This window comes from Embleya sp. NPDC050493, from assembly GCF_044458105.1.
Classification (GTDB): Bacteria; Actinomycetota; Actinomycetes; order Streptomycetales; family Streptomycetaceae; genus Embleya.
On record NZ_JBITHP010000010.1, the window covers coordinates 126337 to 182384 of the forward strand.

Genomic DNA, 56048 nt, shown 5'->3' on the forward strand with positions numbered 1-56048 from the left:
AGCACTGGTGGAGATCCGAACCCGGAGGCAGAGGATCCTCACCGAGACTTCGCCGGTGGAGTACACGGCGCTCTTGGGAGAAGCCCTGCTCCACGCTCAGATCGGTAGCCTGGACGTGCATCGCGAGCAGCTTGCCCACTTGCTCCGCGTGGGCGACCTCGCCAATGTGGAAGTACTGATTGCACCGTTCACCGCCCCGTTCCTGATTGGCGGTGAGTGCTCAATACTGGAGTTCGCAGCCCCGGACGATCCGAGCGTCGTCTACGTCGAGTATCAGGACGGGGCCGAGTTCAGGGAGACGCCGAGGGATGTGGCGCGTTTCGGACGCAAGTTGGCGCACGCCAGGGAAGCGTGTACGACCGCCGAAGCAAGCCGCGCCCTCATTCAAGCGAGATTGGACGCACTGACGTGACCGAGATCGACTCCGCACTTTGGCGGACGGCGAGCTACAGCATCGACAACAACGGGTGTGTCGAGGCCGCGCCTTTGGCGACCAAGACCGGGGTCCGCGACACCAAGAACCGAAGCCACGGCCACCTTGAAATCACCCCCGCCGCCTGGACCGAGCTCGTGCGTGCGCTCAAGGGCTGACCGGCGAACATCGGCCCGCTACAGCGGCAGCGGCGAACGCGCCCAGGACGCAAGCCTGTTCGTCCCGATCGGCGCCCGACCGTCGCGTCTTCCGGCGGCCCTTCGGGATGTGTCTGCGGCGTCGACGGATCCCGGGTCCGCGCCGGGCGGCTGCTATCGTCCGCGACTGGTTCACTCCCGCGGCACGGGCCGAGGGCCGGTGCAGTCAGATTGGTAGCTCCTTCGTGGATAGCGACGTCAACCGCCTTGCAGGCGGTCCCGGTTCGACCCTGCGGCTCATCGTCACGGGAGGCGGGACCGGAGGCCACACCTACCCGGCGCTCACCACCGTACGTGCGCTTCAGGCCAGGCTCGCGGCCACCGGCGGGACGCTCGATGTCCTGTGGGTCGGGACGGCCGACAGCCTCGAAGCCCGGGTCGCCGCCGGTGCCGGGATCCGGTTCGCCTCCGTCGCGACCGGCAAGATCCGGCGCTCCGCCAATCCCCTGAAGATGATCTCCCCGGCCAACATCAAGGACATGATCCGCGTACCGCTCGGCATCGCCCAGGCGCGCCGGATCGTCGCCGGATTCCGTCCCGACGTCGTACTCGCCACGGGCGGCTACGTCGCCGTCCCGGTCGGCCTGGCCGCCCGGTTGACCCGTCGTCCCCTGGTGGTCCACGAGCAGACGGTGCGATTGGGCCTGGCCAACCGCTCCCTCGCCCGCCGGGCGACCCGCGTGGCGGTGTCCTCCGAATCGACTCTGCCGCTCCTCCCCGAGCCGGCCCGTGCGAGTGCCGTGGTCACCGGCAACCCGGTTCGGCCCGAAGTCCTGTCCGGGCAGGCGGACCGGGCGATCCAAGTCCTGGGCCTGGACGGCTTCGACCGGCGCCGTCCCACCGTCTATGTCACCGGCGGAGCGCAGGGATCGCAGCAGATCAACACTCTGGTGCGGGACATCCTGCCGTGGCTGCTGTCCCACGCCAACGTGATCCACCAGTGCGGCCCGTCCAACCTGGCCGACCTTCGGCAGCACACCGCGACACTCCCCGCCGACGTCGCCCCCCGCTACCTGCTGACCGACTACGTGGGCCCCGAACTGCCCGACGTACTCGCCCTGGCCGACGTGGTGATCTCCCGAAGCGGCGCCGGCACGCTCGCCGAACTCACCGCGCTGGGCAAGGCCGCCGTCTTCGTCCCGCTGGCCACCTCCGCAGGCAACGAACAGGCCCACAACGCCCGCCACCTGCACGATGCCGGCGCCGCCGCGGCCCTGCTCGGCGAGGCCACCCCGCAAGCCCTTCGCGACGCCGTGGAACCCCTGCTCACCGATCCCGACCGGCGCACCGAAATGGCCAGGCAGGCCCGGAAACACGGCCGTCCCGACGCCGCCGAGCAGTTGGCCGACGTCGTACTGTCCGTCGCCGGCGGCCGGTAGGGCCCCAGGGCCTGCCTTCAATCCCGCGCCGAGCTCCGCGACGCGGGATTGAGGACCGGGTCCGACCGGCAGTGGCGTGCACCCCGGAGTCGATGACGGTCACCCGGGGCTGCCGGCCGTGCCGTCGGCCCTTCGGCGGTGGAAGGTGCGGCGGTAGGCGTCCGGGGGTACGCCGACGGTGCGGTTGAAGTGGCGGCGGAGGGTGGCGCCGGTGCCCATGCCGGTGGCCCCCGCGATGGCGTCCACGCTGTCGTCCGTGGTCTCCAACAGTTCCTGGGCCCGGTGGATCCGTTGCGTCAGCAACCACTGCAACGGGGTGGTGCCCGTCATCGACCGGAAGTGGCGGCCGAGGTGGCGCGAACTCATGTTCGCCCGGCGGGCCAGGTCCTCCACCGTCAGCGGCTGATCCAGTCGTCGGGTCGCCCACGCGAGCAGTTCGCCGAGCGGGTGGTCGGGCTGTTCGGGCATCGGGGTGGCGACGAACTGGGCCTGGCCTCCCGGCCGGTGCGGCTGGACGACCAGCCTGCGGGCGAGCGCGTTGGCGATCACCGAGCCGTGGTCGCGCCGGACCAGGTGCAGGCACAGGTCCATCGCGGCGGCCTTGCCCGCCGAGGTGAGCACGCTGCCGTTGTCGACGTAGAGCACGTCCGGGTCGACCTCGACGCCGGGAAAGCGCGCGGCCAACACCTCGGTGTGCGCCCAGTGCGTGGTGGCCCGCCGCCCCTCCAGCAGGCCGGCGGCGGCCAGTACGAAGGCGCCCGTGCACAGCGAGGCCACCCGCGCGCCGGCCTCGTGAGCCGCGCGTACGGCGTCGACGAGGTCCGCCGGCGGGTCCGTGTCGACGTCGGCCCACCCGGGGACGATCACGGTGTCGGCCAGGACGAGCCGGTCGAGGCCGCAGTCCGGTTCGAGCAGGAAGCGGCCGTCGGCCCGCACGGTGCCCGCCCCGCAGATGGCGAGCTCGTACCAGTCCTCGACCGGGACCGGCGGGGCCGTGCCGAACAGCTCATGGGCCAAAGCCAGTTCGAAGTGCAGGATCCCGTCGGCGACGGCTATCGCAACTGTGCTCACGTCCGGAATTGTACGCATCGTTTCGTTCCGGACGCCCGCGCCGATCCCCGAGCGGTCGTCACGATGTCGGAGTCGGGCGCCCCCGTCCGTGTGACGTGCCGGTCGGACTCGGTCGCTCGGTGCCGGTCCGGCGGCGTCGTCACACGGATGGCTGTCGGCGGGCGCGGTGGTGGGATGTCTCGGAAAGACTGGGTCGGACAGACACGCGCACACGGATCCAGTTCACCGGGAGAGCAGATCATGCGGACGAACATGTTGCTCCGCGGCGTCGGCATCGTGGTGGGCCTGGTCCTGATCGCCGGTGCGTTCGTGCTCGCGTTCGTCATCACGCCGAACTATCTGGTCCGACTGCCTGACGACACCGACGCCAAGCGCTCCTACACCGGCAGCTTCAGGACCCTGCTCGACGCCCAGGAGGTGGCGAAGGGCAACCTTGTGACGGCCGTGAAGCGGGACGTCCCCCTGGCCGTCGAACGGACCGTGAAGGTCGAGAAGACGTCGGGCGACACCGCCCTGGTCAGCGACAGTCGGACAACGACCGCCGCAGGCAACCCGGTCGAGAGGACCGACTGGAAGTACGCCGTCGACCGCAAGACGCTCCAGCCGGCCGGCCATCCGGCGAACTGGACGGTGGTCGACGCCAAAGGTCTGACGGTGAGTTGGCCGTTCGGCGCGAAGAAGAAGACGTACACCGGCTGGCGGCCGGAGACCGGGACCACGACGCCGTTGACGTACGTGCGTACGGAGAGCAAGTCGGGCGTCGACACATACGTGTACGAGGCGCACCTGCCGGCCACCCGGATCACCGACTCGCAGGTGCTCGCCGGTCTGCCGCCGGCAGTCCCGCAGGCGACCCTGGCGTCGGCCGCCCGACTCGGCCCCCTCCCGCCTGCGACCAAGCAGCAGCTGGCGGCGCTGCTGCCCACGTTGGGCAATCCCGTGCCGCTCTCCTACACGCTGGAGAGCGCCGACACGTTCTGGATCGAACCGGAGACCGGCATTGTGATCGACACGAAGCGGTCCCAGCAACGCGTGGCCGGGGTCGTCGCCCCGGGCAACGGCGCCTTCCTCCCGCTGCTGCCGGTCTCCGACGTCGTCTACCAGCAGACCCCCGGGTCCGTGAAGGCCGCCGCGGACGACGCCGAGGACGGCCACGACGCCATCATGCTCGTCGGTACCATCCTGCCCATCGTGGCCGGCGTGGTCGGGGCTCTACTGGTTGCCGCGGCCCTGCTCATCCGACGTCGTCGCCCGCGCGGCACCCCCACACCCGCCGCAGACGCCTGACACGTCGCCCGGACACCGTGGGTGCATCGCCGGTCACCGCCCGGTGTGGCGGGTGGTGGGCCGGACCCGGCCCACCACCGCGACCGCTACCACCGCCGGTGCGACACATCCCGGTGTGAGCAAGGGACGCGCAGTCGTCCGACGACGACGCCGCGGCGACCTCGGCACACCGAGGCCGCCGGTCTCCGCTCCGGTGTCGCCAACGCCGGATCCTGTCGCAGGATCGCGGCCTGGAGTTCGCGCAGTCCTGGCCCGGGGTCCAAGCCCAACTCCTCCGCACACAAACGCCGGCCGGCCTCCAACACCGCCAACGCCTCCGCCTGCCGCCCCGATCGGTAGAGCGCCAGCGCGAGTTGCGCCCGGGGCCGCTCCCGCAGCGGATGCTCCCGGACCAGCGCCATCAGATCCCCGATCACCGACGCGTGCGCGCCGAGCGCGAGTCGGCACTCGGCGGCCTCCTCCAACAGCCCGGTGTGCTCCTCGGCCAACCGGGCCCGCTCGGCCTGCGCCACATCGTGATCGGCCAACTCCGCGAACGCGTCGCCCACCCACAACGCCAATGCGGCCCGGAGCAGTTCGTCGGCCCGATCGAGCGCACCGGCGGCCACCGCGGCCCGGCCCGCCTCGGCCAACGCATGCCATCGCGCGGTGTCCAGTTGCCCGGCCGGCACCTCCAGGGCGTACGAGTCATCGCGCGTAGTCAATACCCGATAGGGCGCCCGCCGTCCCGGCTCCAACACCCGTCGCAGGCCGGAGAGATAGGCATGCAGCGTGGATCGCGCGCCGGGCGGCGGGCGTCCGTTCCACAGTTCCTCGGCCAGCCGGTCCACCGGCACCGCGACCCCGGGGCGCAACAGCAGCAGCGTCAACAACTCGCGCTGCCGCCTCGGGCCGATGTTCAGTTCGCTTCCGTCGGGACCCGAAACCCGGGTAGGTCCCAACACTTGGAAGGACAAGCCCCCCGACTCATCGCTGCGCGGTGGCTCCCCAACCTGCCCGCGCGACGGAATCCCCCTCGTCATATGGGAAGTGACGAGACAACCCGGGATGGGGTTCCGCTTTCGTACCGAGTCGAGGGTCCCTCAGGCTGCTCCGCACCGTCTCCGCTCGCGAACAGGCCGCGCCGTCGAAGCCGGATTCGGTGCCGGTGCCGGTGCCGATCCCGCCGTCGCCGGCGCTGTCGGACTCGCCCCGTACGCTCGCTGGTTCGGTCGCGCCCCCGCCCCTGCCGCCGCGCGACCCGGGCCGGGCCCGTCGGGGTCCGTCATCGAAGAGCAACGGAGCCGCATGATCAAGGACATCGTCATCACCGGCGCGCGCGAGAACAACCTCAAGGACGTGTCGCTGCGCATCCCGAAGGACCGGATCGTCGTGTTCACCGGTCCGTCCGGGTCCGGCAAGTCGTCGATCGTCTTCGACACCGTCGCGGTCGAATCGAAGCGGCAGCTCAACGAGACCTTCTCGGCATTCGAACGCAAGTTCCTGCCGCGCTACGAGCGCCCGCACGCCGACGCGATCGAGAACGTGTCGCCCGCCATCGTGGTGGACCAGAAGCCGATCGGGTCCAACTCCCGTTCGACGGTCGGCACGATGACCGACATCAATCCGCTCCTGCGCGTGCTGTTCTCCCGCATCGCCGAACCCTCGGCCGGCACCCCCGCGGTGTACGGGTTCAACGACCCCGGCGGCATGTGCACCACGTGCGACGGCATCGGTCGCACGGTACGGGCCGACTACGCCCGCCTGCTAGATCGGTCCAGGTCGCTCAACGACGGCGCGTTCCGGCTCGCCCTGCTCGGGGTCGGGATCTACCAGGCGTCCGGGCTGTTCGACAACGACAAGCCGATCGCCGACTACACCGACGCCGAGTTCGCGCTGCTCACCCGAGGCGATCCGGACCGGGTGATCAAGTTCAAGCTGGTCACCCCGGACGGCACCGTCAACGTGACCTTCGAGGGCCTGTACAGCCGCTTCGACCGGCTCTACCTCAACCGTGACGTGTCCGCGCTCGGCGCCAGGACCAGGGAGACGGTCGAGGCCTACCTGACCGAGGGCCCGTGCCCGGACTGCGCCGGCGCCCGACTCAACCCGGCCGTACTCGCCGCGCGGATCGACGGACGCAACATCGCGGACTACTGCGCGCTCGAAGTCGGCGACCTGATCGAGGTATTGGCCGCGATCGACGACCCGATCGGCCGGCCGGTGGCCGAGGCCGCCTCGGCCGCCCTGCGCCGCATCGTGGACATCGGTCTGTCCTACCTCAGCCTGGACCGGGAGACCTCCACGCTCTCCGGCGGCGAGGGGCAGCGGCTCAAGATGGTCCGCCACCTCGGCTCCAGCCTCACCGGCATGACCTACATCTTCGACGAGCCCAGCGTCGGCCTGCACCCGCGCGACGTGCACCGGTTGAACGAACTCCTGGTCGCACTGCGGGACAAGGGCAACAGCGTGCTCGTGGTCGAGCACGATCCGGACGTGATCGCGGTCGCCGACCACGTGATCGACATGGGTCCGCACGCCGGCTCGCACGGCGGTGAACTCGTCTTCGCGGGCACGGTGAAGGAGTTGATCGAGTCGGACACGCTCACCGGCCGCTTCCTGAACCGGGGCACGGTGGTCAAGACCGACTACCGCACACCCACCGGGCACATCCCGATCCGCGGCGCGAGCCTGCACAACCTCAGGCACGTCGACGTGGACATCCCGACCGGGGTGCTGACCGTGTTCACCGGCGTCGCCGGTTCCGGCAAGAGCACGCTGGTATCCGAGGTGTTCACCGCCGCGCATCCCGACACGATCGTCATCGACCAGGCCGCCATCGCGGCCAACTCGCGCTCCACACCCGCGAGTCACATCGGGATCATGGACCCGATCCGCGCCCTGTTCGCCAAGGCGAGCGGCGAGAAGCCGGGCCTGTTCAGCTTCAACTCGGCCGGCGCCTGTTCGGCCTGCCAGGGGCGCGGCTCGGTCACCGTGGAGATGGCCTTCATGGACCCGGTGACCACGATCTGCGAGCGCTGCGAGGGACGGCGCTTCGACGACAAGGTGCTGGAGCACCCGCTGCGTGGCAAGTCGATCATCGACGTGCTGGCGCTCACCGTCGAGGACGCGCACGAGTTCTTCACCGAGAAGCGCATCCGGCCGCACCTGGCCGCGCTCGCCGAGGTCGGGCTGGGATACGTCACGCTGGGCCAGCCGCTCGGCACGCTCTCCGGCGGCGAGCGGCAACGGCTCAAGCTGGCGGGCGAGTTGCACAAGACCGGCAGCGTGTACGTGCTCGACGAGCCGACCACTGGGCTGCACATGTCCGACGTGGACACTGTGATCGCGCTGATGGACCGGCTCGTGGACGGCGGAAACACGCTCCTGGTGATCGAGCACAACCTGGACGTGGTCGGCCGGGCCGACTGGGTGATCGACCTGGGTCCGGACGGCGGCAAGCACGGCGGCACGGTGGTCTTCGAGGGCACGCCCCGGCAACTCCTGGCCGCCGAACACTCGTTGACCGGCGAATACCTCAACCGCAACCTCGACCGGGACGCGAACCGGCCGTAGCCGAAAGCGCGGAACCGTAGCCGAACGGAAGCCGCGACCGAGCGGGAGCCGCGGCAGCGGGAGCCGCGGCCGTACCGGAGCCGCGGCCGAGAGCGGCGCCCGGTCCCGACTCGATGCGGGAGCGGCGGCCGGGCCCGTCTCGGTACAGGCCCGGCCGCCGAGATCTCAGCGCCGGTCGCTGAAGCGGATGTCCAGGCTGCGCAGATAGGTCTGCAGACCCGCGTCCTGAATCGGGATCAGGTGCGCGGGACTGCCGGACTCGTTGTGGTGGGCGTGCCACTTCCCGGGAGGCGTCACGAACGCGCCGCCGGGCTGCCAATCCACCCGCTGCGGGTCGACGATCTCGCCGTGCTCGTCGAGCCGATCGCCCAGCAGGGTGAAGCAGCCCGGTTCGCAGTCCAGGATCAGGTCCAGGGCGACCGACTGGTGCCGGTGCGGCCGCTGGATCTGGTCCACCGGGAGCAGGCCGAACATCGCCCACAGGGTGTGCGTGACGGTCAGTGTCTGGTCCTGGTCGATCGTGTTCAGCAACACGCTGACCCGGTTCTTGGCGTTGGCGCCGGGCGCCTCGGCGATCCGGGTGAGCTCCTCCACCGCACGATGCCGGGAGAACTTGGTCGGCCGGAACCGGGCCCGGTTCGGGGTGACCCCGAGGTAGCGCAGCAGCGGCTCGTCGTGCACCCAGTAGAACAGCGAGTCCTGCGCGGCGTGGTGGGTGATCTCGCCCAGGTCCGGCAGGACCAGGAAGTCGCCCTTCTCCCACTCCACCGCCTGGCCGCCGACCAACGACATGCCCCGGCCGTACATCACGTAGTAGAGCTGTGAGGTCGCGTTCGGCCGCACCGCGAGCCGGTCGCCCGCGTTGATCCGGACGAAGTTGGCCAGCAGCGCCGGACTGGTCGCCGGGCCGCCCGCGATCCGCATCGGCCCGGCGAGGTCGAGCGGAATCACCCGGGTGGCTCCACCGGCGTGCAGTTCGGCCGGGAAACGCTCCACCGGCACGGGCGTCGTGTAGCCGGCGCCGATCGGGTTGGCCGCCTTCGTGTACTCCCAGTAGACCGCGTCCTCACTCCACGCGGCGGCGGTCGCGGCAAGCGGTCCCTCGAAGCCGAATCGGGCCACGTCGACCAGCGGCGGCGCCGCCACGGTGGGGTCGAAGAGGACGGACTCCCGCTCTCCGGACCGGTGCTGATCGGCCGTCACCTCGGGCTGCGCGGTCATCCGAAATCCCTTCGCAAGCGACTCCCCCGGTCCTGCCCATGGTGCCATCGGCCCGGTCGCCGTGGAGAGCGGCAAGTCTCACACTCGCCGCGCGGTACGCCTCACGCTCGCGACGCCGTACGCCGCGCCCACCGCGCGGACACGCGCGCCTGACGCCCGCCGTGCCGGTACGCCTCACGCCCGCCCCGGACAAAAGCCCGCCCGCGCCGGCCGAGGCCGACCATACCCACTCGCCCACGACTCGCCTGTCCCCCGATCGACGGACAGGCGACGTCCGTCGTTCGTACGTCCCGGCGCCCGGCCCGCACCCGCCATCGTCGAGGCATGACACCGCAGCGAACGCACTCGGCCCGCACCCGCGTCGAATCGGCGATCGCGGTGCGCGGGCTGCGCCGGAGCTACCGAGGACGTCCGGCGGTGGACGGGCTCGACCTGGACGTGTACCGAGGCGAGATCTTCGCGCTGCTCGGCCCGAACGGGGCGGGCAAGACCACCACGACCGAGATCCTGGAGGGCCACCGCCCGCGGGACGCGGGCGAGGTGGCCGTACTCGGCCGGGATCCGGCGGGCGCCGGACCGGCCTGGCGGGCCCGGATCGGCATCGTGCTCCAGGAGTCGGCGGACGTGGCGGGGCTGACCGTGCGCGAGAGTGTGCGGCACTTCGCGCACTACTACCCGAAGCCGCGTGATCCGGACGAGGTGATCGAGGCGGTCGGGCTGACCGATCGGCGGAACACCCGCGCCGGTGCCCTCTCCGGTGGCGAACGACGCCGGCTGGACGTCGCGCTGGGCATCCTCGGCCGGCCCGAGCTGCTCTTCCTGGACGAGCCGACCACCGGGTTCGATCCGAAGGCGCGTCGCCGGTTCTGGTCGCTGATCGCGGGCCTGCGGGAGGCCGGGACCACGATCCTGCTGACCACGCACTACCTGGACGAGGCGGAGCGCCTCGCGGATCGGGTCGGGGTGATCCGATCCGGCCGGGTCGTGGACGTGGACACGCCCGAGCGGCTCGGCGGCCGGCACCTGGCCAGGGCGGTACTGCGCTGGCGCGACGCCGAGGGCGCCCACGAGTTGGCGAGCGCCGAACCGACCGCCGACGTGGCGCGGTTGGCCGCGCGCTTCGGCGGCGAGATACCGCATCTGACCGTCACCCGGCCGTCCCTGGAAGACGTCTACCTCGACCTGATCGGAGCCGACTGATGTCCCTGCTCGCCATCGCGGCGGAGCGCTCCCGCCTGGAGCTCAAGCTGTTCGCCCGACAACGCGAGCAGATGGCGGTGACCTTCGGCATGCCGGTGTTGCTGCTGGTCCTGCTGGGCCTCATCGGCGGTGGCACGGCGGACGGTACGAACGTACCGGAGAGCAGACTGCACGCGGCCGGGATGATCGCGGTCGGCATCGTCGCCGCCGGCTTCCAGGGCCTGGCCCTCTCGGTCGCCGCCGAACGGCAGAACGGCACCCTCAAGCGGCTGCGCGGGACACCGATGCCGCCGGCCGCCTATCTGCTCGGGAAGATCGTCCAGGTGTTCCTGGTCAGCCTGGCCCAGGTCGCGGTACTGCTGGCGGTCGGCGTGTCGTGGCTGGACCTGGCCCTGCCGCACGACCCGTTTCACTGGCTGACCTTCGGCTGGGTGTTCCTGCTGGGGGTGGCCGTGGCCACCCCGCTGGGGCTCGCGGCCGGCGCGCTGATGAAGAAGGGCGCCAACGGCGCGCTGATCATCCTGCCCTTCACCGCGCTCCAGTTCGTCTCCGGAGTCTTCGTCGGCTTCAACGAACTACCCGATGGTGTGCAGCGGTTCGCGGCGCTGTTCCCGCTCAAGTGGCTGACCCAGGGAATGCGCTCGGTCTTTCTGCCGGACACGTTCCAGGCGGTCGAGCCGGCGGGCACCTGGGAGTTGGGCCGGGTGGCCTTGGTGCTCGCCGGGTGGGGTGTGCTCGGCTTGGTCGTGTGGATCAGGACCTTCGACTGGGGTGGGAACGAGCGGTGAGCACGACGAAGACGCCAAATGCGGTGAATCGGGCGGATGCCGCCGGTGTGCCGATCACGCCCCGATCCACCCTGGTCGACGACGAGGAGGCGAACCTCTTCGGCAGCAAACTGCTCGGCGCGTACCGTTATGCCTACCTCGTCCTCGCCGCGGCCACCGCCGCCGAGTTCGGCGCCGACCAACCGCCGTGGTGCCCGGTGGTGCTCGTACTGCTGCCGGTCTCGTTCTGGCTGCTGCTCCCGCCGGGCGTGGATCCGACCGCGTGGGATCGGCGCGGGCAGGTGCACCTGGTGCTCGCGTACGCCGGAGTGACCGCGCTGAGTCTGGTCGAACCCGGCGGCATCGCCCTGATGTACGTGTTGATGCCGTTGACCTTCACGTTCATCGACCGCATGCTCCCGGCGATGCTGGCGGGTGTATACCTCTTCGGCGTCAACGGCGTGCTCCAGGCCCGGGACGCGCATTGGGCACCCGATCGGGTGGCCAGGATCCTGGTCGAGATGGCGATCGCGCTCGGCTTCAGCTTTCTGATGGCCCGGACCATCAACTGGCTGGCCGACAAGGTGGAGGAGCGCGGCCGACTGGTGCGCGAGCTGGAGGCGACCCGGGCCGAGCTGGCCGAGACGCACCACGAGGCGGGTGTGCGGGTCGAGCGCGAGCGCATGGCCCGCGAGATCCACGACACCCTCGCGCAGGGCTTCACCAGCATCCTGATGTTGCTCCAGGCGGCCGGGATCACCGTGGACTCGGACGCCGCCGCCACCCGCAAACGCCTGGAACTGGCCGAGCGGGTGGCCCGGGACAACCTCGCCGAGGCACGTGCCCTGGTCGCCGCCCAGGGCCCGGCGGGCGGCGAGGACCGCGCCGAGCCGCTCGCCGAGTTGCTCGGCCGCACCGTCGCCGGGCTCGGCGAGGAGTTGGAGGTGGCCGCGACGTTCACGGTCACCGGCGTCGAGCACGAGCTCTCCTCGACGGTCCAGGTGGTGCTGGTGCGGGTGCTTCAGGAGTCGCTGGCCAACATCCGCAAACACGCCGACGCCGGGTGCGTGGCGGTGGAGTTGGCCTACCGTCCGTTCGCCACCCGGCTGACCGTGGCGGACGACGGACGAGGCTTCGAGCCGGGGCACGGGAAGGGGGGATACGGTCTTCCGGGAATGCGGGCGCGGCTGGCACAGGTCGGCGGCGAGGTCGAGTTGGTCTCGGCGCCCGGCCGGGGCACGACCGTACGGGTGGAGGTACCGCAGTGATCCGTCTGCTCATCGCCGACGACCACCCCGTGGTGCGCGAGGGCCTGGCGGGCATGCTCGCGGCCGAGGCCGACTTCGAGGTGGTCGCCTCCGTCGAGGACGGCGCACAGGCTGTGGACAGGGCCGCCGAGCTGCGGCCCGACGTGGTGTTGATGGACCTGCGGATGCCGGGCACCGACGGCGTCGCCGCGACCCGACGGATCGTGCGCGAGCTGCCCGGGGTGCACGTACTGATCCTGACCACGTACGACACCGACGGCGACATCGTGCGCGCCGTCGAGGCGGGCGCCACCGGCTACCTGCTCAAGGACACCCCGCGGGTGGAACTGGCCGCCGCGGTCCGCGCCGCCGCCCGGGGCGAGACGGTGCTCGCGCCGCCGGTGGCCGCGAAGCTGGTCACCCGGCTGAAGACACCGGTCCGCGACGCGCTGAGCCCGCGCGAGACCCAGGTGCTCGGCCTGGTCGCGCGCGGGATGACCAACGCCGAGATCGGCCGGGAGTTGTACATCGGCGAGGCCACCGTCAAGACGCACCTGCTGCGCACCTTCAACAAGCTCGGCGTGGACGACCGCACCGCCGCCGTCACGGTGGCCATGGCGGAGGGGCTGCTGCCCGGCGCGGGCGGGTGAGGCACGCTACTCGGCGATCAGGCGCGCGTACCGACCCTTGTGGAACATCAGCGGTGCGGCGTCCCGCGGCAGGTCCAGGGCGGTGACCGCGCCGATCACGATCACGTGGTCGCCGCCGGGCAACTCGTGCGCGATGTCGCACTCGATCCAGGCCACCGCGCCGGCCAGCCGCGGAGCGCCGTTGCCGGCGGGCGCCCAGTCCACGCCGACGAACTTGTCGCCGCCGCTGCGGCCCATCGCACGACACACGTCCTGCTGGTCCTCGGCGAGGATGTTGACCACGAACCGGCCGGCCGCGCGCACCCTGGGGTAGGTCGTCGAGGTGAGCGCCGGGGCGATCGAGATGTACGCCGGTTCCAGCGACAGCGATGTGAACGACTGGCACGCCATGCCCACGGGCGCGCCGTCGTGGATCGCGGTGACCACCGTGACGCCGGTGGCGAAGTGGCCCATGACCTGACGCATCCGCGCCTGATCGATCCCGGTCGACGGCGTCGTGGCGCTGGACATGGCTGCCCCCAGGGGTCCGAAGCTGGATTTCTGCATATGACTAATAGTCGTATGCCTGTTTGTCCCAGCCATTGAACGGCGGAACTGACGAACCGTCAATAACCTGAACCGGGCTTCCGCCTCGTGATCACCGCCACCTTGACGGCCCCTTTCGACGCGTTCGGGAACTTACGCGTGCCTGCTGCACGTCCGGATCAGTAGCAGTAGCGTCGTCCGCGACGTCATACATCCTCCGGAAGGAAACACCCATGGCCGTGAGCCTGAGCAAGGGCGGAAACGTCTCCCTGACCAAGGAGGCCCCGGGCCTGACCGCGGTCGTCGTCGGCCTCGGCTGGGACCTGCGCACGACCACGGGCGAGGACTTCGACCTCGACGCGAGCGCGATCGTGGTCAACGCGACCGGCAAGGTTTACTCCGAGCAGCACTTCGTGTTCTTCAACAACATGAAGACCCCGGACGGCACCGTCGAGCACACCGGCGACAACCGCACCGGCGAGGGCGAGGGCGACGACGAGCAGATCAAGGTCAACCTCGCGCAGCTGCCCGCGGACGTCGACAAGGTCGTCTTCCCGGTCTCGGTCTACGACGCGGACAACCGCAAGCAGTCGTTCGGCCAGGTCCGCAACGCGTTCATCCGCGTGCTGAACGCCGCCGACAACGTCGAACTCGCGCGCTACGACCTCTCCGAGGACGCGTCCACCGAGACCGCGATGCTCTTCGGCGAGCTGTACCGCGCCGGCACCGACTGGAAGTTCCGCGCCCTCGGCCAGGGCTACGCCTCCGGCCTCGCGGGCATCGCCAAGGACTTCGGCGTCAGCGTCTGACACTCGCACCGCGGGTAACCCACCTTCGGCCTCGGCAGCACCAAACGCCGCCGAACCAAGTGGCCACGAACGCCGGCCGGGCCCTCACAGCCCGGCCGGCGTTCCTGCGCCCCGATACCCCGCATGCCGAATCCCCCAGCCAGGCAAACTCAGCCCGGCCGGCGCTTGAGGCCAAGCAGCCCGGCCGGCGCTTGAGGGCACTCAGCCCGGCCGGCGCTTGAGGCCAAGCAGCCCGGCCGGCGTTTGAGGCCACCGAGGCCGCAGGCGAGGCCGCCGCAGGGGACGTGTTCACGAACCCCAGGCGTAGCCGACATAGTTCTCGGCCAGCGAAGCCATCGCCGCGTCGGAGTCCGCCACGTACTCCAGGTGCGCCACCTGGCACCGCCGATCGAACTCGGACGCGTCCACGCCCGTGTGCAGCAGCGTGGTCATCCAGTACGAGAAGTGCTCGGCCCGCCACACCCGCCGCAGACACGCATCGCTGTACGCGTCCAGCCCGTCCCGCGAGCCGCCGCTCCCGAACCACTCCCCGCACGCATCCGCCAGGACCCGCACGTCCGCCATCGCCAGGTTCAACCCCTTGGCCCCCGTGGGCGGCACGATGTGCGCCGCGTCCCCGGCCAGGAACAGCCGTCCGAAGCTCATCGGCTCGGCCACGAAGCTCCGCATCGGGGTGATGCCGCGCTCGCTGATCGGCCCCTCGTCGAGCGTCCACCCCGGCAACGCGAGCCGCTCGCGCAACTCCGCCCAGATCCGCTCGTCCGGCCAGTCGGCGAGCTTGGCGTCCGGGTCCACCTGGAGGTACAACCGGCTCACCTGCGCCGACCGCATGCTGTGCAGCGCGAACCCACGCTCGCTGTACGCGTAGATCAGGTCGTCGGTGGACGGCGCGACGTCCGCCAGCACGCCCAGCCACGCGAACGGATAGCTGCGCTCGTAGGTCTTCAGCACATCCGCCGGAATCGTCGGCCGGGACACCCCGTGGAACCCGTCGCATCCCGCGACCAAGTCACAGTCGAGAGTCTCCTCGACCCCGTCCCGGACGAACCGGATCCGCGGCGCGTCCCCCTCGATGCCCTCGATCGCGGTCACCGGCGTGTCGAAATACAGCCGCGCGCCCTCGTCCACGCGCTTGGCGATCAGGTCCTTGACGATCTCGGTCTGCCCGTACACGGTCACCGACCGACCACCGGTCCGACTCGGGAAGTCGATGTGCCGGTCCCGCCCGGCGAACCGCAGGTGGATCCCGTGGTGCACGAGGCCCTCACGATCCAGCCGATCCGCCGCGCCCGCCTCACGCAGGACGTCGACGGTGGCCTGCTCCAACATGCCCGCCCGCTGGCGCTGCTCGCAGTACTCGCGGCTGCGCGCCTCCAACACGACCGAGTCGATCCCCCGGTTGTGCAGCAGCTGCGACAGGAGCAGACCCGCCGGGCCCGCACCGATGATCGCGACCTGTGTCCGCATCCGTCCGCTCCTCACACCGCTGTACCGATCCGCCCCAGGCTTGCCCATCCCGCCCTCCCGAACCTCCTTCGCCTTCCGGTGGCCGGAAACCCGATCCGTGGGCGGCGTTTGGTCTGCCCAGACCAGGCAAGGCATGAGACGTCGAGCATGAGCGGAAACCCCCGATATACGGAGTGCGTCCGCTGTTATACCTAAATGCACGATCCGAGACCCAACCCATTTGGGAGTTCCCGTGAACACGACAGCGACCGTCATCCTGATCGTGGTGATCGTCGTCGTCCTCGCCGCCGCGGCCTTCTTCGCGGGCCGTCCGATGTTGCGGCGCAGGCACCTTCAGGCTCGATTCGGCCCCGAGTACGACCGGGCCGTCGAGCAGTACGGCGACCGGCGCGAGGCCGAGCGCAACCTGGTCGAGCGCGAGCGTCGGCACAGCGAACTCACGCTCAAGCCGCTGGACCCCGCCGCACGGGAGAAGTACGCCACCGAGTGGACCGCGGTCCAGGAGCGGTTCGTCGACGCTCCCGACGACGCGGTGCAGGAGGCGGACGAACTGATCACCCGGCTGATGCACGAACGCGGCTACCCCACCGGCGCGCACGACAAGCGCATGGAGCTGCTGTCCGTCGAGCACGGGCACACCCTGGACCACTACCGCAAGGCGCACGACATCGCCCGGCGCAGTGAAGCCGGCGAGGCCGAGACCGAGGACCTGCGCCAGGCGATGATCCACCACCGCGCCCTGTTCGACGATCTGCTGGGGCAGCCCTACCGGCCGCGTCGCGGCGGCACCACCTCGACGTCCGACTCCGCCGACCCGGCCCCCACGACGCACGACGGGCACACCGACCAGTGGCAGGCCGCGCCGGGCGAGGCGAACTCGCCCCGGCTGGATGCCTCGAAGCCCGAACAGCGCTGATCTTCGGCTCGGCCGACACCACGTCGGCCGGGCCGCCACAAGGGATTCACCCGCCGGGGCGTCCTCACCGGGACGTCTCGCGCAGCGGCGCGACATCCGTCGTACCGGACGAGAGGACCACACCGATGCGCAAGCAGAACTTCCCGAACGGGCCGGGCGCTTCCGGTCCCGGCCGGGACGACGCACCCATAGTCGAGCGCGACGAACGAGACCGCGCCGCCCGCCAGGCCAGGGTCACCGACGGCCCCGGTCCGAGCGTGGACAGCCCGCCCGAGTCGCCCGCCCGTGCCATGCCGCACCAGCAGCACGACCAGGCGGAGCCCTACGGCACCACCGTGCACCCGGCACCCCGGACCGGCCGTGACACGCCGCCGCCACCGCCGACGAGCCCGCCGGCCGGGGCCGGTCCGCGAAGCACGACTGCCGGCGCCGAGTCCACCAAGGACCGGACCCGGACGGACGATTCCGGCCGTCGAGGCAACGACGACGTCCACGACGACGATGCGGCCATGTTCGACCGGGCCGCCGCCGAGGAGCTCAACCACCGCTTCCGCGAGGCACTCGCCGGATTCGTGGACAGCCCCTCGGACGCCGTCTCGGAGGCGGACGACATCGCGGCCCAGGTCACCAAGCTGGTGACCGACTCGATTCAGACCCGACGCACCGAACTGGAGCAGACCAAGCGCACTGCCGGCGGGGACACCGAGCAGTTGCGGCTCGCATTGCACAAGTACCGGACGTTCCTGCAGAGCATGCTCAAGCTCTGAGCGCACGAGCCCCGAGCCATCGGGCACGGGGCACCGGGCACAGGGCGCGACCGCACACGCGGCGCCAGGGGCGGGGATTCTCACCCACGTGGGTGACAGTCCCCGCCCGCACGCATGTCCGCGTCCCCGCCGATGTCCCCGCTCCCGGTCCAGTGCCGGGCCACTTCCCGTGACAGGGCCCTGGCGGCGGTCGTCACGGTCGGGACCAGCCGACGCAGGTCGGCCGTACGGCGTCCGGTCACCAACGACAGCGCGGCGACCACCGTGTCGTGCCGGTCCCGGATCGGCGCCGCCGCCGAGTGCGTGCCGACGGTCATCTCGCCGGACGTGGTGGCCACGCCCGTACGGCGGATCTCGGCCAGGCACTCGCGCAGCCGGTCCGGGTCGGTGATGGTGCGCGTCGTGTGCGGCGCGTGCGCCTCGGTCAGCACCCGCTCGCGCAATTGCCTGGGCGCGTGCGCGAGCCGGCGAAGCCGACCAGCGAGCCGCCCACAGCCCCCCAACCGCAGCCGATCCCCGAACCCGCCGACACCAGCCCGTCCGGCGTTCGAGCACAGCCCAAGCCCGCACAAGACCGACGTACACCGGGGCACCCAACCCCATCAGCCCGTCCGGCGTTTGAGGACAAGGGCCGGCCGCAGGCCGAGGCCTACTCGCCCAACTCCGTGCGCACCCGTTGCGCCACCGCAAAGGCACTGTTCGCCGCCGGCACCCCGCAATAGATCGCTGTCTGCAACAAGACCTCCTTGATCTCGTCCCAGCTCAACCCATTCGTGCGCGCCGCGCGAAGGTGCATCGCGAGCTCGTCCATGTGGTTGTGCGCGACCAGCGCCGTGAGCGTGATGCAGCTGCGTGGCTCATCCTCAGGCCTCCGCCGCCAGGCGGGAGCGCGCCGCCGCCAGATGCGCATCCATCGCCGAGGTGACCGTCTCCGCCTGCTGGATGTTCGCCAGGTGCGCCGCGTCGGCGACCTCGACCAGCGTCGCCCCGGGAATCCCGGCCGCCAGCTCGCGTGCGTGTTCGAGCGGCGTCGACGGATCCCGCTCCGCGCCGATCACCAGCGTGGGCACGTCGATCCGGCCCAGCTCCGCACGCAGGTCGTAGCGCGCCAGCGCATCGCAGCAGCCCGCGTACCCCTCCGGCGGACACGCGTACAACATGTCCAGGATCCGCTGCACGGCCGCCGGCTCGCGCCGCACGTACTCGGGCGTGAACCAGCGCTGGATCACCGTGTCGGCCAGCTGCCGCATGCCCTGCGAGCGCACCGTCGCGGCCCGGTCCAGCCACGCCTGCGGCTCGCCGAAGCGCGCCGAGGAGCAGCACGCGATCAGGGCGGTCAGCCGCTCGGAATGGTGCACGCCCATCCACAGGCCGACCGCGCCGCCGAGCGAGACACCGGCATAGGCGAACCGCTTGATGCCGTACGAGTCGGCCAACGTGAGCACGTCGCCGACCAGGTCGCCGACCGACGCCGTGCCCGGTACCGGGTGGGACCTGCCGTGTCCGCGCAGGTCGTAGCGCAGTACCCGGTGGTGCCGGGACAGCTCCGGGATCTGCGTGTCCCACATGCCCAGTTCGGTGCCCAGCGAGGGGCCGAGGATCAACACCGGGGCGTCGGCCGGGCCGTCGAAGCGGTGGTTGAGCGTGGCGATCGTCATTGGTCCTTCTCTTGGAGCACGGTGCGATGGTGCGCGAGCGCCCGGTCGATCAGAGCCGGGGCCGAGCCGATGTAGGCGGCCGGGTCGAAAACCGCCTCGTCCAACCGCCCCAGCAGATCACGAAGGGGCCGGCCGGTCCGCGCCGAGGTCCCGGATGCGTCGGTGAGCAGGCTTCGCGCCGCCTCGTTGCCGAATTCCGCGGTCGACTCGCCGGCCGGCCGCTCGGACACGATCCGCCCGCCGGTCGGCTCCAGGTCGGCTCGCATCCGGTCCGGGAGGACCTCCAGCCCCTCGGCCGGTTCGGCCGCCGTCTCGGCCGCGCCGCCGGCCGGCCGCAGCGCCGCGCGCAGCGGCTGCCACTCGGCGTGCCACGCGCCGGCCGGACGCTCGTGCTCGGCGCCGGCCGGGTCGAGTGCCCGGACCGCCGCGGTCGACTCGCGCACCAGCGGTACGACCGGGTTGCCCGCGCCGCGCGCCCGGCGGGCCAGGTCCAGCGCGTCGAACCGGGCCCGGGAGCCGGCCTCGACCGCGGTCCCGGCCCGGACCGGCTCCAGCAGCCCGGCGTCGACCGCATCGGCTGAATCAGCGTCAAACAGCAAGGAAAACGGTCTCCTGCTCACCCTGGATGTGCACGTCGAAGCGGTAGGAGCCCGATTCCTCCCGCACCGCGATCAGCGTCTCATGCCGACTCGGCGGAACCAGTGCGAAGAGCGGATCCGCGTGCCGGTCGTCCTCGGGGAAGTACACCCGCGTGACCGCCCTGCGCGACATGCCGCGCGCGAACACCGACATCGCCGGATACGGGTTCGCGGTACCGCTCGGCGCGCCGGGCCGCACGGTGTTGAACGCGTACCTCCCGAGCCGGTCCACCGCCGCCCTGCCCCACCCGGTGAACGTGCCGCCGTCGCGCGCGAACGAACCCTGCGCGCGCGGGAATCGGCCCGCCGCGTCGGCCTGTCGGACAGGCGTTGCCGGCGGTGATCGTGCCGAGCGTGGTCGAGTGCAGGATCTCGGGGCCGGCGGGGTAACCCCTGCCGGGCTTGGCCGGCACCCACGGCGCGCGCGACATCGACTCGACGCCGCCCGCGACCACGATCGACGCGTCACCGACCGCGACGTCGCGCGCCGCCTGGGGCTCACCGCCTCCAGGCCGGATCCGCACAGCCGGTTCACCGTCACGCCGGGCACCGAGGTCGGCAGGCCCGCGAGCAGCACGGCCATCCGCGCCACGTCCCGGTTGTCCTCGCCGGCGCCGTTGGCGGCGCCGAACACCACGTCGTCGATCCGCGCGGGGTCCAGGTCGGGCGTACGGTCGACCACCGCGCGCAGCACGGACGCGGCCAGGTCGTCCGGCCGCACCTCGGCGAGCGCACCGCCGTAGCGGCCGATGGGCGTGCGTACGGCGTCCACGAGATAGACGTCCCTGAGCCCGTTCACGCGGTCTCCCCTCTGTGCCGGCGGCGGTGTCCCTCCCGCACACGGTGCCCGGTCGCCACCCGCCGCGGGCCGCTCGCATTCCGCTCAGCAGAAGCCGGTGCCCCGGAGCACCCGGTTCGATCCCGGGATTTTTGCCCGACCGCGACCACCGGGCCGGGGTCGCACCTCAAAGGAAGCCGATCGCCCAGTGCCGGGCCAGGCGCTAGCCTCTGATCGCCCTGCCGCAACCGCGGCGTGGCTCCACGGGGAGGCGACGCACATGGCGGTGCGCAAGGCAAACGATGCAACGGCAGATCGCGGAGGCGGTGGCCGCGGCCAACCCGGGTGATCAGCCGCTCGCCACGATGTTCGTGGTCCGCGGCCCGAACCCGATGTTGTTCGCGCTGTTCGGTGCGATCGGCGCATTGATCGGGGCGTCGATGTCCGACTACTACTTCCTGACGGTCACCCGGCAGGGGGTGATGTTCCACAAGGCGAGCGCGCTCTCCAGCAGGCCCAAGGAGGTCGCCTACGCGCTGACCCACGCCCAGGCCGGCGCGCTGGTCTCCGAGTTGAAGATCAACGCGACCTGGAGCCGGATGCACTTCTGGTTCCCCGGCCGGGATCGCCCCGCCAAGCTCAACTTCCCCCGCCCCTGGCGCGCCGAGGGCGAATGGATCTTCCGCTTCCTGATCGACGCGTACAACGCCTCCGGCGGCCAACAGCAGCCGTACGGCGCCCAGGTCCCCAACCAGCACGCACCCCAGCAGAACCAGTACCCGGGCCAGGGTCCGCAGCCGCCGCAGCCGACGCAACCGCCGCACCAGTACCCGAACCAGTACCCGGGCCAGACCCCCCAGGCGCCGCAGGCCGCGAACCCGTACCCGGCCGGGCCGCCGCAGCCTCCCGCCGGTTACCCGCCCCAGACCCCGAACCCGTACGCGCAATACCCCCAACAGGGCGGCCCGCACACCGGCTGACCCGCCCCACCCCGCCTGCTCACGCCCCCGGCGGCAGGCGTCGATCCGGCGCGCCCGACGTCCCGGCGCCGCCCCGCCGCGTGGCGGACCGGCGCGCCGGACGGAACCCGGCCGCGCAGACCCTAGCCGCGCTGGGGAAGGGGCAGCGGGACGGCGGGCAGGCCGTCGATGCTCGCGGCGTTGTAAGGCTTGTTGCCGGTGTACTCGACGAACTCCGCGTCGGTCTTGCGGGACATGAACTCCTCGTGCAGCGTGCGCTCCTCGCGGTAGTCCATGAACGGGACCGCGTAGCCGCAGGTGTCGCTGATCAGCGTCGCGCGCACCACCACGACCGCTCGCAGTCCGCCCGCGTCCGCGTCGCCGAACCGGGCCACCAGGTCGGGAAAGCGCGGATCGTCGCGGAAGACCGCCTCGCCGACCCCGTGCACCCGGACGATCTTCGGCGGGCCCTCGAACGCGCACCACATCAGCGTGATCCGGCCGTTCTCCCGCAGGTGCGCGATGGTCTCGGCGTGGCTGCCGCCGAAGTCCAGGTAGGCCACCGTCGTGTCGTCCAGCACGGCGAGCGTGCCGGAGCGGCCCTTCGGCGACACGTTGACGTGCCCGTCCTCGGCGAGCGGCGCGCTCGCCACGAAGAAGACCGGCTGGGCCTCGATGAACGCTCGCAGGCGGCCTTCCATGTGCGCATACGTCTTTCCCATGTCCGCATTATCCGGGCCGGCCTCGACCGACCCCATCGAATCGTCCGAGATCTCGATCCACGGACACCCCGCCCGATTTCGGGAGCCGGCCCGCCCGGCCGCCCCCCGCCGTCCCGGCCGCCCCGCCGCCGTCCCGGGACGGCGCGTCTCAGTACGCCCGCACCGCCGCTCGCACCCGGGACAGCGCGGTGGGCGCCACCGACACCGCGTCGCAGCCGAGCCGGACCAGATGCGGCAGCACCGCCGGATCCGCCGCGGCGTCCCCGCACAGCGACACCGCGCGACCGCGCGCGTGCCCGGCCCGGATGGTCTGCGCGATGGCGTGCAACACCCGCGGATGCGCCGCCGAGGCGGGGGTCAGCCGCGGGTCGTCCCGGCTCAGTCCGAGCAGCCGGGAGGTCAGGTCGTTGGTGCCCAGCGACAGGAAGTCGGCGTGCTCGGCGAGGTCGTCCACCTGGTCGAGCACCTGGGGCAGTTCCACCATCGCGCCCAACGGCGGCGGGGCCAGCCCCAGTTCCGCACACGCGGCGGCGAGCAGCCCGCGAACGTGCTTGATCCGCCGGGGATGGTCGACCATCGGCAACAACAGCGCGACCTCGACGCCCGTCTCCGCCGCCGCGCGCATGATGCCGCGCAACTGCGCGGTCAGGGCGTCCGATCCGGGCAGCGTGATACGCCGATCGCGCAGGAACGGCGGCCGTTTGTCGCCGGTGAAGTCCAGCGTGCGCACCACGACCGGACCCGGCGGCACCGCGGCCAGTACCGGTGCCAGCACGGCCACCTGCCGTTCCTCGTCCGGCCAGCCCGACTCCTCGGTGAGGAACGGTAGTTCGGTCCGCAGCAGGCCGACCCCCTCGGAGCCGGCCTCGGCCGCCGCGAGCGCGTCCGAGACGGTGGCCACGTTCGCCCGGACCCGGATCCGCCGCCCGTCCCGGGTCATCGCCTGCCCCGCACCGCCACCGGGCACCCGCCGAGGCGCCGGGATGGTGCGCACCCGTGCGCCGGCGTTGGCCTCGACCGTGCCCGCCTCGCCGTCCACCAGGATCAGGTCCTCGGCCAGCTCGGCCAGCGCGTCCACCGGGATGCCCAAGACCAGCGGTATCCCCAACGACCTTGCCACGATGGCCAGATGCCCGGTCGGCCCGCCCCGCTCGGAGACCGCCGCGGCCGGCTGCGGGCCGCGCAGCAGGTCCATCGCCGCAAGCTCCGCGCCGACCAGCACCGCCGGTGCGCCGCCCGGGAGTTGCCCGCCGGTCGGGTCCTCGCCGCGCAGCAGCGCCTCGGCCTGCCGGCCCACGTCGCGCACGTCCACCGCACGCTCGGCGATCAGTTCGTCGTCGAAGCCGGCCAGCAGGTCGGCGAAGTCGTGTACGGCCGCGGCCAGCGCGTCGATCGGCGCCAGGCCCGCCGCGAGGTGTCGCGCGGCGCCGTCACGCAGTTCCCGATCCCGTGCGATCAGGGCGGCGAACTCGACGATGTCCGCCTCCGCCGGCCGACCGCGGGTGCGCAGTGCGCCGGCCAGGTCGTCCATGTGCCGGGCCACGGTGTCCAGCGCCTCCGGGATGTCGGCCGGCGCCGCCGGGGTCGGCACACCGCCCGCACCGACCCGGGCCACCACGAGCCGGCCGACCGCGGAGCCCGGCGCGGCCCCCGTGCCGCGCAGTACCGCGCTCATGCGACCCGGGCACGGTCGCGACCGGCCCAGTGCAGCTCTCCCACGGTGCGTCCCCTTCTTCCCACGTCGTCCAACCGCCGCACGTCGGCGCGCGCCGGTGGGCGCGCAGGCGCCGCGACCGGTAACGGTTGCCGGCACGACACCGGTTCGACCCGGCGCAAGACAACCGCCCGGTCTCGCGACACAGTCTGCTGGACACACGGACCGTGTCCAGCCCGGCCGCACGCAAAGGGGACGGATGGGGACGGTGGGGCGCACGAAGGGGGAAGTGGGGGACACGGGCGCGGACTCGGCCGGACCCGCTCGGGCTCGCTCGGGTGCGCTCGTACTCGCTCGGGTGCGCCGGCTCAGCCGGGCTCGTCGGCCTCGCGGTAGCGAACCGCGGACAGGTCGTCCACGAAGCGGCCCATCAGCGCACCGAGCGTGGCGAGGTCGTCGTCCGTCCAGCCGGACAGCGCCTCCTCGAAGTGCCGGTCGCGCACCCGGCGCAACCGGCGGACCACGCCGCGGCCCTTGGGGGTCAGTCCCACCCGGGTGATCCGGCCGTCGCGCGCGTCGGTGGTCCGGGTGACCAGTTCGTCCGCCTCCAGCTTGCGCAACTCCCGGCTGACCAGCGACATGTCCATCCGGGCGAGCTTGGCCAGATCGCCGATGGCCAACCCGCCGCCGCCCGCCTGCAACCGGGTCAGCAACACCACCGCGGGCTGCGAGACCTGTGCGCGCGAGGCGCTGGTGAGTTCGCCGTGCACGCGGCGGCTCTGCTGGAGTCGGATCAGGCGTTCGAGCGCGGTCTGGACGTGATGCCGCGACTCGTGTCGTTCCGAGGAGGGAGTGGGCGACTCGGCTGACGGGGGCACTGGGCGAGTCCTCCGGAGGGGAAGCAACGCAATACGGTTTCGTATGGCGGAGGCGGGCGTTCCACAGTCTAGGTGTGTGTCCCGACCCACAGAAGGTAATTGATGGAGTCCAGCATTGACACGTGTAGAGGCCGGTGGTTGGCTGCGCGCGTCAAGATCGACGCCGTGCGCGAGCGCCGCCGTCGAGCTCATCGATCACCCCGGGGGGCCCGCGTGTTCGCACTCGACGGCAGGTCGGCAATGGTCACCGGTGCGGGCCAGGGCGTCGGCGCGGGCATCGCCCGCCTGCTCGCCGCGCAGGGCGCGGTCGTCGCGGTGAACGACCTCGACCCCGAGCGCGCCGAACACACGTGCGCCGCGATCCGCGACGCCGGCGGTCGGGCCTTCACCGCCGCGTTCGACGTGACCGACCCGCAGGCCGCACTCCTGGCCGTACGCACCTTCGAACGCACCGTCGCCCCGATCGACATCCTGGTCAACAACGCGGGCAACGGCGGCGCCGAGGGCTTTCGCCCGACCACATTCCGCCGGAGCGTGCCCGAGGACTGGCAACGCTTCGCCGACGTCAACCTGTTCGGTGTGATGGCCTGCACGAAGGCGGTGCTGGACGGGATGTGTGCGCGCCGTTTCGGGCGGGTGATCACCATCGCATCGGCCGCGGGTGTCAGCGGCCAGTCGTTCGGCATCTCGCTGTACGGAGCCGCGAAGGGCGGCGCCATCGCGTTCATGCGCCACCTCGCGATGGAGAGCGCCCGCGACGGCGTCACCGCGAACACCATCGCCCTGGGCCTGATGGATCCCCGTCCCAGCGGCCGCGAACTCGCGCACACCGCGGACCAGGCCAAGCACATCCCGGTCGGCCGACTCGGCACCCCCGAGGACGCGGGCGCGGCCTGCGTCTTCCTCGCCTCCGACGAGGCCGCGTGGATCACCGGCCAGACCATCCAGGTCAACGGCGGCGCGATCACCACCTGAGAGGCCGGGTCATCCGAGCGCCCGGACCACCTGGGGGCGGACCGCCCGGGAGGCCACAGTTCGCCCGGGAGCCCTGGATCGGCGAACGCATGTGTGCTGCACTGATACCGAACCCGCGAGTAACAACGCGTGATCGGAGTGACCGGCATGACGGCCGAGACGGCTGGACCGACCACCACCGACCCCAACCCCCGGACCTGGCCCGCGCAGGTCCCGCTCGCCGACCTGGACTTCTGGTCGGGGCCCCTGGCCGCCCGCGCGGCAGGCTTCGCGCACCTGCGCGAGACGTGGCCGATGCCGTACTACCCGGAGCCGGAGAGCCCGCTGGAGCCCGGCCCCGGTTTCTGGGCGCTGACCCGGCACGCGGACGTCGCGGAGGCCACCCGCCGACCCGAGGACTTCTGCTCGGGTCGCGGTGCGACCCACATCCCCGACTTCCCCCCGGGGTTCGGTGAGTTCTTCGGCTCGATGATCGAAATGGACGACCCCCGGCACCAGCGGCTGCGCCGGATCGTCGCCCGCACGTTCACGCCCAGGATGATCAAGAAGTTCTCGGACGACGTGGACCGCACCGCCAGAACGATCGTCGACGAGGTGGCCGAGCGCGGCTCGTGCGACTTCGTCACCGACGTCGCGGCCCGGCTGCCGCTCCGGGTCATCTGCGACATGATGGGCGTACCGGAGAAGGATCATCGTTTCGTCTTCGACCGCTCGAACGTGATCCTCGGTGTCGCGGACCCGGAGTACGTGCCCCAGGAGGGCGGCGGCCACATCGAGGCGCTGCTCACCGCGGGTGCCGAACTCGCCGAACTGATGAAGGACCTGGCCGAGTTCCGGCGCGGCACCCCCACCGAGGACGTCACCTCGGCGCTGGTGAACGCGGAGATCGACGGGGAGAACCTGACGGCGGACGAACTCGCCTCGTTCTTCATCCTGTTGCTGACCGCAGGCAACGAGACCACCCGCAACGCGATCTCGCACGGACTGTGGCTGCTGACCGAGAATCCCGATCAACACCGGCTCTGGCTCTCGGACTTCGAGCGGTACGCACCGACCGCCGTGGAGGAGATCGTGCGACTCGCGTCCCCCGTGGTGTGGATGCGGCGCACCGCCACCCGGGACACCGACCTGAACGGCAAACAGGTGCGCGACGGCGACAAGCTGCTGCTGTTCTACTGGTCGGCGAACCGGGACGAGGCGGTGTTCGCCGACCCGGGACGGTTCGACCTCACCCGCGACCCGAACCCGCACGTCGGCTTCGGCGCCCGCGGCCCGCACTTCTGCCTCGGCGCGCACCTGGCCCGCCGCGAAATCACCCTGCTGTTCCGAGAGTTGCTGGCCCGACTGCCGGACATCCGGGTAACCGGCGAACCCCAGCGACTGCGCTCCAGCTTCATCAACGGCATCAAACACATGACCTGCGAGTTCACCCCGACCCAACGGAGCTGACGTCGGGGTTGGGCTGGGCGGGGCGCGGGGCGCGGGAACACCCGCAGGCTCCGCCTGGGTGTGGCGCAGGGCGCGAAGGCGCACGCGAAAACCGACGCAGGACGCGAAGGCGCGCGCGGAGTCCGGCGCCGGGCGCGAAGCCGTGCACGAACACCGACGCCGGGCACGCGGAAGGCCGACGCGGGGCACGAAGCCGCACGCGGAACCGACGCCGGGCACGAAGGCACACACCGAAGGCCGACGAAGGCCGATGTCGGACGCGAAGGCACGCGCGGACACCGACGCTCGGCGCCGGGCTCGGGAACGGCGAGTCGAGCCTGCCGGGGGCAGCGGGGCCGCACGCGGAACCGACGCCGGGCACGAAGGCACACACCGAAGGCCGACGAAGGCCGATGTCGGACGCGAAGGCACGCGCGGACACCGACGCTCGGCGCCGGGCTCGGGATGCGGCGAGTCGCGCCTGCCGGGGGCAGCGGGTCGGGGTGCCGGGGTCGACGTCGGGTGGTGGGTGGCGTCGGATGGGGCCGGCTTGGCCTCACGGGATGCGGGCCTGGCCCCGGGTGCGGGACCGGGCTAGGGCTTGGCCCCGGGTGCGGGACCGGGCTAGGGCTTGGCCCCGGGTGCGGGACCGGGCTTGGCGTCGGATGCGGACCCGGACCCGGACTTGGAAGCGGGCCCGGGCTTGGGCCCGGGCTTGGGCTCGGACGCGGGACCGGGCTTGGCCTCGGTCCCGGACGCGGATCCGGAGTTCGCCCCGGACGCAGGCCCCGGCTTGGGCTTGCTCCCGGCGGGGGGCTCGGGCTTGCGCTCGGCGCCGGACCCGGACGCAGGCCCGGACTTGCTCCCGGACGCAGGCCCGGGCTTGGGCTTGCTCCCGGACGGCCCGGGCTTGGGCCTGGGCTTGGCGCCGGATGCGGGACCGGGCTCGGCTTCGACGGCGGATGCGGATCCGGGCTTGGCGTCCGTCCCGGTCCCGGCGCCGGTGCCGGTGCCGGTGCCGGTGCCGGTGCCAGAGCCGGATTTGGCCTTGGCCTTGGATTCACCGGGTACGGGCTTGGCCTCCGCCCCGCCGGCCGCTTCGGCCTTCTCTCCCTCCCGGGCCTCCGGCCCGCCCGGGGTGGTCGGGGGCGTGCCTTCGGTGGGCGCCTCGGCCCCGACTCGCTCCACCGGTCCGCCCGGGGCCGTCGCCGCCGGGGTCGCCGTCGGGTCGATCAGCGCATCGATCTGCTCGGCGGCCGGCACCTCGCCCTCGGGCGTCACCGCGTCCACCACCCGCGGCAACGTCGCCGCGAGCGCCGCGGCGGTCTCCTCCTTGGTCATCCCGGCCTGGCCGGCCAGGCGGATCATCTCCTCCTCACCGAGCGCGTCGGTGAGCTCCTTGCCACTCACGGGCTGATTGCGACCGGTCTCCACCCATGACTCGACCTGCTCGCCCAGGCCGCCGGCTCGGAGCGTGTGCAACAACGTACCCAGCCCGCCGGAGTCGCCCTGCTTGGTCAGCATGCCCAGCACCACCCGAACCAGCCCCTGGTCCCCGCTGCCGCCCCGCCCACCGAGAAGGCCGCCCAGCAGGCCGCCGAGTCCACCGGGAAGGCCCATTTCGCCGCTGCTCATCCGTCTTCTCCCTGCGCAGGTCGCCGTATCCGGCTCCCATAGTGGGGTAAATAGGACAGAACTTGGCGGTGGGCACGTCGGCAGTAGGCCCATCGGGCGACCCGGCAGCCCATCCCGACGGGCCCGCGGTGCGCACCGACCGGGCGTCGGACCACTCCCCCGCCACCTCGACGCCCGCCTGCCCGCCCCGACGACAGACCCGCCCGTCGCTCGACGAACGGAGTGTCGGGCCACCGCCCGGACCGCCGGAGCGGCACCCCGTCAGCAGGTCGGGTCGAACAGCACCTTGAGGCAGCCGTCCGTACGGTCGGCGAAGGTGCGGTAGCCGTGCGCGGCCTCGGTCAGTGGCAGCCGGTGGGTGAATACGTCCACCGGGACGAGTCGGCCGTGCCGGATCAGCGGGATCAGCGTCGGCCAGGTGGAGGCCACCGGCGCCGTGCTGAAGCGCAGCGTCACGTTGCGGATGATCAGCAGCGGAACGGCGAGCGGGAATGCGAAGTTCGCGTCCACGCCGACCACCGAGACGGTGCGCGACGTGCGCACCGAGGCGATCGCCGCGGCCAGCGTCGCGTCCTGCCCGACCGCCTCGATCACCGCGTCCGCACCTCGGCCGCCGGTGGCCGCCATGACCTGCTGGACCAGGTCGCCCGAGCCCGCGTCGATCGGCTCCGCGCCGAGGCGTTCGGCCATCGCGAGCCGCTCCGGCACCCGGTCGGCGGCCAGGATCCGGCCCGCGCCGAGCACCTGGGCCGCCTGGAGGGCGTACAGGCCGACCGGCCCGAGCCCGATCACCAGCACCGTCGCGCCGGGCGTGATGTCGGCCCGGGTCGCCGCCGTCCAGCCGGTCGGCAAGGCGTCGGTGAGCAGCACCGCGTGGTCCACCGCGACGTCCTCGGGCACCGGCAGCAACCACGCGTCGGCCGCCGGGATCGCCACCGCCTCGGCATGGCCGCCGGGCAGCCCGAGGTCGCCGCCGAGCACCCGCATGCCGCCGCCGACACAGTCGATCGCATTGCCCGCCCGGCAGCCCGCACACCGCCCGCAGCCGAGCACGGGCGACACCAGGACCCGATCGCCCACCGCGATCCGGCCCACCTCGGCGCCGGTCTCGATCACCGTGCCCACCACCTCGTGCCCCGGCCGCAACCCGGCGGCCGGGAACTCGCCCTCGTAGAAGTGCAGATCCGAGCCGCACACCGCACTCGCCTCGACCCGCACGATCGCCCCGTCCGGACCGGTGAGCACCGGGTCCGCGACCTTCTCGACACTCACGTCCCGGGTTCCGTTGATGACGACGGCACGCATGTCCACTCCCCTGGCTGGTTCGCTCACCCGAGACCGGAAAGCCCGGACTCGGCAGGCGGTAACGCTGCCACCTGCGGCAGTAACACTGTTACAGAAGCCCTCGGAAGCCAACCCCGGACCGGCCGGGATCGGCCCGGCGTGACGTTCGTCCCACGTCCGGCCGACCCTCGCGCGAGCGTCGGTACCGTGATCTCCATGTCGCTGTCGCAAGCCCTGCGCGGGCACGCCCGGGGCGCTCTCTCGCGTGCGGCGCACCGAGGCTGGCGTGCGCTGCAACGCGCCGCCTCGATCACCCCGGAGCAGCCCGGCCCCTACCACTTCCGGGAGTTGGGCGCGCGCAGCAAGCTCGCCTTCCCGGTCGGCTCGGTCTTCGGCGAGCAGTGGATCACGGTGGGCGCCGGCTGCATCATCGGCGAACACGTCACGCTGTCCGCGGGGCTGGCGCCGGGCCACGACCTGGGCACGGCGGCGGTGGTCACCATCGGCGACCGGTGCACGATCGGGCGCGGCAGCCACATCGTCGGACACCGCTCGATCACCATCGCGGACGACGTGTGGACCGGGCCGTACATCTACATCACCGACCAGAACCACAGCTACGCCGACCCGGACCGACCGATCGGCACCCAGTGGCCGATCAACGACACCGTGGAGATCGGCCCGGGCAGCTGGATCGGCGCGGGCGCGATCATCCTGCCCGGCGCCAAACTCGGCCGGAACGTGGTGGTCGCCGCCGGTTCGGTGGTCCGCGGCACGGTTCCCGACCACTGCGTGGTGGCGGGCGTGCCCGCGAAGGTGGTCCGCCGGCGCACCGAATCCGGCTGGGACCCGCCGCTGCGGCACACCCCCACACCACTCCCCGACGGAATCACCCACGACGAATTGGTCGCCCTGCTGACCGAGTACGACGCCTCCGGCGGCCAGTAGCCCCCACCCCGGACCCCCGCCGACCCCGCGACGGCCCATCGCCCGAGTTCCACGTGAAACCCCGGCCGAGCCCGACACCCCAGCCCACCGAGCCGGGCACCGCTCCCTGCCGACCCCTGCCCGGCCCGGCCCCACCAAACTCGGCACCGCTACCCGCCGACCCCGGCCGGCCCCACCAAGCCGGGCATCACCGCCCGCCGAACCCGAGCCGGCCCCACCAAGCCGGGCACCACCGCCCACCACAGGCGGGGCCGACCCGAGCCGACCCCGCCCCCATCAGCGCGAGGTCACGCCTTCAGACCGGACAGCCGCAGCTGCACGCCCACCGCGTCCAACACGCGCGACTGCTGACCCCACTGCCAACCCGGCACGGTCCAGTCCGCGTCCAGCATCGAGATCGACACCGATCCCCGGGCGATCGCGGTGGTGTCCGCGTTGCGCACCGGCTCGGTCGCTCCCGTGGCCAGGCCCAGATCGAGCTTGTAGCACGTGTCGCAGGACGGGTCCTTGACGTAGCTCACCTTGAGCGCGTCGGCCTCGCCCACGTTGGTCGTCTCCACCCGGCCGGTCGGCTTGGCCGGGTAGTTCACGTTGAGCGTGGTGTGCACGGGCAGCACCGGCCCGGTCCGCTTCGCGGTGGCCGCGAGCCGGTCCACCAACCGGGTCGCGAACGCCGTCGCCTGTGCCATCTGCGGGAACGGATTGCGCGGATCGGCGATGTTGTACTCGGCGCTGAACGCGACCGCCGGGATGCCCTTCTCCGCGGCCGTGATCGAGGCGCCGACCGTGCCCGAGTGGTTCGTGGTCGCGCCGATGTTCTGGCCCGGGTTGATGCCGGTGACCACCAGGTCGGGCTTCTTGTCCCGGAACACGTTCGCGAGGGCGAAGGAGACCGAGTCGGCGGGGGTGCCCTCGACCGACCAGATGCCCGGCTCGACCTCGGCGGCCTTGACGATCGACCCGGGGGTCGCATTGATCCCGGTGCCCTTGCCGGACTGATCGGTGGCGGGCGCGACGATCACCGCGTCGTGGCCGGCCGCCTTGAGCGCCCGCTGCAACGCGCGGATGAACGGACCCTGCTGTCCGTCGTCGTTGCTGATCAGGATGCTGAGCCGGCGTGGAGCCTGGGTGTCGCGCGCGTCGTCGCTCGCCATGGCGACGGGCGCGCTCGCCGCGAGCAGCGCGGCGGCGGTGGCGCCCGCCGCGAGGGTGAACACGTGTTTCCTGCCGAAACTGGCCATCTCGTCCTCCGTAGGCAAGAAGGTCCGCACGTCCGAGGAGCGTCGCGCCGTGGGGCTCGACGACTCGGGTCTCGTACGTGAACGCGTGAATGCGTGAATGCGTGCAGCGGAGCCGGCCGCACGAAACCCGTTACCGACCCGACCGGGACGGTCGAGTGAAATTCGGGTCGAACAACGTGTACGGAGGGGTGAATCGGACGGAATGCACCCTGCGATTCGACACGTGTCAGCCGGCGGATAGCGAAAATAGGGTCATCGGTCGGACATTGCAATGGGCGGAGCCGGGTGGTTCGTCCGGATGCGCGGTTCGCCGCCGTGCCGCCACCCCCGTCCCCCGGGTCTGGCCAAAGCCCTTGCCCCGAACGTAATCTGACGGATCATCAGCCAAGTCGACCGGCTCGGCCGGCACCAGTGGGCGGAGCTGCCATGATCCTGGACGGCAAAACCGTGATCGTCTCGGGCGTGGGCCCGGGTCTCGGCCGCCGGGTGGCCCTGGCCGCCGCACGCGACGGCGCCAATGTGGTACTCGGCTCGCGGACCGAGGCCAACCTGGTCAAGGCCGCCGAGGAGGTCGATCCCACCGGCAAGCGGGTCGCCTGGGCCGTGACCGACATCACCGAGCACGAGACCTGTCGGGCCCTGGTCGAGCTGGCCGTGGAGCGCTTCGGCGCGGTGGACGGGCTGGTCAACTGCGCGGCGCTGGACACCGTGTTCGGCGGCCTGGAGGCAACCGATTTCGCCGAGTTGCGCCGGGTGGTCGAGGTCAACCTGGTCGGCAGCCTGGCGATGACCAAGGCCGCCCTGCCCGCGCTCAAGGCCGGCGGCGGCGCGGTGGTCTTCATCGCCACCCAGTCCCAGTTGGTCCCGCCGCCGCAGGCGCCGCAGATGGCCTACGCCGCCTCCAAGGGCGGGCTCACCTCCGCCACCTACGCCCTCGCGCACGAATTGGGTCCGTACCGGATCCGGGTCAACTCGGTGGCCCCGGGCTGGATGTGGGGACCGCCGGTGGAGGGTTTCGTGAACTACCAGGCACAGGCCTCGGGGGTGCCGGCCGCGGAAGTCCTCGCCGGCCTCGTGGCGCCGATGGCCCTGCCCGAAATGGCCACCGACGCCGACGTGGCCGAGGCCGTCGTCTTCTTCCTCTCGGACCGTGCCAAGGCCATCACCGGCCAGATGCTTCTGGTCAATGCGGGCCATGTGGTCCGGTAGCCGCCCCACGCGTGCCACCTCTGGAATTCAACCTCATTTCGGTCAAAACGTGCTCAAGCACCACACGTGACACGCCATTTCGTCCCAGGTGTCAGCCGAAAAGATCACCGCACGGATAACCAGCCCGCATCGGGGGCAGTAAACCCGCCATGTTGGGGCTGCCGAACACCATCCACGCGCTTCTCTTCGACCTCGACGGGGTCTTGACCCAGACCGCCAAGGTGCACGGCGTCGCCTGGAAGGAGATGTTCGACCACTTCCTGCGCGAACGCGACGGCGCCGACTTCACCCCGTTCGACCCCAGACGGGACTACGACACCTTCGTGGACGGCAAGCCCCGCCTGGACGGCACCCGCTCCTTCCTGGAGTCGCGCGGCATCGAACTGCCGGTGGGCGACGAGGGCGACCCGCCCGGATCGTTCACCCTGCACGGGCTCAGCAACGCCAAGAACGACCTGGTGTTGCGGCTGATCCACGACCGGGGCGTGGACGTGTACCCGGGCTCGGTGCGCTACGTGCACGCCGCACGCGCCGCGAAGCTGCCCTGTGCCGTGGTGTCCTCCAGCGCGAACTGCGAGGACGTGCTGCGCGCGGCGGGCATCCACGACCTGTTCGACGCGATCGTGGACGGTGTGGTGGCAAAACGCGACGGTCTGTCGGGCAAGCCCGCGCCGGACACCTTCCTGGCCGGCGCGAAGGCCCTGGGCGTGGCCCCCGCGCACGCGGCCGTGTTCGAGGACGCGCTGGCCGGCGTCGCGGCCGGCCGGGCCGGCGACTTCGGCCACGTGATCGGCGTGGACCGGGTCGGCCAGGCCGAGGAACTGCGCAAACACGGCGCGGACGTGGTCGTGGCGGATCTCGACGAACTCCTCGACGACGCACCCGGCGACCCGGCGAGCGGGCGGACCGCGGCGGAAGGCACGGCATGAGCACCGGACACCCCTACACGGTCGAGCCGTGGGGAATCACCGAACAGGCCCTGGACCTGGATCGCCTGCCCCAGTCCGAGTCGGTGTTCGCACTCTCCAACGGCCACATCGGCCTGCGCGCCAACCTCGACGAGGGCGAACCGCACGGCCTGCCCGGCACCTACCTCAACGGCGTCTTCGAACTGCGCCCGCTGCCCTACGCCGAAGCCGGATACGGCTACCCCGAGTCGGGCCAGAGCGTCATCAACGTCACCAACGGCAAGATCATCCGACTCCTGGTCGACGACGAGCCGTTCGACCTGCGCTACGGCCAGACCCAGGACCACGAGCGCACGCTCGACTTCCGCGAGGGCGTCCTGCACCGCCGCGCGTTGTGGACCTCACCGGCCGGCCGCACCGTCCGGGTCACCTCCAAGCGGCTGGTCTCGCTCACCCAGCGCTCGATCGCCGCGATCGAGTACGAGATCGAGCCGATAGACGGCCCGGCCCGGATCGTGCTCCAGTCGGAGCTGGTCACCAACGAGGAACTGCCGCTGCCGAACGCCGACCCGCGCGCCGCCGCCGTGCTGGAGGCGCCGCTGCGCGCCGAGGAGCACACGCACAACGGCACCAAGGCGATCCTGGTGCACCGCACCGAGCACAGCGGACTGCGGGTCGCGGTCGGCATGGACCACGAGATCGACGGTCCCGAGAGCATGTACGTGGAGACCGAGAGCGCCGCCGACCTGGCCCGATTCAGCGTGACCACGGTGCTCGACCGCGGGCAGAAGTTGCGGATCGTGAAGTACATCGCCTACGGCTGGTCCTCCACCCGCTCGCTGCCCGCGCTGCGCGACCAGGTCGCCGCCGCCCTGACCGCCGCGCGGTACACCGGCTGGCACGGTCTGGTCGACGAGCAGCGCGGCTACCTCAAGCAGTTCTGGGACAACTCCGACATCGAGGTCGAGGGCGACGTCGAACTGCAACAGGCCGTGCGGTTCGCGATGTTCCACGTGCTCCAGGCGGGCGCCCGGGCCGAGGAGCGGGCCATCCCGGCGAAGGGTCTGACCGGGCCCGGATACGACGGGCACTGCTTCTGGGACACCGAGGTCTTCGTACTGCCGGTGCTCACGTACGGGCTGCCGCACGCGGTCGCGCAGGCACTGCGCTGGCGGCACTCGACCCTGCCGCTGGCCCGCGAGCGCGCCGCCCAACTCGGGCTCAAGGGCGCCCTGTTCCCGTGGCGGACGATCCGCGGCGAGGAGTGCTCGGGCTACTGGCCGGCGGGCACCGCGGCGTTCCACATCGGCGCGGACATCGCGGTCGCCGTCGCGCGCTACGTCCGGGCCACCGGCGACCGGGACTTCGAGCGCGACTTCGGCCTGGAGATCCTGGTCGAGACGGCACGCATGTGGCGCTCGCTCGGCCACCACGACGCGGCCGGCCTGTTCCGGATCAACGGCGTGACCGGTCCGGACGAGTACAGCGCGCTCGCCGACAACAACGTGTTCACGAACCTGATGGCGCAGTCCAACCTGCTCGCCGCGGCCGACGCGGTGGCGCGCCACCCGCACGAGGCCCGCGCGCTGGAGGTGAACTCCGAGGAGACCGCGAGCTGGCGCGACGCGGCTCACGCGATGTACATCCCCTACGACGAGGACCTGGGCGTACACCCGCAGGCCGACGGCTTCACCAAGCACCAGATCTGGGACTTCGAGAACACCCCGCCCGACCACTATCCGCTGATGCTGCACTACCCGTACTTCGACATCTACCGCAAGCAGGTGGTCAAGCAGGCCGACCTGGTCCTGGCCATGCAGGTGCGCGGGGACGCTTTCACCGACGAGCAGAAGCGCCGCAACTTCGACTACTACGAGACGCTGACCGTCCGCGACTCGTCCCTGTCGGCCTGCACGCAGGCGGTCATGGCGGCCGAGGTCGGTCACCTCGAACTGGCCTTGGACTACACCGCCGAGGCCGCCTTGATGGACCTGCACGACCTGGCCAAGAACACCAAGGACGGCCTGCACATGGCCTCCCTCGCGGGCACCTGCGTGGCACTGGTCGCGGGCTTCGGCGGGCTGCGCGACCACGGCGAGCGCATGGCGTTCAAGCCGCGTCTGCCGGTCGGCCTGACCGGCCTGGCGTTCTCGCTGTCGGTGCGCGGGGCCCGGCTGCGGGTGGAGACCACCCACGAGCACGCCACGTACACGCTGCGCGAGGGTGACGAACTGCCGATCCTGCACCACGGCGAGCAACACGTACTGATCCCGGGCAAGCCGATAACCCTGGCCATCCCCTCGCTCACCCGGGACACCCCGCCCGGCCAGCCCACCGGCCGCGCCCCGGTGCACCGCCAGAGCGCCCCCGACACCCACCCCACCGGCCCGACCCCGGACTGACGGCCGCGCGGCCGGCCGGCCGGGCACCCGCACTCGGCCGGCGCGGCGTAGAGCGGTGCCCCGCCGACGCCTCTGGCCTTCACGTCAACGTCAAGGTCTACCGTTTCGAACATGCGCATCGGAGAACTGGCGGAGCGCGCGGGGACCAGCACCCGCACCCTGCGCTACTACGAGGAACGCGGTCTGCTGTCCGCTCGGCGCAACAGCAGCGGGTACCGCGACTACGACGAGGACGACGCCCGGCTGGTCCGCGAGATCCGCGCGCTCCTGGGCATCGGCTTCGATCTGGAGGAGACCCGTCCGTTCGTGGAGTGCCTGCGCGCCGGGCACGACGCGGGCGACGAGTGCCCCGCTTCGGTCGCGGTCTACCGACGCAAACTCGCCGAGTTGGACGCCTGCATCGACCGCATGCAGGGCATCCGGGCCCATCTGGTCGCCCAACTCGACCAGACCGAGCGCGCGCACGGCACAGGCGAGCGCGCCGACCGGCCCGCCACACCGGCCGCCTCGGCCGCCGCCGCCCTGCCCGACCCGCCGGAACCCCGCTGCGCGCTGGGCCCTGCCCGATCACCCGGACAGGGCCCGACGGCAAGCCCGCTCACCAAGGAGTCCCGATGACCACGAACGTCCACGACGCCACCGACGCCGAATTCGACACCGCCGTGCTGCGCTCCGACCGCCCGACCCTGGTCGAGTTCACCGCCGAATGGTGCGGTCCGTGCCGCCAGATGGCGCCGGTGCTGGAGCAGATCGCGATCGAGGAGCCGGGCCTGGCGGTGGCCAAGCTCGACGTCGACCGCAACCCCGGCACCGCCGCCCGTTACGGCGTGTTGTCCATGCCGACCTTCATGGTCTTCCGTGCCGGCGAACCGGTCCGGCAGTTCGTCGGCGCCCGCCCCAAGGGTCGGATCCTGGCCGAACTCGCCGACGTGCTCGGGGAGAAGCCGGCCGTCACCGGGTAGCTTGCGGGAATGGCCGCTCACCGGATCACCCTCACCACCGACTACGGGCTTCTCGACGGCTTCGTCGCCGCGTGCCACGGCGTGATCGCCGGCCTCGCGCCCGCCGTACCGGTCGTGGACGTGACCCACCTCGTGCCGCCCGGCGACGTGCGCCGCGGTGCACTGGTCCTGGCCCGGACCGTGCCGTGGTTTCCGGTGGGCAGCGTGCACGTCGCGGTGGTCGACCCCGGCGTGGGCACCGCCCGGCGGGCGATCGTGCTGCAAGCGGGCGGCCATCTGCTGGTCGGGCCGGACAACGGCCTGCTTCCGTGGGCCGCGCACGCGCTGGGCGGGATCGAGGAGATCCGCGAGATCACCAATCCCGCGCTCACCCTGGCCGAGGTCTCCCGGACCTTCCACGGCCGGGACGTGTTCGCGCCGGTCGCCGCCCACCTCGCGCTCGGCACACCGCTCGCCGAGGTCGGCCCGCCCGCGGGCGACCCGGTCGAGCTGCCCGCCCCGGTGCCCGGCGAGGTGCTCGTGGTCGACCACTTCGGCAACGTGCAACTCGCGCACGCGGTCACCGACTTCGCCGGCGCCGACCTGCTGCGGGTCGAGGTGGGCGACCGCGCGTACCGGGTTCCCCTGCGGAACACCTTCGGCGAGGTGCCCGCCGGGGAACTCGTCGGCTACCAGGACTCCGACGGTCTGCTGGCCGTCTCGGTCAACGGCGGCGACGCGGCCGACCTGCTGGGCGTACGGGCCGGCGACCGGGTCCGGGTCAGTCCTTCTTGTTGAAGTCCGGCTTCTGGTCGGACAACCAGATCTGGTCCAGCGAGACCTTGCACTTGTCGCCGGCGGCGCAGGTGAGCGCGACCTCGTTGGCCCCGTCGACCAGGGTCACGTTGTTCCAGGTGCCGGTGACGCTGTTCGGCGTGCCCCAGGACTTGAGGTTGGACTTCTTCTTCGAGTCGGTCCCGTTGACCAGGATCGACAGACTCTGGTTGTCGTCCTTGGCCCCGGCGTTGACGTAGCGCACCGCCAGGTAGTACGTGCCGGCCTTGGGTGCGGTCAGCTTCACCGTCACGGTCGAACCGGGCGCCTGCATGTCGACCATGCCGCTGCCGGTCGAGTTGGTCACCCCCGCCACCGCCACCGCGCCACCGCTGGGCGAGGCGTCCTCCGCCTCCTGCACCGCGAACTTGCCACCGGGAGCCGTCGAGGGCGCCGAGGACGGCGGCGCCGTCTGCGACGGGGCCGCGCTGGTCTGTCCCGCACCGGGCGTGGTCGGCGACGCCTTCTTGTCCTTGTCGTCGTCGCCGCGCATGAACATCACGCCCGCGATCACCGCGATCACGAGCACGATCGCCACACTCGCACCGATCACCGCGCCACGCCCGCCGCCACCGCTCCCGCCGCCGTGCGGCGGGGACTGCGGCGGTGGTTGTGCGCCACCGTGTTCGTGCTGCGCCGGGATCGCCGCCTGGGGCTGCGTATGCGCGGGGGGCTGTGCGTAATTCATCTGCCCGACCTGCACGTATTGCGGCATCATGCGATTGGCGGAAGAACCGTACGCACCGGTCGTCCCTGTCCCCTCGGCCGCTTCCTCACCCGGCGCCGGCCGATAGAGGTACCCGTACGGGTCTTCAGGTTCACCGTTGGTACCCGCCGTCATCGGGTAGTCCTCCCTACGTTCGCCAGGCCAATCTTTGTCAATACCAGGCATCACACTAACGGGCGACGGGCGGGGCAAGTGGCGTTGTCCGCGTGACGGGACTGTCACGAAAAGGCCCTACTGATGCGTATGGCGGCCGGGCGCACACCCGCCTGGGGCCCGTCCGCACGCCCGGCGCACGACCCGAACCATCCATCCGTTCGGTGACCGAATTCACCCGGGACGCCCAATACGTCCGCCGCTGTGGAGCCGGCCCGCGCCGGGGCCGTGCACCGCCCGTCGGCCCCGCTCAGCCCGCCCGACGCTGGGCCCGGTCCCGGCGACGCTTGTTCGCGTACATGTGTTCGTCCGCGATCCGCAGCAGGTCCTCGGGCTCGGCGGCCTCCTCCGCCCAGCCGATCCCGAAGCTCGCGCCCTCCAGCGGCACCGCCAGGCCCTCGGCCGGTATCGGCATGGACAGCGCGCGGCGCAGCCGCACCGCCATCTCCTCCGCCTCCTCCCGCCCTATCCCGTCGGCGAGCACGACGAACTCGTCGCCGCCCAGTCGGGCCACCGTGTCGCCCTCGCGCACCGCGGCGGTGAGCCGCTCGGCGACCGCCTTGAGCACCACGTCGCCGATGTGGTGGCCGAAGTTGTCGTTGATGTGCTTGAACCCGTCCAGGTCGCAGAACAGCAGCGCGACGCCCCGGCGCTCGGCGGCGGGCGGCTCGTCCACGACCACGACCGCACCCTCGGGGATGCTCAGGATCGCGCCGGCGGGCATCGCCCACTCGTCCGCGTACGGCTCGCGCACCTCGCCGACCGACCCGACCGCCCCGGCCGGGACCGGCGCGGTGCCGGGCAGCGGGGCGCCCGGGCCGAATCGCGCGGCCAGCCTGGCCCGCAGCTCCCGCCCGTTCGGCAGGCCGGTGAGCGGATCGTGGCTGGCCTCGTGCACGAGCGCCTGTTCGCGCTGCTTGCGGTCCTCGATGTCCTCCACGTGGGTCAACCCGAACCGCAGGTCGCCGAGCCCGTCGGCGACCTGCGAGGTGCGCAACGAGACCCACCGATACGTACCGTCGCTGCGTGCCAGACGTAGCTCGGTACAGCCCGCCACCGGGACCGTCCCGCCCAGGTGCCCGGCGAGCAGCGGCCGATCCTCCGGGTGTGCCAACGCGCCGAGCCCGAGCCGCTTGAGCACCGGCGCCGGGTAGCCCAGCATGCGACACAGCGCGTCGTTGGCACGCAGCAGTTGGCCCTGTTCGTGCCCGCGCACCCCGGTCATCACCATGCCGCTGGGGGCGTACTCGAAGGCCTGCCGAAAACTCTCCTCGCTGGCCCGCAGCGCCAACTGCTCGCGCTCCAGCCGGGCCACCGCGCGCTGCATGTCGCTGCGCAGCCGCGCGTTGTCCACCGCGATCGCCGCCTGTGCGGCGAACATCCCCAGCACCTCGCGTCGCCAGGGGGCCGGCCGCAGCCCGTCCACCGGCAGGTCCACCGACAACACGCCGACCAGGTCGCCCTCGGGCGTGTGCAGCGGCGCGAGCAGCGCGTCGCGCGGATGCCACGCCTCGGGGTGGTCGCCGATCGGCAGGTCGGGGATCCAACTCGGGACGTCCCCCACGTCGGCCAGCCCCGAGCGGTGCCCGAGGAAGCGCAGCGGTCCCCACGGCTCGGCGGCGGCCAGGATGCGATCCCAGCCCTCCCGCGAACCGATCTGGCCGGCCATCGCCTTGCGCAGCTCGTCGTTGCCGGCCACCGCCGCGACCTCCAGGTCGCCGTCGGCGCGGACGAGATTGACCGCAGCGACCCCGAACCCGAGGCCCGAAACCACGCCGTCGACGACGGCTTGGAGGGTGTCCTTGAGGTCGCGCGTGGCGTTCAGGTCGGCGACGACGCGGTTCAAAAGGCGCAAAGTCGCCAACCGGACGTGGGTCTCCGTCTCGGCTGTCATGGGTCTCCCCCAGGGGTCGACGCCGGTGTCTTCTGAACAGATATCGTCCGTTTACCAGAGAAACTGAATCACAGCGGGCTTCGTATTGGCGACGTTCCGTCATCGATCAGACTGTCACTGTGAGCCACCTCACGCTTCATACCGTATCGAGTCGGACCGCCGAGCCGCCCCGGAATCGCTCCCTCCGCCGGCATCCACCGGGCATCGTACGAGGCGGGGGCCCATTTTCGGGCACTAACCCCAGGGTTCGCCGAGTCGACCTGACGACCAATCAGATTCCGAACGGGTGCTTCGCTATGCGTCAGCGAGCTGAGGCACAGTCGATCCGGAGCAAGATCACGGGCGGCTCTTCCCAGTGGGCATACGAAGTCCCTACGGTACGTCCGTCAGGTTTCCGTACGATCTTGCGCGCACGTCGCGAAGGCCGGTACGACGAATACAACGGCGCGTCGAACGACGGGGGTGGGGCGATGACCGGTCTGGTCGTCGGGGAGGTCTTCGCGAACGCGGCCCGGGCCGTCCCGGACCGGCCCGCGGTCGTGCTCGGCGAGCGCGCGCTGACCTTCGCCGAACTGGACGCGGCGGCCGAACTCGGCCTGCGCCGGCTGCTCGCCCTGGGCCTCGCGGCCGGCGACCGGGTCGGCTGCGGCCCGATCTCCACCGGTGCGGGCATCGCGGCGGTGCCGCTGTTCGCCGCGCTCGCCCGGCTGGGCGCGGTGCTGGTGCCCGCCGACCCCGAACACCCCGACGCCTTTGCGCCCGCCCTGGTCCTGGCCACGGCCGAACAGGCCGACGCGCTGATCGCCGACCTCGACGACGAGGACCCCGAGGACCTGCCGGAGCCGCCGGACGTCGAACCGGCCGAGACCGACCCGTGCCTGATCGCGCCGGCCGGCCGACGCGGCGTGCTGCTGTCGCACCGGGTGCTGGTGCTGCGCTCGCACCCGGGCGCACTCGCCGAGTCGCGCGGGACACACGTGCTCGCGGCCGACCTGGCCGACGGCCGGTCCTGGACGCTCGCACTCGCCCAATGGCACGCCCGGGACACCCTGGTCCTGGTGCCCGGCGGCGATCCGACCGCCGTGCGCGCGGCGGTGCGCGAACACGCCGCGACCCGGCTCACCGCCACCCCCGCCGTGTGGCGTGCCCTGGCCGAGACCGAGGCCGAGCAGCCCGCCGCCGACGAGGTACTGGACACGCTGCGCTACGCCGACACCGAGCCGACCGAGGCCGCCGTGCTCGCGGACATCGCCCGGATCGCACCGAACGCGAGCGTGCGGGTCGTGCACGACACGCCCGAGACCGGCCCGCTCACCGCGCTGACCGGCCCGGAGGCGTTCGCCCACCCCGGCGCCTGCGGGATCCCCGGCCCGCTGCACTACGTCGCGCTCGACCCGGACGGCGAGATGTGCGTGCGCGGACCGCTGCTGTTCGACGGCTACGCCGACGACCCGGCGGCCACGACCGAGGTGCTCGCCGAGGGCTGGTACCGCACCGGCGACCTGGCCGTGCTCGACGAGACCTCCGGCGTCCTGACCGTGACCGGCCGGGCGGCCGAGCTGATCCGGGTCGGCACCGGGACGGTGGGCCCGGGCGAGGTGGAGCGGGTCCTCAAGGCCCACCCGGACGTCCGCGACGTGGCGGTCATCGGCCTGCCGCACCCCACCGACGGCCACGTGCTCGGCGCCGTGGTGGTCGCCGAGGACCCCGCCCGGGTCCCCGGCCCCGGCGCCCTGCGCACCGCCTGCGCCGAGGCCGGCCTGGCCGAGCACAAGCGCCCGGTGCGCGTCTTCTACGCCGACGAACTGCCCTCCGGAGCCGGCCGCCGCGAGGACCTGGCCCGGGAGATCACCGCGGGCCGCTGACCGGGGACGGTGGACCCGCCCGGCCCCGGGCGGGTCCACCCCATCGGCGAGGTCGATCCCGGACCCGGCGGCCGGGCCGCCTACCCTGGACCCGTGTCCCAGCCACTGCCACCGCCCGTCGACGAAGTCGCCTTCAGGGCCGCAATGTCCCGATTCGCCGCCGGCGTGGTGCTGATCACCGCCGTCGAGGGCGACCCCGACGACGGCGGTCCCGTGGACGACGTGGGAATGACCGCGACCGCGTTCATGTCGGTGTCCCTGGACCCACCGCTGGTGCTGATCAGCCTGCGCCGCGAGGCCCGGATGCGTGACGTGCTGGACGAGCAGCCGCTGTGGGCGGTGTCGCTGCTCTCGCAGAGCCAACGGCACATCGCCGGCCGCTTCGCGATCCCCGGCCGGATCAGCGACCGACTGATGTTCGCCGACATCCCGCACCGCCGCGGCCCGATCTCCGGCGCCGCGCTCGTCGGCGGCGCCCTGGCCACCCTGGAATGCCGCACCCACGAGGTGGTCGAGGCCGGCGACCACATCCTGTACGTCGGCACGGTGCTCGACGTGGCGCTGCCCAGCCCGGAGGGCCCGCCGCTGCTGCACTTCCGGGGCCGCTACCAGAGCCTGGGCTGAGCCCGGCGCAGCGTCCTCAGGGCCGCGGGCCGGGCCGCATCAGGCCGTCCGCGGTCACCGAGGCCACCAGGCGTCCGGCCCGGGTGAACACCCGGATCCGCCCGTGCATGCGCCCGTCGCCCGCGTACTCGCTCGCACATCGCAGCAGCAGCCACTCGTGCGCCGAGAACTCCTCGTGGAAGGTGATGTTCTGGGCCAGCGCCACCGACATCGACCGGCCGCCGCGCCGCTCGATCTCGGCGCGCGGATACGGCCGCAGCGCCACCGGACCCAGGAAGCCCTCGGTCGTCCAGGCCAGGATCGCCCGGGCCATGGTCGCGGTGTCCTCGACCCGCGCGCACCGCGTCCACAGGTCCAGCCGCGGCGGCCCGGCCAGTTCCGGGGCCAACGCGGCCGACCCGCCCGCCGTGCGCACCTCCCACGGCAACATCGGCACCGGCAACTCGGCGCACTCCTCGGGCCCCGGCACCTGCACCGGCAACGGGTCGGCGTGCCGGACCAGTTCGGGCCCGCGCACGCCGAGCGTCACGAACGCCCGGTAGTGCTCGCGCGCGCCCTGGCGAAAGCCGACCTGGAGCATCGCCGCCGACCGGCCCCGATGCAGCGTCTCGACCCGCACCTCGACCGGCTCGGCCGGGTCGCCCGCCCGGGGGAACACGCCCTGGAGCGTGTGCACCGCCATGTGCGGAACCACCAGTTCGGCCGCCACCACCGTCTGCGCCAGCACCTGCGCGCCCAGCGTGCGCGGGATCGGGGTCACGATGTTGCGCGCCCGGAAGGTGACCACCGCGCCGGGCCCGCCCGGGTCCGCGGGCCCCACCGGAGCCAACTCCAGCGCGTCCACCAGGTCGTCCGTCGCGATGCTCGGCCACATCGACACTCCACCAGCCATGCCCGCATGATCGCAGCCCGCCGGGCCGCGGCCGGCAGCGCCCCTGACGGATCGTCAGTTCCGGGTCGCGGTCAGCGTCGCGCACCCCTTCCGGTGAACTTCACGACCAGCGACACCAGGAACGCGGCCACCGCGATGCTGATGATCCACCGGAGCCAGTCGATTCCCCTGGTTTCCTCGACACCGAGCCCGGCGGCGATGCCGTAGCCGATCAGCGTGCCCGCGATGCCCACCGCCATCGTGGCCAGGAAGCCGATCTTCTGCTTGCCGGGGAGAAAGAGCCGCCCCAGCGCGCCGATGATGATGCCGGCGATGATCAAACCAACGAACGTCACGGGTTCCTCCAGCCGGCGGCAGTCGAACAAAACACCTCGACCCGGACTTTTCCGGGCAGGTGTCTCCTGTTCCCCACGATCACCACGCGTTAACGCGAACACACCCGAGCCACAAAGGCCTAAGGTGGTTGCGCCTGCCGGGTGGCCACGGTGCAAAATGGTCCGGTACACGCCCCGATAGCTCAGTTGGCCAGAGCACGCGCCTTGTAAGCGCGGGGTCGTCGGTTCGAACCCGACTCGGGGCTCACAGGGCCACCGGCCTGCGGAAACGCGGCCGGTGGCCCGTTTTCGTGGTTGGCACGTCGGTGCCACAGCACGCGCCTGGCGGGTGTTTCGCCTGCCGGACACGCGTGGGCCGCGACCGGCCACGAACCCCCGTGCCGGCCCGATTCCGCCGACGACTTCGCCTGCGATTTTGCCTACGGACGGCGGAGGATGTCCGGCGCCGGGCCGGTGGAGGCCCGGACGACCAGCTCCGGGCGGTAGATCAGTTCGGTCCGCGGCGCCCGGCCCCCGCCGATCTCGTCGAGCAGCGCTCGCACCGCCGCCGCACCCATCGCCTGCACCGCCTGGCGCACCGTGGTCAGCGGCGGATCGGTGAACGCCACCAGCGGCGAGTCGTCGTAGCCCACCACCGAGACGTCCTGCGGCACCCGCAGGCCGCGCTCGCGCGCCGCCCGCACGGCGCCGAGCGCCATCAGGTCGCTACCGCACACGATGGCCGTCGCCCCCCGCTCCCACAGCGCGCCGGCCGCCGCCTGCCCACCCTCGACCGAGAACAGCGACCGCTCGATCCAGCCGTCCGCGTCCTCGACCCCGAACCGCTCGGCGAGCCCGCGCCGAAAGCCGGCGATCTTGCGCGCGGTGGGCACGTACCGCTCCGGTCCGACCGCGAGCCCGATCGCGGTGTGCCGCAGCGAGGCCAGGTGCCCTATCGCCAACTCCACCGCGACCGCCTCGTCGCTGGAGATGAACGGCGCGTCCACGCCCGGCGCGAAGCCGTTGACGAACACCATCGGCAGGCCGCGCTCGACCAGGCGCAGGTAGCGGGACAGGTCCGCGCCCGAGTCCGAGTGCAGACCGGAGACGAACACGATCCCGGACACCCCGCGTTCCAGGAGCAGTTCGGTGTAGTCGTCCTCGGTGACCCCGCCCGGGGTCTGGGTGCACAACACCGGCGTGTACCCGTGGTGCGCCAACGCCCGCTCGATGACCTGCGCGAACGCCGGGAAGATCGGGTTGTCCAACTCCGGGAGCATCAACCCGACCAGGCCCGCACTGCGGCGTCGAAGCCGGGCGGGCCGTTCGTATCCGAGCACGTCGAGAGCGGTCAGGACGGCCCGCCGAGTGTCGTCCGCGACTCCGGGTTTGCTGTTGAGCACCCGGCTCACGGTCGCCTCGCTGACCCCTGCCTGCGTTGCGATGTCCGCCAGCCGAGCCTTCATGCCCCGCAGCCTAGTGAGACTTTCAGCAGGATTTCGCAGGGCTTTGCGGGGCACGCAAAACATTTCCGGCGATCCCGACTGCTGACAGATGCCGTGCGCCCGGGTACGGTGATCGCAGTCCGTCAAGAATGGACTAGACCACTTGCCCAGCGCGACACACGGGCAATCTGCACCGGGTACTTCACCCTCCACTCGGATCGTCCGGCACGTTCCTGCCGGTGGAAGGACACATCACCATGGCCACGGTCAGCTACAAGCAGGCGACCTGTACCTACAAGGGCGCCGAGCGCCCGTCCGTCAACGCGCTGGACCTGGAGATCGCCGACGGCGAGTTCCTGGTTCTGGTCGGTCCCTCCGGCTGCGGAAAGTCCACCTCCCTGCGCATGCTCGCGGGTCTCGAGGAGGTCACCGGCGGTTCGATCCACATCGGCGACCGCGAGGTCACCAACCTGGAGCCCAAGGACCGCGACATCGCGATGGTGTTCCAGAACTACGCGCTGTACCCGCACATGACGGTCGCCGAGAACATGGGCTTCGCGCTCAAGATCGCCGGCATCGACAAGAAGCAGATCCGGGCGAAGGTCGAAGAGGCCGCGAAGATCCTCGACCTCACCGAGTACCTGGACCGCAAGCCGAAGGCGCTCTCCGGCGGTCAGCGTCAGCGCGTCGCGATGGGCCGCGCGATCGTCCGCGAGCCGCAGGTCTTCCTGATGGACGAGCCGCTGTCCAACCTGGACGCCAAGCTCCGCGTGCAGACCCGTACCCAGATCGCCGGCCTGCAGCGCCGTCTGGGCATCACCACCGTGTACGTCACGCACGACCAGGTCGAGGCGATGACCATGGGCGACCGCGTCGCGGTGCTCAAGGACGGTCTCCTCCAGCAGGTCGACACCCCGCGCAACATGTACGACCGCCCGGCCAACGTGTTCGTGGCCGGCTTCATCGGCTCGCCCGCGATGAACCTGATCGAGGTCGACCTCGCCGAGGACGGCATCCGCTTCGGCGACGCGGTCGTACCGGTCTCCCGCGAGGCCCGCGAGGCGGCCGTCGCCGAGGGCGCGAAGAAGGTCACCCTGGGCGTGCGCCCCGAGCACCTGAAGATCAACTCGGCCGAGGGCCTGTCCAAGGACAGCAAGGGCCTCGCGGTCTCGGTGGACGTGGTCGAGGAACTCGGCTCGGACGCCTTCGTCTACGGCTCGGTCACCATCGACGGCGAGACCAAGCCCCTGGTCGTCCGCGTGCCCGGCCGTGACGTGCCGGAGAAGGGCGGCGTCCTGCACGTGGTCCCGACCGGCGGCGAGACGCACCTGTTCTCGACGAAGACCGGCGAGCGCCTGCACGACTGATCGGATTGTCGGGCGACTTGGTCGCGGGTCTGCGCGGGGCGCGCGAGCTGCGCGTCTCGCGCGGGTGCGCGGGGCCCGCGCCACGAACGACGGGCCGACCGGAGTCGCGGGCGCAACCGGCCCGGGCGGCCGGAGTCGTGGGTGCGACGTTGCTTCTTGGCGGGCGACTTCGCCGCCGGCTCGCGAGGCACCGCTTTTTCTCCCCCCGCTTCGCTCCTCCGAGAAAAAGCGGTCCCTCGCTCGTGACTTCGTAGCCCTCCGCTTCGGGCTCGCCTCGATCCCGTGCGGTCGGCGCCGGTGGCGTTGGATCGGTTTCGGGGTGGGAGCGGGCAGACTCGGGGGATGGAGCGGATGACCGAGACCCAATGGCGGGCCTTCCTGTTGGCCGGGCCGCGCACCGGGAAGCTGGCCACCGTACGTGTCGACGGCCGACCGCACGTGGCGCCGATCTGGTTCGATCTCGACGATCGGGGCGACACCGTCGAACTCGTCTTCACCACGTTCGCGTCCTCGGTCAAGGGTCGTAACCTCGCCAACGACCCGCGGGTGAGCCTGTGTGTGGACGACGACCGGCCGCCGTATGCGTACGTCGTGGTCGAGGGTGAGGCTCGGATCTCGGCGGACCCGGCCGACCTGCGGATCTGGCCGAGTCGCATCGCCGCGCGGTACATGGGCGCGGACAAGGTGGTCGACCGGGAGCCGGTCGACGGCGAACAGGTCGTCCATGTGCACATCCACCACGTGGTCGCGGACCGGAACATCACCGGCTGACCGCGACCGGACAGGACACCGCGCCGGGGCCCGCATCGTGTGCGGGCCCCGGCGCGGTGTCGTGCCTTCGGGGTCAGCCGAGCAGGCCGCCCAGCGGTTTGCCGGCGGCGGGGGCGCCCACGCCGGAGGAACCCGCGGTCGAGCCCGTGGAGCCGGCCGACCCGGCGGACGACGTCGAGGGCCGGGCCGACTTCTTCTCCGTACCGGCCTCGGGGGAAGCCGACTTGGCCGTGCCCGTGCCGGTCCTGGTGGTGGGCGGCGGGGTGTTCGTCGCGCGCGGCGTGTTCTGCGGCTGTGCGTTCTCCCGGCCGCCCGGCGCGGGCGCCGCCGACGGCTCGGTCACCGGCGGCCGCGGTTGGGTCGCCACCGCGGCGCCGGGCTGCCCGGTCGCGGGAGCGGCCGGGGCGATGGAGGCGGCGGGTCCCTCTCGGTCGCCGACCCGGCCGGTGTCCGACTCGTCGAGGTGCCGGTGACCGCCGCCGAGCAACGAGCCGGCGAGCAGCGTCGCGCCGACCCCCGCGCAGGCGAGCATCGAGCCGTAGCCGAGCTTGCGCCGCCGCGCCCGCACGGGAGTGATGATCGGGCCGCGCCAGGTGCGCAGCGACAACCACGCGTCCGCCGAGTACATCGGCGCTCCCGCCAGCGCCAGCGGGCTGAAGGCGGCCAGAAAGACCACGTACGGCGCGTGATAGGGCGAGGAGCCGGTGCCCACCGCGATCAGCACGCCCAGCGACAGGAGCATGCCGAGCAGGCCCGCGAGCCGGGTCCACAACCCCAGCATGACCGCGAAGCCGACCACCACCTGCCCGAACGCGAACAGCAGGCCGGCCGCGATCGCGTGATCGGCGGCCAGATCCATCACCGACGGCGACAGGCTGCCCTCGCGCAACACTCCGATCCGATGCCCGAACGAGTCGGTCGAGCTCGGGTCCAGGAAGCCCGGTGCGTAGAGCTTGCGCAGCCCCTCGACGAGGAACGCCCCGCCCAGGAACAGTCGCAGCGGCAACAGCACCGTGCCGCCCTGGAGGGTGGCCCGGCGCGCGTGCGCGGGCACCGGCGTCGCGGTGCCGTCCCGCTCACGCCCGGCGCCCGGCTCGCGACGCGCCGGCGGCACCCGCCGCCGGGGTGCGTCGTCCCGGATCACCGGCAGCCGTGTGGTGGCGTCGTCCGCCGCTCCACTCGCTCCGGGCGCGGGCTTGCCGGCGCCGCCGGTCCGGGGACCGCCGATCACCACCCGCAAGGTCTTCGTGGGAGTGGCGAGCGACGCCGGATCGCCGGGGTCGCGCACCGCCGAGGGCGAGGGCAACAGCCCGACAGCACCGCCGAAGCTGCCTTCCGTTCTGGTGTCCACGCATCAATAACCGCGCGAGGTCCCCCGAGGATGCGGCCCTTCGCGTATTACCCGATGTGGGCCCATACCGCCCCCGTGCAGCGCTACACTGCGCGCCGCCTGGCCACCTCGTAGAGCACGATGCTCGCCGCGACACCGGCGTTGAGCGACTCGTTGCCGCCCGCCATCGGGATCCGCACGGTGATGTCGCAGGTTTCCTGGACCAGCCGACCCAGGCCCTTGCCCTCGGAACCGACGACCACCACGATCGGGTCGGTCGCCGCGGCCAGTTCCTCCAGCGAGATGTCCCCGTCGGCGGCGAGGCCGACCACGGTCAGGCCCGCCTTCTTGTACGCCTCCAGGGCGCGGGTCAGGTTGGCCGCCCGGGCCACCGGCACCCGGGTGGCGGCCCCCGCCGAGGACTTCCAGGCGCCCGCGGTCATCCCGGCCGCCCGCCGCTCCGGCACGACCACGCCGTGGCCGCCGAAGGCCGCCGCGGAACGGATCACCGCACCGAGGTTGCGCGGATCGGTGACGCTGTCGAGCGCGACGATGATCGGCGTCTCGCCGCGGTCGTGCGCCTCGACCACCAGGTCGTCCGGGTGCGCGTACTCGTACGGCGGCATCTGGAGCACCAGGCCCTGGTGGATCGCGCCGTCGGTCATCCGGTCCAGCTCGGGACGCGGGATCTCCATCAGCGGGATGCCCCGGACGTTGGCGATCTTCATCGCCTCGCGCACCCGGTCGTCGCTGTCGATGTACTGCGCGATGAACAGCGACGTGGCCGGTGCGTCGGCGCGCAGCACCTCGAGCACCGAGTTGCGGCCCGCGACCAGCTCGTTCGAGCTCTTGCCGCCGCGTCCGGGACGACCGCCGGGGGCCCGGCGGGCGGCCGGTGCCGCGGCCTTGCGCTTGGCGGCGGCGTTGGCGGCGCGCTGCTTGGCGTGCCCCTTGCGCATCTCCGCGGGCGGCGTCGGCCCCTTGCCCTTGAGCGCCCGGCGGCTGTGCCCACCAGTACCGACCGAGGGCCCCTTCTTGCTTCCCTCGTTGCGCTTGTTACGGCGCTCCGTGTTGCCGGCCATGACGGGTACATCCCTTCGTTGCGATCCCCGGCCGCTCCGGAGGGCGACCGCCACTACAACCGTACGGCCGGCCCGCCACCTCGTGGCGATCCGGCCGTACGGCACGTTCTCGTCGGGCCCGGCGGGCCCTTGTCGGCTCAGTCCCGGTGCAGCGTCCACCGGGGGCCGTCGGGGGTGTCCTCGACCACGACCCCGGCAGCCGTGAGGCTGTCCCGGACCGCGTCCGCCGCGGCGTAGTCCTTGCGGGCCCGCGCGGCCTCGCGCTGCTGGAGCGCGAGCTTGACCAGGTGGTCGACCACCCCGCGCAGCTCGTCCGAACGACCGGCCGAGGCGCCCGCCGTCCACTGCTCCGACAGCGGGTCCATGCCGAGCACGCCCAGCATCGCCCGGACGTCCGCCGCATGCCGCACGACGGCGTCCTTGTCGCCCGCCGCCAGCGCGGTGTTGCCGTCGCGCACGGTGTTGTGCACGATCGCCATCGCCTGCGGCACGCCCAGGTCGTCGTCCATCGCCGCCGCGAACACCGCCGGCACCTGCGCCGCAGGTTCGATCACCCCGGTCTGCTCGCCCGCGCGCTCGAGGAAACCCTCGATCCGCCCGAACGAGACCTCGGCCTCGCGCAGGGCCTCCTCGCTGTACTCGATCATCGATCGGTAGTGCGGGGTGGCCAGGTAGTACCGCAGGACCAGCGGCGACCAACGCTTGAGCATCTCCGTCACGAGCACGGAGTTGCCGAGCGACTTGCTCATCTTCTCACCGCTGAGGGTGACCCATGCGTTGTGCATCCAGTAGTTGGCGAACGGGTCGCCCGCCGCCTTGGACTGGGCGATCTCGTTCTCGTGGTGCGGGAAGACCAGGTCGAGCCCGCCGCCGTGGATGTCGAACGCGGGCCCCAGGTACTTGTGCGCCATCGCGGAGCACTCCAGGTGCCAGCCCGGACGACCCTGCCCCCACGGGGTCTCCCACGAGGGCTCGCCGGGCTTGGCCGACTTCCACAGCGCGAAGTCGCGCCGATCCCGCTTGCCGGCCGCCCCCGCGCCCGCGTCCTCCGCCTCGCGCATCGCGTCCGGCTTCTGCCCCGAAAGCGCGCCGTAGGCGGGGAACGAGGACACGTCGAAGTACACGTCGCCGCCGGACGGGTAGGCATGCCCCGTGGCGATCAGCCGCTCCATCATCGCGATCATCTCGGGGATGTGCCCGGTCGCCCGCGGCTCCACCGTCGAGGGCAGGCAGCCGAGCGCGGTGTAGGCGTCCGCGAAGGCACGCTCGTTGGTCTGGGCGAGCTGCCAGTGCGGAATCTCCTGCATGCACGACTTCGCGATGATCTTGTCGTCGATGTCGGTGACGTTGCGGCAGAACACGACGTTGTCGCCGCGGTGGGCGAACCACCGGCGCAGCACGTCGAAGTTCAGCCCCGATCGGATGTGCCCGATGTGCGGCGGTGCCTGCACGGTGGCACCACACAAGTAGATCGAGACCTGTCCCTCGACAAGCGGCACGAAGTCCCGGACCGTGCGGGTGCTGGTGTCGTACAGGCGCATGCTCACACGCGCAAGCTTAGAGTGTCGGGGCGGCGCGGCGTTCCCCGTTATCCCTCGGTTCGAACAACGATCGTCACCGGTGGACTCCGGTCGCCACCACGAGCGCGGTGGCGATCGCGGCCACTCCCTCGGCCCGCCCGGTCAGCCCGAGCCCGTCGGTGGTGGTGCCCGACACCGACACCGGCGCACCGACCGCGGCCGACAGCGCGGCCTCGGCCTCGGCCCGGCGCCGGCCCACCTTCGGCCGCACCCCGATCACCTGGACCGCGACGTTGCCGATCTCGAATCCGGCCGCCCGCACCAGTCGCGCCGCCTCGGTCAACAGCGTCACCCCGGACGCTCCCGACCACTGTGGCCGCGAGGTGCCGAAGTGTGCGCCCAAGTCGCCGATTCCGGCCGCCGAGAACAACGCGTCGCACGCCGCGTGCGCGACCACGTCGGCGTCCGAGTGTCCGGCCAGCCCGGTCTCCCCGGGCCAGTGCAGACCGGCCACCCACAACTCGCGGCCCTCTTCGAAGGCGTGCACGTCCACCCCGATCCCGGTGCGGGGCAGCCCGATCGGGGTGTTGTGTTCACCGGACAACGTCGATCCCCGTACCCTCCGCGCCGATCGCCGGCCCGTCCGCCGCCTCCGCGCGGCGCGCCAACAGCGCGCCGGCGAGCAGCAGGTCGAACGGGCGGGTCACCTTGAACGCCTCTTCCGAACCGGGCACCACCACGACCGTGCCGCCGAGGCGTTCGACCATGCCCGCGTCATCGGTGGCACCTTCCCCGCCGAATCCGCCGGCCTCGGCGTGCGCGCGCGCCAACACGGCCCGCCGAAAGCCCTGCGGGGTCTGTACGGCGCGCAGCAGCGACCGGTCGACCGTGCGCACCACCGTCTCCGCACCGTCGACCGAGGAAACCTCTTTGACCGTGTCCACCACGGGCATGGCGGGCACCACCGCGTCGGCCCCGTCGGCGACGGCGGCGATCACCGCCTCCACCACCCGGGCCGGCACGAACGGCCGCGCAGCGTCGTGCACGAGCACGACGTCGTGTTCGGGCGACACGGCAGCAAGCGCCAATCGCACCGATTCCTGGCGTGTCGCACCGCCCGCGACCACCCGTACGGGTGATTCCGCAGGCAAATGCGCACGCAAAAGTTCCCGGACACCGGCGACACCGTCCGGCGGTGCGGCGACCACGACCGCGGTTACCCCGCGGGCGGCCAACAGCGACCGGACGGCGTGCACCAGCATCGGGATGTCCCCAAGCTCACGCAACGCCTTGGGCGCACCGGGACCGAGCCGTTCACCACGCCCTGCAGCGGGCACAAGGACCGCAGCGTTCAACGAAGTCCCCTCAAACCACCCGGGCGCCGACGCCATGTGGCGTCGACACCGCACCGGCGGATCCGTCCGTCATCGACGGGCGGATCCTACGGCTCAGGAAGCCAGAACCTCGTCGAGGATGGCCTCGGCCTTGTCCTCGTTCGTGTTCTCGGCGAGCGCCAACTCGCTCACCAAGATCTGCCGAGCCTTTGCCAGCATGCGCTTTTCGCCTGCCGACAGGCCGCGGTCACGCTCGCGGCGCCATAGATCGCGCACGACCTCCGCGACCTTGATAACGTCACCGGAAGCGAGCTTTTCCAAGTTCGCCTTGTAACGTCGTGACCAGTTCGTCGGTTCCTCGGTGTGCGGAGCGCGCAGCACCTCGAAGACGCGGTCGAGCCCTTCCTGGCCCACCACGTCCCGAACACCGACGAACTCCGCGTTGTCCGCAGGCACGCGGACGGTCAAATCACCCTGGGCGACCTTCAACACCAGATAGGTCTTGTCCACACCCTTGATCGTGCGCTGCTCGATCGCCTCGATCAGCGCGGCCCCGTGATGGGGGTAGACCACGGTGTCGCCAACCTTGAACGTCATGTGACAGGTACCCCTTCCGTGGCTTTCTAGGGTAACACGGGACACGTCCCTACTGAATGACGTTTGCGCAGGTCAGAGCCTTAGTCGGGGCTTGACAACGGGCCTGTGGCCGTGCTGGGACAGGGAACCCCACACCCGCAGGACTCGAACAAAACCGACAAACAGCCCCTCCCGGTCGTGAGTCGGCCACTCTCGCGCGACCCATATGTCACACGGGTCCCACCGGTGTCGGCCCCGTGTTCGAGATCATCGAACGGGCTCGACCCGGTCGCGGCCGGGGCGTCGGGGCGGTGAGCCGCGTACAAGTCGTCCGCCCGGGCTGAGTACGCTGTCCCCGGTCGTCCTGACCGGTCCTCGATCCAAGATCTTCAAGGAGATGCCGCCGCCGTGAGCCGCAGCCTTCGACGCGGCGCCCTCGCCGCCACCGTCGCCGTCGTCCTTCCCCTGGCCGCGGGCTGCGCCAGTGGCAAGGACGCCGAGACCAACGAGATCAAGCCCGACACCGCCAATACGGCGTTCGGCTCGCTCAAGATCCAGAACGTGCAGTTGGTGACGGGCGACCCGGGCAAGAACCTGGTCGCGCTCGGTGGTGCGCTGTTCAACGAGGGCACCAAGCCCGAGACGATCACCAAGGTGACGGTCGACGGCGCGGGTCAGGCCCTGGGCGGTCCGCTGACCATCCCGGCCGGCGGCGCCGTGTACATGGTCGATCCGCCCAAGGAGGTGGCCGCGAACAGCCCGCTGGGCAAGGCCTACCTCGGCCCGCTGGTCTTCCCGGACGCCGCCAAGGTGGAGGCCGGCTCGTTCCGTCGGGTGACGTTCGTGTTCGGCACCGCCGGCGAGACCTCGCTGGACGTGTCGGTGCACTCGCCCACGAGCTACTACGCGCAGCTCAAGCCGACCCCGGCGTTCACCCCGCCGCCGCCGGCCCCGCCCGCCCCGCCGACCCAGACGGCGCCCGCCACGGGTGCTCCCGCCACGGGGGCTCCCGTCAACAGCACGGGCAACGCCACGGCGCCCGCGACGGGCAACACCGGTGCGACCGGCACCCCGCGCAACAGCTCGTCGGCCCCGGCCGGCGGCTGATCGCACCCGGCACCCGCACGACGGGTACCTACGACGGCGCCCGCGCCGCCCCCGGTGAACGGTGGGCGGCGCGGGCGCCGTCGTAGGGAAGGGGTGTCCCCCGGCCCGGTCAGGGCTCGAACTTGTACCCGAGACCACGCACCGTGACCAGGTAGCGCGGGGCGCCCGGGTCCGGCTCGATCTTGGCGCGCAGCCGCTTCACGTGCACGTCGAGCGTCTTGGTGTCGCCGACGTAGCCGACGCCCCACACCCGGTCGATCAGCTGCATCCGGGTCAGCACCCGGCCGGCATTGCGCAGCAGCACTTCGAGCAGGTCGAACTCCTTGAGCGGGAGGTCGATCCGCCGACCCTCCACGGTGACCCGGTGTGCCTCCACGTCGAGCCGCACCGGCCCGGCCTCGATCGCCCGGGGCTCGTCGGTGGGTTCGCCGCCCTGGCGCCGCAGCACGGCGCGGATCCGGGCG

General features: G+C 71.8%; 54 protein-coding genes, 1 tRNA gene and 1 pseudogene (2 of these 56 only partly in view). 28 read left to right on the forward strand and 28 right to left on the reverse strand.

Annotated elements, in window-relative coordinates; translation table 11 throughout:
- From ACIBM5_RS21000 to ACIBM5_RS21010, 3 genes are all read left to right on the forward strand, one after another.
- Positions 1 to 412: the 3' portion of a helix-turn-helix domain-containing protein gene (locus ACIBM5_RS21000; protein WP_396008245.1), read on the forward strand. The gene continues 434 nt to the left of window position 1, outside the view; 412 of the gene's 846 nt are visible here — the last part of the coding sequence; the start codon falls outside the window, past its left edge; the stop codon is at positions 410 to 412.
- Positions 409 to 591 carry a DUF397 domain-containing protein gene (locus ACIBM5_RS21005; RefSeq protein ID WP_396008246.1) on the forward strand — a complete coding sequence of 61 codons (183 nt, stop codon included), beginning with the start codon at positions 409 to 411 and terminating at the stop codon, positions 589 to 591. The genes ACIBM5_RS21000 and ACIBM5_RS21005 overlap by 4 nt, the downstream gene beginning before the upstream one ends.
- A 224-nt stretch (positions 592 to 815) precedes the next feature.
- Positions 816 to 2009: a UDP-N-acetylglucosamine--N-acetylmuramyl-(pentapeptide) pyrophosphoryl-undecaprenol N-acetylglucosamine transferase gene (locus ACIBM5_RS21010; RefSeq protein ID WP_396008247.1), complete on the forward strand. Its 1194-nt coding sequence runs from the start codon at positions 816 to 818 to the stop codon at positions 2007 to 2009.
- A 99-nt stretch (positions 2010 to 2108) separates the two neighbouring features.
- Here the strand turns inward: ACIBM5_RS21010 and ACIBM5_RS21015 are convergent, their stop codons facing one another.
- The gene (locus ACIBM5_RS21015; protein ID WP_396008248.1) at positions 2109 to 3080 is read right to left on the reverse strand and encodes a helix-turn-helix domain-containing protein; all 972 of its coding nucleotides are present in this window, start codon (positions 3078 to 3080) and stop codon (positions 2109 to 2111) included.
- Positions 3081 to 3320: 240 nt separating this feature from the next.
- On the opposite strand from ACIBM5_RS21015, the gene ACIBM5_RS21020 reads away from it, so the two are divergent.
- The gene (locus tag ACIBM5_RS21020; protein ID WP_396008249.1) at positions 3321 to 4367 is read left to right on the forward strand and encodes a porin PorA family protein; all 1047 of its coding nucleotides are present in this window, start codon (positions 3321 to 3323) and stop codon (positions 4365 to 4367) included.
- Between the two features lie 86 nt (positions 4368 to 4453).
- Here the strand turns inward: ACIBM5_RS21020 and ACIBM5_RS21025 are convergent, their stop codons facing one another.
- On the reverse strand, positions 4454 to 5323 hold the full coding sequence (locus tag ACIBM5_RS21025; protein WP_396008250.1) for a BTAD domain-containing putative transcriptional regulator: 870 nt from the start codon (positions 5321 to 5323) through the stop codon (positions 4454 to 4456).
- A gap of 331 nt (positions 5324 to 5654) precedes the next feature.
- On the opposite strand from ACIBM5_RS21025, the gene ACIBM5_RS21030 reads away from it, so the two are divergent.
- Entirely contained in the window at positions 5655 to 7922 is a 2268-nt protein-coding gene (locus tag ACIBM5_RS21030) for an ATP-binding cassette domain-containing protein (protein WP_396008251.1), read from the forward strand.
- Between the two features lie 165 nt (positions 7923 to 8087).
- Here ACIBM5_RS21030 and ACIBM5_RS21035 read toward each other — a convergent pair whose 3' ends face one another.
- Positions 8088 to 9143: a cupin gene (locus tag ACIBM5_RS21035; protein ID WP_396008252.1), complete on the reverse strand. Its 1056-nt coding sequence runs from the start codon at positions 9141 to 9143 to the stop codon at positions 8088 to 8090.
- A 324-nt stretch (positions 9144 to 9467) separates the two neighbouring features.
- On the opposite strand from ACIBM5_RS21035, the gene ACIBM5_RS21040 reads away from it, so the two are divergent.
- From ACIBM5_RS21040 to ACIBM5_RS21055, 4 genes are read left to right on the forward strand one after another with little or no spacing between them, the layout of a single operon-like run.
- A complete protein-coding gene (locus ACIBM5_RS21040; protein WP_396008253.1) occupies positions 9468 to 10343 on the forward strand; it encodes an ABC transporter ATP-binding protein in 876 nt (291 codons plus the stop codon).
- On the forward strand, positions 10343 to 11131 hold the full coding sequence (locus tag ACIBM5_RS21045) for an ABC transporter permease (protein ID WP_396008254.1): 789 nt from the start codon (positions 10343 to 10345) through the stop codon (positions 11129 to 11131). Before ACIBM5_RS21040 ends, ACIBM5_RS21045 begins: the two co-directional genes overlap by 1 nt.
- Positions 11128 to 12378 carry a sensor histidine kinase gene (locus ACIBM5_RS21050; protein WP_396008255.1) on the forward strand — a complete coding sequence of 417 codons (1251 nt, stop codon included), beginning with the start codon at positions 11128 to 11130 and terminating at the stop codon, positions 12376 to 12378. Before ACIBM5_RS21045 ends, ACIBM5_RS21050 begins: the two co-directional genes overlap by 4 nt.
- On the forward strand, positions 12375 to 13007 hold the full coding sequence (locus ACIBM5_RS21055; protein WP_396008256.1) for a response regulator: 633 nt from the start codon (positions 12375 to 12377) through the stop codon (positions 13005 to 13007). Before ACIBM5_RS21050 ends, ACIBM5_RS21055 begins: the two co-directional genes overlap by 4 nt.
- A 6-nt stretch (positions 13008 to 13013) precedes the next feature.
- Here the strand turns inward: ACIBM5_RS21055 and ACIBM5_RS21060 are convergent, their stop codons facing one another.
- Positions 13014 to 13517 carry a flavin reductase family protein gene (locus tag ACIBM5_RS21060; RefSeq protein ID WP_396008257.1) on the reverse strand — a complete coding sequence of 168 codons (504 nt, stop codon included), beginning with the start codon at positions 13515 to 13517 and terminating at the stop codon, positions 13014 to 13016.
- A 248-nt stretch (positions 13518 to 13765) separates the two neighbouring features.
- Between ACIBM5_RS21060 and ACIBM5_RS21065 the strand changes: the two genes are divergently transcribed.
- Entirely contained in the window at positions 13766 to 14341 is a 576-nt protein-coding gene (locus ACIBM5_RS21065) for a TerD family protein (RefSeq protein WP_391588212.1), read from the forward strand.
- A gap of 288 nt (positions 14342 to 14629) precedes the next feature.
- On the opposite strand, the gene ACIBM5_RS21070 is transcribed toward ACIBM5_RS21065, so the two are convergent.
- A complete protein-coding gene (locus tag ACIBM5_RS21070; protein WP_396008258.1) occupies positions 14630 to 15808 on the reverse strand; it encodes a 4-hydroxybenzoate 3-monooxygenase in 1179 nt (392 codons plus the stop codon).
- 232 nt (positions 15809 to 16040) lie between these two features.
- Between ACIBM5_RS21070 and ACIBM5_RS21075 the strand changes: the two genes are divergently transcribed.
- Together ACIBM5_RS21075 and ACIBM5_RS21080 are read left to right on the forward strand one after the other, a co-directional pair.
- The gene (locus tag ACIBM5_RS21075; RefSeq protein ID WP_396008259.1) at positions 16041 to 16724 is read left to right on the forward strand and encodes a hypothetical protein; all 684 of its coding nucleotides are present in this window, start codon (positions 16041 to 16043) and stop codon (positions 16722 to 16724) included.
- 125 nt (positions 16725 to 16849) lie between these two features.
- Positions 16850 to 17491 (forward strand): hypothetical protein, encoded by a 642-nt coding sequence (locus ACIBM5_RS21080; RefSeq protein ID WP_396008260.1) that lies wholly within the window; start codon positions 16850 to 16852, stop codon positions 17489 to 17491.
- Between the two features lie 80 nt (positions 17492 to 17571).
- Here the strand turns inward: ACIBM5_RS21080 and ACIBM5_RS21085 are convergent, their stop codons facing one another.
- The 5 genes and pseudogenes from ACIBM5_RS21085 to ACIBM5_RS21105 all read right to left on the reverse strand — a co-directional run.
- Positions 17572 to 18084 (reverse strand): IclR family transcriptional regulator C-terminal domain-containing protein, encoded by a 513-nt coding sequence (locus ACIBM5_RS21085; protein WP_396008261.1) that lies wholly within the window; start codon positions 18082 to 18084, stop codon positions 17572 to 17574.
- A 56-nt stretch (positions 18085 to 18140) separates the two neighbouring features.
- Positions 18141 to 18302, reverse strand: coding sequence for a carboxymuconolactone decarboxylase family protein (locus tag ACIBM5_RS21090; protein ID WP_396008262.1), 162 nt, complete (start codon positions 18300 to 18302; stop codon positions 18141 to 18143).
- A 52-nt stretch (positions 18303 to 18354) separates the two neighbouring features.
- On the reverse strand, positions 18355 to 19149 hold the full coding sequence (gene pcaD, locus ACIBM5_RS21095; protein ID WP_396008263.1) for a 3-oxoadipate enol-lactonase: 795 nt from the start codon (positions 19147 to 19149) through the stop codon (positions 18355 to 18357).
- Positions 19146 to 19748: a hypothetical protein gene (locus ACIBM5_RS21100; RefSeq protein ID WP_396008264.1), complete on the reverse strand. Its 603-nt coding sequence runs from the start codon at positions 19746 to 19748 to the stop codon at positions 19146 to 19148. Before ACIBM5_RS21100 ends, pcaD begins: the two co-directional genes overlap by 4 nt.
- Before the next feature lie 386 nt (positions 19749 to 20134).
- Positions 20135 to 20586: pseudogene (locus ACIBM5_RS21105) on the reverse strand (beta-ketoacyl synthase N-terminal-like domain-containing protein); the annotation flags it as partial.
- A 281-nt stretch (positions 20587 to 20867) separates the two neighbouring features.
- On the opposite strand from ACIBM5_RS21105, the gene ACIBM5_RS21110 reads away from it, so the two are divergent.
- Positions 20868 to 21545 carry a hypothetical protein gene (locus tag ACIBM5_RS21110; protein WP_396008265.1) on the forward strand — a complete coding sequence of 226 codons (678 nt, stop codon included), beginning with the start codon at positions 20868 to 20870 and terminating at the stop codon, positions 21543 to 21545.
- A gap of 122 nt (positions 21546 to 21667) precedes the next feature.
- Here the strand turns inward: ACIBM5_RS21110 and ACIBM5_RS21115 are convergent, their stop codons facing one another.
- The 3 genes from ACIBM5_RS21115 to ACIBM5_RS21125 all read right to left on the reverse strand — a co-directional run bounded on the left by ACIBM5_RS21115 (position 21668) and on the right by ACIBM5_RS21125 (position 24778).
- On the reverse strand, positions 21668 to 22246 hold the full coding sequence (locus ACIBM5_RS21115) for a pyridoxamine 5'-phosphate oxidase family protein (RefSeq protein WP_396008266.1): 579 nt from the start codon (positions 22244 to 22246) through the stop codon (positions 21668 to 21670).
- Between the two features lie 148 nt (positions 22247 to 22394).
- Positions 22395 to 23921, reverse strand: coding sequence for a putative PEP-binding protein (locus tag ACIBM5_RS21120; RefSeq protein WP_396008267.1), 1527 nt, complete (start codon positions 23919 to 23921; stop codon positions 22395 to 22397).
- Positions 23922 to 24268: 347 nt separating this feature from the next.
- Positions 24269 to 24778 (reverse strand): MarR family winged helix-turn-helix transcriptional regulator, encoded by a 510-nt coding sequence (locus ACIBM5_RS21125; RefSeq protein WP_391588198.1) that lies wholly within the window; start codon positions 24776 to 24778, stop codon positions 24269 to 24271.
- 213 nt (positions 24779 to 24991) lie between these two features.
- Between ACIBM5_RS21125 and ACIBM5_RS21130 the strand changes: the two genes are divergently transcribed.
- Positions 24992 to 25753 carry an SDR family NAD(P)-dependent oxidoreductase gene (locus ACIBM5_RS21130; RefSeq protein ID WP_396008268.1) on the forward strand — a complete coding sequence of 254 codons (762 nt, stop codon included), beginning with the start codon at positions 24992 to 24994 and terminating at the stop codon, positions 25751 to 25753.
- A gap of 147 nt (positions 25754 to 25900) precedes the next feature.
- Positions 25901 to 27202 carry a cytochrome P450 gene (locus ACIBM5_RS21135; protein WP_396008269.1) on the forward strand — a complete coding sequence of 434 codons (1302 nt, stop codon included), beginning with the start codon at positions 25901 to 25903 and terminating at the stop codon, positions 27200 to 27202.
- Positions 27203 to 27805: 603 nt separating this feature from the next.
- Here ACIBM5_RS21135 and ACIBM5_RS21140 read toward each other — a convergent pair.
- Positions 27806 to 28816, reverse strand: a complete 1011-nt coding sequence (locus ACIBM5_RS21140) for a YidB family protein (RefSeq protein ID WP_396008270.1) — start codon at positions 28814 to 28816, stop codon at positions 27806 to 27808.
- A gap of 261 nt (positions 28817 to 29077) precedes the next feature.
- Positions 29078 to 30121, reverse strand: coding sequence for an alcohol dehydrogenase catalytic domain-containing protein (locus ACIBM5_RS21145; protein ID WP_396008271.1), 1044 nt, complete (start codon positions 30119 to 30121; stop codon positions 29078 to 29080).
- 195 nt (positions 30122 to 30316) lie between these two features.
- Between ACIBM5_RS21145 and ACIBM5_RS21150 the strand changes: the two genes are divergently transcribed.
- Entirely contained in the window at positions 30317 to 31048 is a 732-nt protein-coding gene (locus tag ACIBM5_RS21150; RefSeq protein ID WP_396008272.1) for an acyltransferase, read from the forward strand.
- Between the two features lie 287 nt (positions 31049 to 31335).
- On the opposite strand, the gene surE is transcribed toward ACIBM5_RS21150, so the two are convergent.
- Complete coding sequence (surE, locus tag ACIBM5_RS21155; protein WP_396008273.1) at positions 31336 to 32289, reverse strand: 5'/3'-nucleotidase SurE; 954 nt, start codon at positions 32287 to 32289, stop codon at positions 31336 to 31338.
- A 426-nt stretch (positions 32290 to 32715) separates the two neighbouring features.
- Between surE and ACIBM5_RS21160 the strand changes: the two genes are divergently transcribed.
- The 6 genes from ACIBM5_RS21160 (at position 32716) to ACIBM5_RS21185 (ending at position 38547) form a co-directional block, all read left to right on the forward strand.
- Positions 32716 to 33498, forward strand: coding sequence for an SDR family oxidoreductase (locus ACIBM5_RS21160; RefSeq protein WP_396008274.1), 783 nt, complete (start codon positions 32716 to 32718; stop codon positions 33496 to 33498).
- A 149-nt stretch (positions 33499 to 33647) separates the two neighbouring features.
- Positions 33648 to 34427 carry an HAD family hydrolase gene (locus ACIBM5_RS21165; RefSeq protein WP_396008275.1) on the forward strand — a complete coding sequence of 260 codons (780 nt, stop codon included), beginning with the start codon at positions 33648 to 33650 and terminating at the stop codon, positions 34425 to 34427.
- The gene (locus tag ACIBM5_RS21170; protein ID WP_396008276.1) at positions 34424 to 36808 is read left to right on the forward strand and encodes a glycoside hydrolase family 65 protein; all 2385 of its coding nucleotides are present in this window, start codon (positions 34424 to 34426) and stop codon (positions 36806 to 36808) included. The genes ACIBM5_RS21165 and ACIBM5_RS21170 overlap by 4 nt, the downstream gene beginning before the upstream one ends.
- A 111-nt stretch (positions 36809 to 36919) precedes the next feature.
- Positions 36920 to 37426 carry a MerR family transcriptional regulator gene (locus ACIBM5_RS21175; RefSeq protein WP_396008277.1) on the forward strand — a complete coding sequence of 169 codons (507 nt, stop codon included), beginning with the start codon at positions 36920 to 36922 and terminating at the stop codon, positions 37424 to 37426.
- Positions 37423 to 37770 carry a thioredoxin gene (gene trxA / locus ACIBM5_RS21180; protein ID WP_396008278.1) on the forward strand — a complete coding sequence of 116 codons (348 nt, stop codon included), beginning with the start codon at positions 37423 to 37425 and terminating at the stop codon, positions 37768 to 37770. Before ACIBM5_RS21175 ends, trxA begins: the two co-directional genes overlap by 4 nt.
- A gap of 9 nt (positions 37771 to 37779) precedes the next feature.
- Complete coding sequence (locus ACIBM5_RS21185; protein ID WP_396008279.1) at positions 37780 to 38547, forward strand: S-adenosyl-l-methionine hydroxide adenosyltransferase family protein; 768 nt, start codon at positions 37780 to 37782, stop codon at positions 38545 to 38547.
- Here ACIBM5_RS21185 and ACIBM5_RS21190 read toward each other — a convergent pair.
- The gene (locus ACIBM5_RS21190) at positions 38531 to 39271 is read right to left on the reverse strand and encodes a hypothetical protein (RefSeq protein ID WP_391588185.1); all 741 of its coding nucleotides are present in this window, start codon (positions 39269 to 39271) and stop codon (positions 38531 to 38533) included. The genes ACIBM5_RS21185 and ACIBM5_RS21190 overlap by 17 nt on opposite strands.
- Positions 39272 to 39713: 442 nt before the next feature.
- Positions 39714 to 41357, reverse strand: a complete 1644-nt coding sequence (locus tag ACIBM5_RS21195) for a diguanylate cyclase domain-containing protein (protein ID WP_396008280.1) — start codon at positions 41355 to 41357, stop codon at positions 39714 to 39716.
- 404 nt (positions 41358 to 41761) lie between these two features.
- Between ACIBM5_RS21195 and ACIBM5_RS21200 the strand changes: the two genes are divergently transcribed.
- Positions 41762 to 43222 (forward strand): class I adenylate-forming enzyme family protein, encoded by a 1461-nt coding sequence (locus tag ACIBM5_RS21200; RefSeq protein WP_396008281.1) that lies wholly within the window; start codon positions 41762 to 41764, stop codon positions 43220 to 43222.
- A 144-nt stretch (positions 43223 to 43366) separates the two neighbouring features.
- Positions 43367 to 43846 carry a flavin reductase family protein gene (locus ACIBM5_RS21205; protein ID WP_396008359.1) on the forward strand — a complete coding sequence of 160 codons (480 nt, stop codon included), beginning with the start codon at positions 43367 to 43369 and terminating at the stop codon, positions 43844 to 43846.
- 16 nt (positions 43847 to 43862) lie between these two features.
- Here ACIBM5_RS21205 and ACIBM5_RS21210 read toward each other — a convergent pair whose 3' ends face one another.
- On the reverse strand, positions 43863 to 44738 hold the full coding sequence (locus ACIBM5_RS21210; protein WP_396008282.1) for an acyl-CoA thioesterase: 876 nt from the start codon (positions 44736 to 44738) through the stop codon (positions 43863 to 43865).
- 71 nt (positions 44739 to 44809) lie between these two features.
- A complete protein-coding gene (locus ACIBM5_RS21215) occupies positions 44810 to 45073 on the reverse strand; it encodes a GlsB/YeaQ/YmgE family stress response membrane protein (protein WP_391588181.1) in 264 nt (87 codons plus the stop codon).
- Positions 45074 to 45244: 171 nt separating this feature from the next.
- On the opposite strand from ACIBM5_RS21215, the gene ACIBM5_RS21220 reads away from it, so the two are divergent.
- A tRNA-Thr gene (locus tag ACIBM5_RS21220) sits at positions 45245 to 45318 on the forward strand.
- A gap of 174 nt (positions 45319 to 45492) precedes the next feature.
- Here ACIBM5_RS21220 and ACIBM5_RS21225 read toward each other — a convergent pair.
- Complete coding sequence (locus ACIBM5_RS21225) at positions 45493 to 46518, reverse strand: LacI family DNA-binding transcriptional regulator (RefSeq protein ID WP_396008283.1); 1026 nt, start codon at positions 46516 to 46518, stop codon at positions 45493 to 45495.
- 236 nt (positions 46519 to 46754) lie between these two features.
- Here ACIBM5_RS21225 and ACIBM5_RS21230 point away from each other — a divergent pair, with 236 nt between their 5' ends.
- On the forward strand, positions 46755 to 47864 hold the full coding sequence (locus ACIBM5_RS21230; RefSeq protein ID WP_391588179.1) for an ABC transporter ATP-binding protein: 1110 nt from the start codon (positions 46755 to 46757) through the stop codon (positions 47862 to 47864).
- Positions 47865 to 48206: 342 nt separating this feature from the next.
- Positions 48207 to 48635 carry a PPOX class F420-dependent oxidoreductase gene (locus ACIBM5_RS21235; protein WP_391588178.1) on the forward strand — a complete coding sequence of 143 codons (429 nt, stop codon included), beginning with the start codon at positions 48207 to 48209 and terminating at the stop codon, positions 48633 to 48635.
- A 73-nt stretch (positions 48636 to 48708) separates the two neighbouring features.
- Here ACIBM5_RS21235 and ACIBM5_RS21240 read toward each other — a convergent pair whose 3' ends face one another.
- The 6 genes from ACIBM5_RS21240 to ACIBM5_RS21265 all read right to left on the reverse strand — a co-directional run bounded on the left by ACIBM5_RS21240 (position 48709) and on the right by ACIBM5_RS21265 (position 54498).
- Positions 48709 to 49986 (reverse strand): TQO small subunit DoxD, encoded by a 1278-nt coding sequence (locus ACIBM5_RS21240; protein ID WP_396008284.1) that lies wholly within the window; start codon positions 49984 to 49986, stop codon positions 48709 to 48711.
- A gap of 83 nt (positions 49987 to 50069) precedes the next feature.
- Positions 50070 to 51047, reverse strand: a complete 978-nt coding sequence (gene rlmB, locus ACIBM5_RS21245; RefSeq protein ID WP_391588176.1) for a 23S rRNA (guanosine(2251)-2'-O)-methyltransferase RlmB — start codon at positions 51045 to 51047, stop codon at positions 50070 to 50072.
- 137 nt (positions 51048 to 51184) lie between these two features.
- Positions 51185 to 52594, reverse strand: coding sequence for a cysteine--tRNA ligase (gene cysS, locus ACIBM5_RS21250; protein WP_396008285.1), 1410 nt, complete (start codon positions 52592 to 52594; stop codon positions 51185 to 51187).
- Between the two features lie 67 nt (positions 52595 to 52661).
- Positions 52662 to 53171: a 2-C-methyl-D-erythritol 2,4-cyclodiphosphate synthase gene (gene ispF, locus ACIBM5_RS21255; protein WP_396008286.1), complete on the reverse strand. Its 510-nt coding sequence runs from the start codon at positions 53169 to 53171 to the stop codon at positions 52662 to 52664.
- Positions 53161 to 53958 carry a 2-C-methyl-D-erythritol 4-phosphate cytidylyltransferase gene (ispD, locus tag ACIBM5_RS21260; protein ID WP_396008287.1) on the reverse strand — a complete coding sequence of 266 codons (798 nt, stop codon included), beginning with the start codon at positions 53956 to 53958 and terminating at the stop codon, positions 53161 to 53163. Before ispD ends, ispF begins: the two co-directional genes overlap by 11 nt.
- Positions 53959 to 54015: 57 nt before the next feature.
- The gene (locus tag ACIBM5_RS21265) at positions 54016 to 54498 is read right to left on the reverse strand and encodes a CarD family transcriptional regulator (RefSeq protein ID WP_020552233.1); all 483 of its coding nucleotides are present in this window, start codon (positions 54496 to 54498) and stop codon (positions 54016 to 54018) included.
- 387 nt (positions 54499 to 54885) lie between these two features.
- Here ACIBM5_RS21265 and ACIBM5_RS21270 point away from each other — a divergent pair, with 387 nt between their 5' ends.
- Positions 54886 to 55584, forward strand: a complete 699-nt coding sequence (locus ACIBM5_RS21270) for a hypothetical protein (RefSeq protein ID WP_396008288.1) — start codon at positions 54886 to 54888, stop codon at positions 55582 to 55584.
- Between the two features lie 109 nt (positions 55585 to 55693).
- On the opposite strand, the gene ACIBM5_RS21275 is transcribed toward ACIBM5_RS21270, so the two are convergent.
- Positions 55694 to 56048: the 3' portion of a response regulator transcription factor gene (locus ACIBM5_RS21275; RefSeq protein WP_020552235.1), read on the reverse strand. The gene runs 326 nt beyond the window's last position; only the last 355 of its 681 coding nucleotides appear in the window; its start codon lies beyond the right edge, outside the window; the stop codon is at positions 55694 to 55696.

Bases quoted from the DNA above. Each gene is read 5' to 3' on its own strand.
- ACIBM5_RS21020 (WP_396008249.1), top strand. From the start codon at position 3,321: ATGCGGACGAACATGTTGCTCCGCGGCGTCGGCATCGTGGTGGGCCTG.
- ACIBM5_RS21030 (WP_396008251.1), top strand. From the start codon at position 5,655: ATGATCAAGGACATCGTCATCACCGGCGCGCGCGAGAACAACCTCAAG.
- ACIBM5_RS21035 (WP_396008252.1), bottom strand. From the start codon at position 9,143: ATGACCGCGCAGCCCGAGGTGACGGCCGATCAGCACCGGTCCGGAGAG.
- ACIBM5_RS21040 (WP_396008253.1), top strand. From the start codon at position 9,468: ATGACACCGCAGCGAACGCACTCGGCCCGCACCCGCGTCGAATCGGCG.
- ACIBM5_RS21045 (WP_396008254.1), top strand. From the start codon at position 10,343: ATGTCCCTGCTCGCCATCGCGGCGGAGCGCTCCCGCCTGGAGCTCAAG.
- ACIBM5_RS21060 (WP_396008257.1), bottom strand. From the start codon at position 13,517: ATGTCCAGCGCCACGACGCCGTCGACCGGGATCGATCAGGCGCGGATG.
- ACIBM5_RS21065 (WP_391588212.1), top strand. From the start codon at position 13,766: ATGGCCGTGAGCCTGAGCAAGGGCGGAAACGTCTCCCTGACCAAGGAG.
- ACIBM5_RS21070 (WP_396008258.1), bottom strand. From the start codon at position 15,808: ATGCGGACACAGGTCGCGATCATCGGTGCGGGCCCGGCGGGTCTGCTC.
- ACIBM5_RS21080 (WP_396008260.1), top strand. From the start codon at position 16,850: ATGCGCAAGCAGAACTTCCCGAACGGGCCGGGCGCTTCCGGTCCCGGC.
- ACIBM5_RS21090 (WP_396008262.1), bottom strand. From the start codon at position 18,302: ATGGACGAGCTCGCGATGCACCTTCGCGCGGCGCGCACGAATGGGTTG.
- pcaD (WP_396008263.1), bottom strand. From the start codon at position 19,149: ATGACGATCGCCACGCTCAACCACCGCTTCGACGGCCCGGCCGACGCC.
- ACIBM5_RS21110 (WP_396008265.1), top strand. From the start codon at position 20,868: ATGCAACGGCAGATCGCGGAGGCGGTGGCCGCGGCCAACCCGGGTGAT.
- ACIBM5_RS21115 (WP_396008266.1), bottom strand. From the start codon at position 22,246: ATGGGAAAGACGTATGCGCACATGGAAGGCCGCCTGCGAGCGTTCATC.
- ACIBM5_RS21120 (WP_396008267.1), bottom strand. From the start codon at position 23,921: ATGAGCGCGGTACTGCGCGGCACGGGGGCCGCGCCGGGCTCCGCGGTC.
- ACIBM5_RS21135 (WP_396008269.1), top strand. From the start codon at position 25,901: ATGACGGCCGAGACGGCTGGACCGACCACCACCGACCCCAACCCCCGG.
- ACIBM5_RS21140 (WP_396008270.1), bottom strand. From the start codon at position 28,816: ATGAGCAGCGGCGAAATGGGCCTTCCCGGTGGACTCGGCGGCCTGCTG.
- ACIBM5_RS21145 (WP_396008271.1), bottom strand. From the start codon at position 30,121: ATGCGTGCCGTCGTCATCAACGGAACCCGGGACGTGAGTGTCGAGAAG.
- ACIBM5_RS21150 (WP_396008272.1), top strand. From the start codon at position 30,317: ATGTCGCTGTCGCAAGCCCTGCGCGGGCACGCCCGGGGCGCTCTCTCG.
- surE (WP_396008273.1), bottom strand. From the start codon at position 32,289: ATGGCCAGTTTCGGCAGGAAACACGTGTTCACCCTCGCGGCGGGCGCC.
- ACIBM5_RS21160 (WP_396008274.1), top strand. From the start codon at position 32,716: ATGATCCTGGACGGCAAAACCGTGATCGTCTCGGGCGTGGGCCCGGGT.
- ACIBM5_RS21165 (WP_396008275.1), top strand. From the start codon at position 33,648: ATGTTGGGGCTGCCGAACACCATCCACGCGCTTCTCTTCGACCTCGAC.
- ACIBM5_RS21170 (WP_396008276.1), top strand. From the start codon at position 34,424: ATGAGCACCGGACACCCCTACACGGTCGAGCCGTGGGGAATCACCGAA.
- ACIBM5_RS21175 (WP_396008277.1), top strand. From the start codon at position 36,920: ATGCGCATCGGAGAACTGGCGGAGCGCGCGGGGACCAGCACCCGCACC.
- trxA (WP_396008278.1), top strand. From the start codon at position 37,423: ATGACCACGAACGTCCACGACGCCACCGACGCCGAATTCGACACCGCC.
- ACIBM5_RS21185 (WP_396008279.1), top strand. From the start codon at position 37,780: ATGGCCGCTCACCGGATCACCCTCACCACCGACTACGGGCTTCTCGAC.
- ACIBM5_RS21190 (WP_391588185.1), bottom strand. From the start codon at position 39,271: ATGAATTACGCACAGCCCCCCGCGCATACGCAGCCCCAGGCGGCGATC.
- ACIBM5_RS21195 (WP_396008280.1), bottom strand. From the start codon at position 41,357: ATGACAGCCGAGACGGAGACCCACGTCCGGTTGGCGACTTTGCGCCTT.
- ACIBM5_RS21205 (WP_396008359.1), top strand. From the start codon at position 43,367: ATGTCCCGATTCGCCGCCGGCGTGGTGCTGATCACCGCCGTCGAGGGC.
- ACIBM5_RS21210 (WP_396008282.1), bottom strand. From the start codon at position 44,738: ATGGCTGGTGGAGTGTCGATGTGGCCGAGCATCGCGACGGACGACCTG.
- ACIBM5_RS21225 (WP_396008283.1), bottom strand. From the start codon at position 46,518: ATGAAGGCTCGGCTGGCGGACATCGCAACGCAGGCAGGGGTCAGCGAG.
- ACIBM5_RS21230 (WP_391588179.1), top strand. From the start codon at position 46,755: ATGGCCACGGTCAGCTACAAGCAGGCGACCTGTACCTACAAGGGCGCC.
- ACIBM5_RS21235 (WP_391588178.1), top strand. From the start codon at position 48,207: ATGGAGCGGATGACCGAGACCCAATGGCGGGCCTTCCTGTTGGCCGGG.
- rlmB (WP_391588176.1), bottom strand. From the start codon at position 51,047: ATGGCCGGCAACACGGAGCGCCGTAACAAGCGCAACGAGGGAAGCAAG.
- ispD (WP_396008287.1), bottom strand. From the start codon at position 53,958: ATGGCGTCGGCGCCCGGGTGGTTTGAGGGGACTTCGTTGAACGCTGCG.
- ACIBM5_RS21265 (WP_020552233.1), bottom strand. From the start codon at position 54,498: ATGACGTTCAAGGTTGGCGACACCGTGGTCTACCCCCATCACGGGGCC.